Below are 57671 nucleotides of genomic sequence, written 5' to 3'. Positions count from 1 at the left end.
CAGCCCGACAATATTAACCATGACCGATAACGATTACGCTTAATTCTCTCGCTTTTAGATGCTGTGTATAACTGATAGGTAAGATAATCCGAGGCTGTTAAAACGAGTTTTATTACCATGACAAGGCTAATATATTTTGGAGGCGTAAATTAGAATAATTAGTTTAAGACGATAGATCAATTCACCTCTCACATCTCATTCTTCAAAAAAATCAACCCAAACAATCTACCTATACTCCATCAAATAATAATCGCCAAGCACATCACTCCCATTCTCAATAACCTGCCAGCCTTGCCTTTTATAAAAATTGATAGCAAGCTCATTTTTCACCAGGCATTTTAGGGTAAGCGGTTTAGGATACATTGAAATAGCCAAGGCTAACAACGCCTTTCCAATCCCCCCTGCCCGGTACGCCGGTTCAACATATAAATGATGAATAAACGAATCGATAGCCCAAACAGAGATAAAACCGGCTATCACCGCTCCATACATGGCAACGTGGATTTGCTCGCCTATAATATGGGCTTCAAAATCTTCCAATTTAAATTGGGTACTGTCGCACCAGTAAAAAGCCTGGATACGGCAAAGCAAATAAATTTCGCGGAGCCTTTCGCGGTCACTTTCTGCGAAGGGACGGATAGTTATGTTTTTATTCAAGTAGATATATGGTATTTCTTACAAACGCAAAAGAGGCCCGGCTGTTTAGCAACCGGGCCTCTTTCATATTAATTTGATTAATTAGTCGTTGATAGCTTTAACGCCTGGTAGTTCTTTACCTTCCATGTACTCTAATAAAGCGCCGCCACCGGTTGATACGTAGCTTACTTCATCAGTCATGTCGAATTTAGCTACTGCTGCAGCCGAATCGCCACCACCAATCAGTGAAAAAGCGCCATTTTCGGTTGCTTTAGCTACAGCTTGCGCGATAGCTTTAGTACCGCCTAAAAACTTCTCCATTTCAAACACACCCATTGGGCCGTTCCATAAAATAGTTTTTGATTCTTCAACTACTTTGCTGAACAGTGCAACAGTTTCAGGGCCGATATCTAAGCCCATCCAGTCTTCTTTAATCTGGCCGGTTTTAGCAACATCAGTATTAGCTGTTGGCGAAAACGCATCAGCAATGATATTATCTAAAGGCAATAACAGGTTAACACCTTTATCTTTTGCTTTTTGACGTAAGCTAATAGCAAGATCAAGTTTATCCATCTCAACCAATGAAGTACCAATGTTACCGCCATCAGCTTTAGCGAAAGTATAAGCCATACCACCGCCAATGATCAGGTTATCAACTTTATCAAGCAATTTCTCGATCAGTTCAATTTTATCAGATACTTTCGAACCACCCATGATAGCTGTAAACGGCTTAGGGGCATTGTTCAAAATTTTCTCGGCATTGTTCAACTCGGCAGCCATCAGGTAACCGAAAAATTTAGCTTCAGGGAAAAACTGCGCGATGATAGCTGTTGAAGCATGCGCGCGGTGAGCTGTACCGAAGGCGTCGTTCACATAAACATCGCCTAACTTTGAAAGTTTCTCGGCAAAGGCAACATCGCCTTTTTCTTCTTCTTTATAAAAACGTAAGTTCTCTAATAATAAAACCTCGCCGTTGCCCAATGCTTTTGCTTTTTCAACAGCCTGCTCGCCAATGCAATCATCAGCAAACTCAACCTGCTGACCTAACAGATCAGATAAATGAGGTACAATATGTTTTAATGAATATTTTTCGGTCGGACCATCTTTCGGACGGCCCAGGTGCGACATAAGGATAACTTTACCGCCATCTTTTAATATTTTTTTGATGGTTGGCAAAGCAGCCGTCATGCGGTTATCATCAGTTATATTGTAATTTTCATCAAGAGGCACGTTAAAATCAACCCTGATCAGGGCTTTTTTACCGGCAAAACTAATTTGATCTACTGTTTTCATACTATTTAAAGGGTCATTGTAATGAACGGGCGCAAATTCAGCATTTTAATTCTAAATTCTTAAGGAAAAAATAAAAAAGCTACCTAAAACCGTTTAAATTTCATTTTATTTTAACATACATTACATAGTGCGGACCAATGCCCGGCACCTCAAATTCGGGTGAGACGATCTCCAATCCCAGGCCTTCATAAAACTTCACAGCTTTTTTACGGGCGTTACACCATAGGTAATCCGCCTTCAGCCCACTCAAATGATCTAAAGCAAAATTAACAAGCTGATTACCGATGCCTTGTCGCGATATTTTTCTGTTGTAGCCATTCCACGCAGCTGGTATCCCACGCCGATAAGTTCGCCGTATGGCTGCGGATGGAACGAAGCTATGCAAGCCAGCTCCTCATTTATAAAATAGCCCAAATGAAAATTACCGGGTTCGTTATCCGAAGGAAAACGGCATTCATCGAGGGTTAGCCTGCCTTCACGCAGTACTTCGTTCCGAACATGTAATAGTTCTTCAACTTTAATAAACCTGATCATAGGCGCAAAAATGGGAAAAATCCACGATTGGGGAATTTTTATCCCACACAAATAACTGAGCACAAACGCTCAAATTACCATATGTGGTTAAACATCCAATCTCAGGGTTAAATTCCTTTACCTGCTGGTTATCATTACCCCAAAAAGGAGTAGGGCATAGTTGTTGCCTAATAGCTTTCAAAAACCCTGAAATTAATTTGATATGAAAAGATACATTACCTGCTTAATATTAGCCACTACCCTTTTTAGCTGCCGAAAACTTACTAATACTTTACCAACACCATCAAAAGGTAATAATACAACAGAAGATTCAGGAAGCGGTTCATCATCAGCAACTGTAAAACTTGACATTGCTACACAAATAGTAACTACCAAAGTAACCGACGATGTACTTTATTTAAACTATGTTGAAACTGTAAACCTGATCCTTAATCCTGATGAATATCAAAAATCATCAGCAGTGCATTTTAAAGAAGATTTTTCAAAAACCAGCCTGGCCAATTTTAGCTTCACTACTATCAACAAAGAAAACCAGGTAGCTACTAATTATCTTGAAGATAACCTGAACAACGTTGTGATCAAATCGGCCACTACAGTAACTATTGATGGTAAAAAATTCACTAAACTGGTATTGGAACGCGAACTGGTATTTTCAAAAGCTTATAAGCAAGCTGATCTTGCTATTGAAGCGCAAAACGACATTCTGAAGAAAAGCGGCGAAACCATCGGCTTTTCGTCCTACTACTATATTGACGGTAAAAACTCAACTGCAACAACAGCAACCGCCAATATCCTTTACAAGAAATAACTAAAACTGTATAACTGAAAAAGCCCTCTTAGCCAAAAGCAAGAGGGCTTTATTATTTACAATCAATTGATCAAGCCGGTTGTTTTTTAAGTTCAGCTATTTGCATAACCAGATCGGCAAGGCGGCTGCTGTAGCCCATTTCGTTATCATACCAACCAACCACTTTTACCAAGCCGCCAACAATTGAGGTTAGCTGGGCATCAAAAATGCAGCTATGCGGATTATCAAGGATATCTGTCGATACGATCGGATCTTCGGTATATTCCAACACATTTTTCATAGCACCGGCTGCGGCCTGTTTAAAAGCCTCATTAATTTGAACTATGGTAGGCAGCTTTTTGAGGCTGCACGTAAAATCAGTTAATGAGCCATTCAACACCGGTACCCTGATCCCAGCACCACCTAATTTTCCTTCCAAATGCGGAAAAATATTGGTTATGGCTTTGGCAGCACCTGTTGTTGTTGGGATGATAGATGCCGAAGCCGCCCGTGCGCGGCGCAGGTCCTTGTGTGGCGCATCGTGCAGGTTTTGATCGCCTGTCATAGAGTGTACTGTAGTAATGTAACCATCAACAATGCCCCAGTTATCATCAAGTATTTTCACCATGGCGGCCACATTATTGGTTGTACATGAAGCGTTGGATAATATAGGCGATTGCAGGTCTATCTGGCCATCATTAACCCCAAGTACAACAGTGGGTACATCTTTATCAGCCGAAGGCGCTGATATGATCACCTGTTTAGCGCCGGCTTTTAAGTGAGCTTCAGCACCTTGCTTTGAGGTGAATTTACCGGTCGATTCAATTACCAGGTCGATATCAAGTGTAGCCCAGGGTAAGTTAAGCGGATCGCGTTCGGCCAGTACTTTAATCGCGGTGCCGTTTATAATGAGGTTTTGATCATTATGCTCAACCGTACCTTTAAAGCCGCGGTGCACAGAATCATATTTAAATAAATGCGCGAGGGTTTGCGTATCGGTAAGATCATTAATGGCAACTACCCTAATATCGGGTTGTGCTAAAATATTTCTTAAAAAAATACGGCCTATCCGGCCAAATCCATTTATAGCTATATTCATTGTTGTGCTGTGATAGAGTAGCAAAGTTACTTAACCTACAGCTTACCGGAGAGATTTTAATTGAATACTACATAGCGGTTACATACGCCAGCTATTATAAAAGCTTACGCGAAGAGATTACGTAATGACAGGCTTTCACGCTCTTTAGAACGGATAAAAAAGGTGATCATCCAGTTAAAAAACAGCGATAGCAGCAATATCAATACAATAAGCAATGAATTACTCAAACTGGTTAGCAACAACACCATGGCTATTGAAACTATATTCATGCCTGCCAATACCAATGTAGTTTGCAAATGGGTTAAACCCAGCTTAAGGATACGATGATGAATATGGTTACGATCGGCATCAAAAGGCGATCGGCCATCAAGGATGCGTAACGTAAATACCCTTAAAGTATCAAAAACGGGCCCTATCAATATGGCAATGGTTAAAGATGGTGCAGTAAAATCAAAAGGAAGTTTACCACCAGATACCTTGCTTAATTCCATAAACTTTATAGCCATTACCGCCGATATTAAGCCGATAAGCAGCGCGCCGGTATCACCCATAAATATTTTAGCTGGGGTAATATTATACCTTAAAAAACCAGCTATAGCGCCAACCATAGCAAGCGATATTGCCGCCAGTTCGTACTGTTTAAGATAAATAAACAAAGCTGCAAAAGCGCTATTAGCAACAATGCCGGTAGTAGCTGCCAAACCATCAATACCATCTATCAGGTTAAATGAATTAACAATAAGCATAATACCCAATACAGATAATATTACGCTGGGGATATATGGCAAAGTTTCGATACCAAAAATACCATACATGCTGGAGATCCGGATATCGCCGGGAATTACCAGTATAGCGGCTACAATAAATTGGATCAGGAATTTGGTGCTTGAATTTACGCCCGAAAGATCATCTTTTAAACCCATAGCAAACAAAATGATGCAAGCGGTAAGCACGTAACTTATTGGTAATGACTTATCAATAATGCCAAATAAAAGTGCGGTAATGGTAAAACTTACAAAAATAGCTACGCCACCAAGGCGTGGGATACCGTGATCATGCTGCTTACGGAAATGGCCAACATCATCATACAAATGCCTGGCGCGCGCCACATGTAATATGGATGGGATACATAATAATGTTACCAATGCTGATAATACAACAATAAGTACATTATAAATAAAATGATAAGAGCGTAGAAATTCAAGCATATACTATAAAGTATTTTTGTTGACCGGCCTATTCATTCTCACAACCTGTTATACGGGGGACTACAAAAAAGGTTAACCTTTAATTAAATAAATTGAAAAATCTTCCTTAAAGGCTTTAATATAATAGCTAAAACCGGAAACTTTATCCCGTTTTTACGCATAGCATTTAAGTCAAACTTCCAGGCTTTTACGCGATTCGCGAAGCTTTTGTTACTTACGCCGCCAACTCGCATGTTAACCATTACTTTATCTAAATAAAAGCTTTTAACCTTGTACTTATACATAAACCGAACCATCAACTCATAGTCGCCGGCCGAACCATATTCAAGCTGATAAAAACCCAGTTTTTTAAACAAATAACGCTTACAATAAAAAGTGGGGTGCGGGGGCATAAAACCCCAGTTAAAGGATTTTTTTCCACATTGAGTACTACGCCATTTACGGATAATTTTTCCGGAAGGATTTACATAATCCAGATTTCCGTAAACAATCTCTGTATCATTATTTAAAAATGCCTGTGCTACTGATGATAAAACATCTGGTTGGGAAAAAAAATCATCGGCATTGAGTGTGCCCACAATTTCGCCGGTAGCCAGGGATATTCCTTTGCTCATGGCATCATATATGCCTTTATCAGGTTCAGATACCAAAATGTGGATATGGGAGCGGTACTGGTTAATTATCTGTAGTGTACCATCTGTTGACCCACCATCAATGATAATATACTCAATATCGGGATAATTTTGCCCTATCAACGATTCGATACATTTGCTAATGGTATCCTGGGCATTATAAACTATGGTAATGAGAGAGATTTTCAACCTTTCAACTTTAGGCAAAATACAGCGTATTTATAGCCGCAAATTATGTAATTTTGGGTTCGTAGCCTAATTATAATTAAATATTACGAGAACTTTTATAGTTAAATATGCGCAATTATATATCTACCTGCCTGATCATCGGGATCGCTTTAATAGTATCTTCATGTGCCAACAAGCAATACCAATATCTATTTGAACCAAAACAAGCTGTAACAGACACAGTTTCAGCCCAAAAACAAGCCAATATTGCAACCGGCAGCTACCGTATTAAGCCGCAGGATATATTACAAATTAAAAACCTGCAAAATATTAAATATATAGTAGACGAGACGCCGGCCGCTGGTTCAGGCTCAAATAATGGTGGTAGTGCCGGCACGCCAGGCCAAACTTTTCAGGTTGAAGATGATGGCACTGTTGCTTTACCCGCAATTGGCCATATCAAAGTTGCCGGCCTTACCAGGCCTGAGGCTGCAAAACAAATTGAGGATTTATATCGTAAAAGCCTGCTTAAAGACCCTATAATTGAAGTAAAAATAGTTAATCTGAAAATAACACTGCTTGGTGAAGTAAAAGCACAAGGAAATTATACGTTAACCAAAGACAGGACCACACTGGTTGAAATGATAGGCGAAGCAGGCGGCTTAACAGATAAAGCAAACGAAACAAACGTAAAGATAATAAGGGGCGATCAGCTTAATCCGCAGGTTGCCGAAATTAATCTGAGAGATATCCAGTCAATTAATGATCCGCGGGCCATTCTTCAAAATGGTGATGTTATTTATATAGCGCAAAATAAACGTGCTATACGTAATGAGAAGCTACAAAACCTATCGGTTATTACGCAACCTGTGTTACTGTTACTCAACACAGCATTAATTATTTTCACGCTCTCGCATCGGTAAATGGAAGAATTAGAGAAAGTTCAGCGAAAGCTACCCAGCCAGGAAATTGATTATTTTAAGATCGGTAAAATACTGCTGAGCCGCTGGTATTGGATAGCGGCATCGGTAATATTAGCATCGGCCATATCTTATACCTATTTGTGGTATACCCCAAAAATATACGCTACTTCCGGTACGCTTAAAATCGAAGAAAAAAAATCCGAGATCTCTGATCTGATCTCGGTAATGACCGTTCCTGAGCGTGGCCCATCAAAAATACAAAGTATAACATCGGTACTTACCAGCCGCAGCCTGATATTAACTGCCATAAAAGATCTTGATTACCGTACAAGCTTTTACATATCAGGCCGAGTGCGCACCACCGAAAGCTATCCTCAAAAACCACTGGATATTAACCTGATAAAGTTTGACAGCCTGAACTTTTTTCACAGCCTAATGACTTTTAAGCCGGTTAACCAGCAAACTTATAATCTGAGCTATAAGCTTAACGGTAAAGATGTTCAGGCTAATCATAATTACGGAAGTCTGGTAAGTATAGGCAATACCAGCTTCAGGATAAAATATCCCGGTACCGTTCCGTCAAATACCATTTACCAGTTTAAGTTTAACATTCCCGAAGATTTTATAGGCAGGGTACAAGGCGGCTTGTATGCTGGCGAAACGGCAAAAAATTCAAATATCATTGCCATACAGGAAACCGACTCGAACCCACAGTTTGCTGCCGATGTGCTCAACGCCATCATGAACGAGTATGTGATATTTGACAGAAACCAGAAAGCCCAATCGGCCTCGCAGATGATCGATTTTATTGATAGCCAGCTGGCCTACCTTTCTTCTGAAGTTAAGGGCTCCGAAAAATCTATCGAAAGCTATAAGAAAAAATCAAAGATACTGGATGTAACCGCTGCCTCAACAACCTCGGCCACCAAAGCATCCGAACTTGAAACCAATAAATCATTATTAAAGATCCAGCTCATAGCGCTTGATCAGCTGGCCGAACAGATCAATAAGGAAAAAAACAACGTAACGCTTAACTTTAATGTGGGCGGAACAAACCTCCCTTCGCTCGAAGCGCTTGTTACCAGGTTAGATAACCTGATAACCGAACGGGCCAGCCTGCTATCAACCTATAATGCAGATTCGCAGCCTATTCAAAACATCAATCAAAGTATTTTACAAATAAAAAATACAGCCCTTAACAATATCAAACAGATAAGGGTGGGGCTTGAAAAAAACGTACAGTATCTGGATAGCCAGCTTGGGCAGGTTAACACAACCATCGAAGCCCTGCCCGCCGCTCAACGGGATATGGTTAGCCTGCAGCGCGATTTTGAAATTAACGATAAGGTTTATTCTTTTTTATCCGAAAAAAAACTCGAAGCCCAGATTAGCAGAGCAGGCATACTCCCAGGCGCTACTATAATTGAATTAGCGCAGCCGAACTTTAATCCGGTTTCACCTAATGAGCATAACATTCACCGTACCGCTATTATTTTAGGTTTGGCCATAGGCCTTGGCATGATCATATTGATCAGGGTATTAAACCCTTTTATTTATGATAAAGAAACCGTTGAAAGCCTTACCTCTATTCCTATACTTGGGGTTATAAGAAAATTCCCAGACGAGATTGACGAAAATAACAAGCAAGCTCTCGCTGTTGCGAAACCCAAATCCATTTTTGCCGAATCGGTACGATCTGTACGTACCAACCTAAGTTTCCTGGCTTCCGAAAAAACCAATAAGGTGATCTGTATAACATCAGAAGTTGCGGGCGAAGGCAAATCTTTTGTGGCGGTAAACTTATCGAGCACGCTATCGCTTATTGATAAAAAGGTGATTTTGATAGCGGCCGATTTGAGGCGGTCGCGTTTGCACAAAACTTTCCAGGTGCCTAATGATGTTGGCTTAACCAATTACCTGGCACACCAGGCAGAAATCGATGATATCATTCAAACCGTAGATGTACAAACCGGTCTGGATTTTATAGTATCGGGCCCTGTACCTCCTAATCCTTCAGAATTGTTGCACAGCAACCGCATGAAAGCGTTAGTTGAAGAATTAAAAAAACGGTATGACGTGATCATGATAGATACCGCCCCTATCGGCCTGGTATCTGATGCTATCCCGCTTATCCGGATGAGCGATATCAATGTTTTTGTGATCCGGTCGGGCAAATCAAAATTTTACGCGGCAACAGTGCCCCAACGTATAGCACAAGAGTACCAGCTTGATAACACAGTTATAGTTTTAAACGCCTTTGAAGAGGATTTGCTGCACTCGAGATATTATACTACCAAATTTACCGGCGAATATACAGGCTCGCGTTATTACTATTATTCGGATTACAGCGGCTACGAAGGCTCGGGCTATTACCTGGATGATGAGAAGAAAAAGTGGTGGAACCCTAAAAATTGGTTTTAAATTCATTGAGTAGTAAACATTGTTTCTTACAAATTGAGTATGGCGGTAAACAAATGGTACCCGGTTTACACCAACCCAAGGGCCGAAAAAAAAGCATATGAAGCGCTGCTTACAAAAGGGATTGATGTTTATTTACCCCTGCACCGCCAGCTTAAACAATGGAGCGACCGTAAAAAATGGGTTGAAGAGCCTTTTATTAAATCGTACCTGTTTGTAAACATTACTGAGCACGAGCAGGCCGAAGTATTGATGACCAAAGGCATTTCACGATTCCTTTATTTTTCGGGCAAGCCCGCCATAATGCCCGATAGGCAGATCCAGGAACTTAAATTGTTAATGGCAAGCCCTTACGAATTGGAGATAACGGAGGAGGACCTGCAACCGGGCGAAAAGATCATTATAAAGGCAGGTGCGTTGAAAGGGATGACGGGCGAGGTGGTATCGCGCAGATCGCAAAAACAGTTGATCTTACGCCTTGAAAGCATAGGTTATTCCATCATTGTACACGTTGCCACATCGCTTATTGAGCGCTTTTAAAAACAGGAAAATTGTTTTGGTCTGTAGATTATATTTTATTATTTGCGACCATATTAGATAGATACGAACGGTTTGTGACCCCTGAAGCATAAACATTTAATAACTAATAAGTTACAAAATAAAACTGTGACTTACGGGGCGAAGCTATGAAAAACAACCAACCATGTGCCGCGTAGCGGGAATTGTTTCTGGCAACTTGCCGATAGGCGAGATCCGGAATAAAGTAAAGGAGATGTGCGGGGCGCAGCAACACGGCGGGCCGGACGATGAGGGCATATTTTATGATGACCAGGCCGGATTGGTTTTTGGTCACCGGCGTTTATCCATCATTGATCTGAGCCAAAATGGGCACCAGCCCATGGCCGATGCTGATCAAAAAGCCTGGATAACTTTTAATGGCGAGATCTATAATTATCCCGAACTGAAAAAGGAGCTTTCAACATTAGGCGCAAAATTCAAATCAGACTCTGATACCGAGGTTATTTTGCAGGCCTACATCTATTGGGGCACCACAGCTTTTTCAAAATTGAGGGGGATGTTTGCCTTCGCGTTGTATGATATTAAAAAGGCTACAACCTACCTTGTGCGGGATACCGCCGGTATAAAACCTTTATATTATTCTACAGCAAATAAAACGCTCAGTTTCGCATCAGAGGTACGGGCGTTTAAAGCAGCCTGTCTCCATACCGAAAATGATGGCGGATGGCAGATCAGGTTGCTGGCGTTTGGCCATATACCCGAGCCTTATACAACTTTAAAAAATATATTTAGCTTGCCTAAAGGGCATTTTTTAAGCTGGAATAATATCACCGCCCAATACACGCTAAATAGCTACCAAAGCCAAAGCACATCAAATATTATAACGGATATTAATGAGGCGCGGCAATTGATTAGCGAGTCGCTTAACAATAGTGTAAAAAGGCAATTGATAGCCGATGCGCCCATAGGTGTTTTTTTAAGTGGAGGCATTGATTCAAGCCTGATCACTTTGCTGGCAAATCAGTACAAAAAAGAGCAACTTAAAACCATTTCGATATTTTTTGATGAAAAAAGCTACGACGAGCGTGGCTACCAGCAAATCATCACCAATAAAACAAATGGTCAAAACTTTTTACACCTGGTAAAGCAAAATGATTTTGAGGCTTCTTTTCCGCAGATCATGAACGCGATGGATATGCCTACAACCGATGGCATTAACAGCTGGTTTATCAGTAAGTACGCGCACGATGATGGCTTAAAAGCAGTACTATCAGGTATTGGAGCCGACGAATTTTTTGGAGGATACCCTTCATTTAAGCGGATAAAACTCCTTGGCTATCTACGCAAGCTCCCATCAAAGTTACTTAGGGCGTTCAGTTCATTTGCTCCCGACAATTATAAAAGATTGAGCTTTTTAAGTGTTGATAGCCTGGTAGCCGATTATCTTGTATTAAGAGGCTTGTTTTTACCTGCCGATATTGCCGCCATTCTGGATACCGACACTAAACATATCAATGAGGTTTTATTTGCGTCGGCAGATAGTTTGGCGCCACGTAATTATAATGAAGAACATGCATCCTGGCTCGAGACCAATCTGTATATGCAAAACCAGTTGCTTCGCGATACAGATGTAATGAGCATGAACCATGGCCTGGAAGTGCGGGTACCTTTTTTAGATGAGGATTTTACCCAGGCCGCTCAATCCATTATTAACACAATAAGATTTAATACCGAACAACCCAAAAAATTATTGATAGATAGCTTTAGTAACCTGCTCCCAGCCGAAATATGGAACCGGCCAAAAATGGGTTTCACATTTCCATTACAACATTGGATGCAGGGGCACAAACAAATAAGCGACATCAATAACTATAAAGGAAAAAAAGCCCAAACCATTATTCAACAATTTAAAAATAACAACCTGCACTGGTCAAAAGCTTTTGCCCTGTATCAGGTACAAAACAATGCCTAAAAATGTAACTCTATTTACTTTACAAACTTTCAGTACCACGGGCGGCATTCAAAAAATGACCCGCACGCTTGGCCATTCCCTACATCGGGTAGCTTTAAAAAACAAATGGCATTTTGAACTGTGGTCGGCTTATGATAAGCCTAACGATTTGATGCAGCAATATCTGCCGCCCGCTTATTTTAAAGGCTTTGGCGTAAACCGCATAAACTTTGTTTTAAAAACCATTTTTAACCCAATGGTACTTGATGTGGTTGTGCTGAGCCACATTAACCTTTCCATTATAGGCCATGTGTTAAAATTTATAAACCCTCATTGTAAGATATGGCTGGTTGCACATGGTATTGAGGTTTGGCGGCCGCTTTCATTTTTTAAACGGAGGTTACTTAATAACTGCGATAAGGTGATCTGTGTTAGTAATTTCACCAAACAACAAATGATAAGCAGGCATGGCATTAATGAAGATAAATGCTTTGTGCTCAACAACGCCATCGATCCCTTTATACAACTGCCCCATGTGTTTGAAAAGCCCGAAAAGCTTTTAAAACGCTATGGCTTGAAAAATGACGATGTAGTTATTTTTTCATTAACCCGCCTGGCCTGTACCGAACAATACAAGGGGTACGATCAGGTTATCAGAACATTAGGCAGCTTAAAGACTAAATTTCCGCAGATAAAATATGTGCTTTCGGGCAAATATGATGACCAGGAATACAACCGCATCCAAAAACTGATTGCCGAATGCGATGTAAATGACCGGATCATATTAACCGGCTTTGTTGATGAACATGAGCTGGCCGATCATTTTTTATTGGCCGACCTGTTTGTTTTGCCGAGTAAAAAAGAAGGTTTCGGTATTGTGTTTATCGAAGCCATGGCCTGTGGCTTGCCTGTTGTTTGCGGCAATGCCGATGGCAGCATAGATGCCATACGAAACGGCGAACTGGGCGAAGCTATTGATCCTGATAACCTTGAGCAGCTTGATAGGGTTATTTCAAAGCACTTACAAAATCCATTAACCGCCACAAAACGCAAAAATCTGCAGCAGGAATGTGTAACTCATTTTAATGAACACGATTATATGATAAAACTGGAGCAGCTGATCAATGAGTAGCGCGAGCGAAGAAAAATGGGATTTTGAAATAAATGCCAAAAGCAGCCTGCTCGATCTGAAGCTGAAAGAACTGTGGCACTACCGCGATCTGTTATTATTATTAGTACGCCGTGATTTTATTTCGTTTTATAAACAAACCATTTTAGGGCCTATATGGTTTTTTGTGCAGCCCATAGTAACCATTGTGTTTTACACCGTGGTGTTTGGCGGTTTGGCCGGTATCCCGGTTGATGGCTTGCCTAAAGCATTATTTTACCTTGCCGGTACCATCGTTTGGAACTATTTTTCTGATTGTTTGATCAAAACATCAACTGTATTTAAGGATAATGCCGCCATGCTGGGCAAGGTGTACTTCCCGAGGTTAATTATGCCCGTGAGTATCGTATTATCAAACCTGGTGCGTTTCGCCGTGCAACTGGCATTGTTTGTTGTGCTCTATATTGTATTTTTAGCGAAGGGCGAACATATCGCACCTAATTATATCGCATTGCTTTTACCCGTTCTTATCCTGATGATAGCTTCGTTGGGATTAGGATTGGGAATGATCATATCGGCAGTTACTACCAAATACCGCGACATCGCTTTTCTGGTCACTTTCGGTGTGCCACTTTTAATGTATGCTACTACGGTTATCTACCCCTTATCTGTAGTGCAAACCCAGCATGCCAAATATGCCTGGATCATTGAGGCCAATCCTATCACAGCGGTAATTGAAACCTTCAGGTACGGCTTTTTAGGAAAGGGTAGTTTCAGTTGGGAACTTTTAGGTTATAGCGCGTTAACCACAGTTATTATCCTGATAATAGGAACAGTGGTATTTAATAAAGTTGAAAAAGCTTTTGTTGATACAGTATAAATGGGCACGGTAATTAAGGTAGAAAATCTTTCAAAAGCCTATCAACTTGGCGATTTCGGCACAGGTACCATCTCACGCGATCTGGAACGTTTTTGGGCCAGGCTACGGGGCAAAGAAGATCCGTTTTTAAAAATAGGCGAGATCAATGACCGCAGCACCAAAGGCACCAGCGATGTGGTTTGGAGCCTGAGTGATATCAACTTTGAAGTTGAACAAGGTGATGCGGTAGGCATCATAGGCAGGAATGGTGCAGGCAAAAGTACCTTGCTCAAAATATTAAGCCGGGTTACCTCCCCTACTACCGGTTCGGTAAAAATGAAAGGACGTATAGCCAGTTTGCTGGAGGTAGGAACAGGCTTCCATCCCGAATTAACCGGGCGCGAAAATATATACCTCAACGGTGCCATCTTGGGTATGCGCAAAGCCGAGATCAAACGGAAATTTGATGAGATAGTTGATTTTTCGGGCGTTGAACGTTATATCGATACACCGGTAAAACGCTACTCGTCGGGGATGTATGTGCGGTTAGCCTTTGCGGTGGCTGCGCACCTTGAGAGTGAAATTTTAATTATAGATGAGGTATTAGCCGTAGGTGACGCCGAGTTCCAGAAAAAATGCCTTGGCAAAATGGGCGAGGTAAGCAAAGGCGAAGGTCGTACCGTTTTATTTGTGAGCCATAATATGGCCGCGGTGAAAACGCTTTGCAATAAAGGGATTGTACTGGCCAACGGGCAGCTCATTTATCAAAATAAACAGCTGGAAGCAGTTAGCTTCTATCAAACCAATAACAATACAAAATCAAGCTTTGAGCACCGTGGCAATCTGGATTCGGCACCAGGTAATGAAAATATCAGGGTGCTGAAATTTATGATCAGATCGTTGGAGGGCGAAAGTATTTCCATATCAACGGGGCTTAGTTTTGAGATGACGTTTTTTAACAAAAAGGCAGGCATCAACCTCGATGCTACTTTCGAATTAAAGAACAGCGACGAGATCCCCGTGTTTCATAATGGCGTGCTCATCTCAACCAATAATGATTCAAACACCGGTTTATATCATGTTAAATGCGTTATCCCTCCTTACTTATTAAACGCGGGCAATTATTCATTTAAATTGATCTTTGGCGAAAACCAACGTTATCTGCTATTTAGTGCCGATGACTTTATCGGCTTCGAGGTGGAAAACGAGAGTAAGGGCAGCAATAGCGCTTTAGCACCGGGAGTTATCCATCCCAAACTTGATTTTACCGTAAATTACCAGGCATAGTACCTTATGGAAGTTCCACACATTATACAACTGCCTAAATTTTTAGATGACCGGGGGAACCTCTCCTTCATCGAAGAAAACAACCATATCCCGTTCAAAATTGAGCGCACTTACTGGATCTACGACGTACCGGGTGGTGAGCGGCGCGGCGGGCATGCCTACCTCAGTTTGCAGGAATTTATCGTTGCACTAAGCGGCAGCTTTGATGTGGTACTGCACGATGGTGATAAAGAAATGCGGTTCAGCCTGAACCGATCATACTACGGTTTATATGTGCCTAAAATGATGTGGCGGGAGATCGAGAATTTCTCCACCAACTCACTGGCATTGATTTTGGCCGATGGTAAGTACGATGAACAGGACTATATCAGGGATTTTGACCAGTTTGTAAGCAAGGCACATGAGCAGTAAAACAACCACCGTTTTTGATTGCAACATCATCCACCTGCGCCGCATCCATAACCGGGCGGGTAACATTACACCTGTAGAAAACAACATTCACGTACCGTTTGATGTAAAACGGGTTTACTATTTATATGATATTCCCGGCGGCGAATCCCGCGCTGCGCATGGGCACAAACAATTGGAGCAATTTATAGTGGCAGCCAGCGGGAGCTTTGATTTGACTATTGATGATGGCATCAACAAAAAAACAGTACAGCTAAACCGCCCTTACATGGGATTGCATGTAAAACCCGGCATTTGGCGCGATATTTCAAACTTTTCATCAGGGGCTATTTGCCTGGTATTAGCTTCGATGCTTTATACCGAAGAGGATTACCTGCGCGATTACCCGGATTTTAAACAATACAAAAACCTGTGATACAATTACCCGCGCATCAATACGGATTAATTTTCAGGCTGGTTGAGGAGCAGGATGCCGAATTTATTTTGAGCCTCCGTACCGATCCGAGGCTGGCCAAGCATGTATCGCCGGTTAGCAATGAACTTGAAGCGCAACAAGCCTGGATCCGTAAATACAAAGAACGGGAGGCCCGCGGTCTTGAATATTACTTTTTATATACCGATGAGCAAAATGAGCCTTTGGGGGTTTTCAGGCTATATAATATTGAGCACAATACTGTAACTTCGGGTAGCTGGCTGGCCAAAAGCGGGCAGGACGAGTTAAATTCCATCCGGGCTGATCTGTTCCTGACCACCGCGATTTTTGAAGAATTTAAATTTGACCGCTGCGTGATAGATGTACGAAAAGACAATAAAAAGCTGCTCCGCTATCACAAAATGTTTTTCACCGTAACAAGCGAGGATGACCTTAACGTTTACATGTATATGAACGCGGCAGATTATCAGCGTAAAAAAGAATTTTTAACAAGCATTATACAACCATCAATATAACAACAGCATGAACATTGAAACATTTGTACAGGAATTTGCAGAACAATTTGACGAGATCCCTGCAGACCAGTTTGCGGCCGATACCCTGTTTAAAGAAAATGATGAATGGAGTTCAATGACAGCGTTATCAGTAATAGCCATGGTTGATCAAAATTATTCGGTAAGGTTAACCGGTGATGATGTTAGAAAATCATCAACTATTGAAGATATATACAACATAGTAGCTTCAAAACAAAACGCGTAATGGCATTCCTGCATATAAAAAATGTGGCGATTAAAGGGGTAGCCGCCTGTGTACCGCAAACCATTGAAGAGAATACGGCAATAACCAATATTGCCGCGCCCGATGTGGAAAAGCTGATCAAAACCACAGGGGTTGAACGCCGCCGCATTGTAAAAGCAGGCACATGCACATCCGACCTTTGCTTTAAAGCAGCCGAAAAGCTGATAGAGGATCTGGGCTGGGATAAAAAAGATATTGACGGCCTGGTGTTTGTAACCCAAACGCCCGATTATATTTTACCCGCAACATCCTGCATTTTACAAAACCAGTTGGGCCTATCAACAGAGTGTTTTACGCTCGATATTTCGTTAGGCTGTTCGGGCTTTGTTTATGGCTTGAGCACGCTGGGTAGCTATATGCAATCGGGCACCATCAAAAAAGCCTTGTTGCTGGCCGGGGATACATCGTCAATGACATCATCAAAAAACGATAAAAGCACCTACCCGCTTTTCGGCGACGCGGGCACTGCCACCGCACTTGAATTTGTTGAAGGCGAAGAAGGCATTAAGTTTCATTTAGGTACAGATGGCAGCGGTTACCAGGCTATCATCATTAATGATGGCGGATACCGCAACCGTTTTAACGAGGCATCGCTGCAAGAAAACCCGATTAGCGATGGTATAAGTCGCAATAACCTGGAACTTACGCTTGATGGTATGGATGTATTCTCGTTCGGTATTTCAAAAGCGCCGGAAACGGTTAACGCGCTCATCAATAAATTCGGCATTGACAAAGGGCAAGTGAACCACTTTTATTTTCACCAGGCCAACCTGATGATGAACGAACGTATCAGGAAAAAGCTTCAGCTGCCAGAAGATAAAGTACCGCTTTCGTTAAAAAACTTTGGCAACACCAGCAGCGCCACTATTCCCCTAACCATGGTTACCGAAACCGCCGAAAGTTTACGCAATGGCGAAAATGAGATCATCGCCTGTGGCTTTGGTGTAGGCCTATCATGGGCAAGTTTAATTTGCAAAACCAACAGGCTTGTTGTGCCAGACCTGATCACTTATGGATAATCCGTTCTCATTACAAAATAAAAACATCTTAGTTACCGGTGCATCATCCGGTATCGGGCGGCAGGTAGCTATCTCCACCGCCGGGATGGGTGCTACTGTACATATCACCGCACGCGATAACGGCAGGCTGGAGCAAACCCTGCAACAATTAGAACCCGGCAATCACCAAAAACACATTGCCGATTTAACCATAGATGCAGAAACCGACCTACTGGCCGACGCTCTACCCCCTTTAGATGGCCTGGTACTTTCGGCAGGCATTGTTAAAACCCTGCCTTTTAAGTTTGTTAACCACGCCGAGCTGAACAATATTATGCAAACCAATTTTTATGCACCGGTATTGTTGATCAGCAAGCTGCTGAAGAAAAAGAAGCTTAATAAAAAGTGCTCCATCGTATTCATCTCATCCATAGGTGGTAATTTTATTGGGGCTAAGGGCAATTCGATGTATAGCGCATCAAAGGGTGCTATCAACTCCATGCAAAAGGTTATCGCGCTCGAGCTTGCCCCGCAAAAAATAAGAGTGAACAACGTGTCGCCGGGTATGGTGCGTACGGAGATGATCGAGAATACAACCGCATTTTCGGCCGAACAAATGGCCGAGGATGAAAGCAAATATCCATTGGGCTATGGCGAAGTTACGGATGTGGCCAACGCTATCATCTACCTCCTGTCCGACGCCAGCAAGTGGGTAACCGGCATCTCTCTATTATTGGATGGAGGCTTTACAATTCAGTAATGCAGGCTTTTATTAAAGCAATCTCGTATCATTTACCCCAGCAGCAGTTAAGCAATGCCGAGTTATCGGCGTTGTTTCCGGAATGGGGCGTGGAGAAAATAGCCAACAAAATAGGTATTGATACCCGGCATATTGCCGCTATGGATGAGTTTGCATCAGACATGGCCGTTGCTGCCGCTCAAAAACTTTTTACGGAGCATAGCATCAATCCTGCCGAAATTGATTTTATACTCTACTGCACCCAAAGTCCCGATTATTTTTTACCCACTACGGCCTGCATTATCCAGGATAAATTAGGCATCCCGGTAAAAGCAGGAGCGCTCGATTTTAATTTGGGATGTTCGGGCTATATATATGGTTTGGCTTTGGCCAAAGGATTGGTAGCTGCAGGGATAGCCAAAAACATTCTGCTGCTCACTTCCGAAACCTATTCGAAATTTATCCATCCCGGCGATAAAGGCAACCGTACCATTTTTGGCGATGCCGCCGCCGCTACGCTTATTAGTACCGATGGTTTTGCAGCTATCGGCGATTTTGAGTTAGGCACCGATGGTAAAGGAGCAGAAAACCTGATGGTAAAACAAGGAGCCATCCGCTACCCGGATAAAAACGCTGATAGTGTGAAGGATGGTTACGGCAACCAACAATCGCCGGGGCATTTACATATGGACGGGCCGGAAATCTTCGCGTTCACATCACAGGCCGTCCCCGGTCTTATTGCCGATACATTAGTTAAAAACAATTTGGATAAAGCCGAGATCGACCAGTTTATTTTGCACCAGGCTAACCAATATATGCTGGAGCACCTGCGCAAAAAGATGGAGATCCCTGCCGAAAATTTTTATATCTATATGGCCAACGTGGGTAATACGGTATCATCATCGGTACCCATTGCGCTTTATGAAGCCATGGAACAAAAACCAGCCCCAGCGCATGCAAAATGGCTTTTGGCCGGTTTTGGTGTAGGCTACTCCTGGGGGGCAACCGTTATAACCTTTTAAATCCCTGATGAACATTCCTTTTTTGTCGTTTACCGCTCAGAATGATTTAATTGAAGATGAGATCCGCGCGGCTTTTGAGCGTGTGTTTCAAAACAAGTGGTACATACTGGGCAAGGAGGTTACGAGCTTTGAGCAGGCCTATGCCCAATACAACCAGGTACAGCATTGCATAGGCGTAGCCAACGGACTTGATGCCTTGCACATCGCCCTAAAAACATTGGAAGTTGGAGAAGGTGACGAGGTGATCACACCATCAAACACATTCATAGCCACCTGGCTGGCCATATCGCAAACGGGCGCAACGATTGTTCCCGTTGAACCCGATCCGCAAACTTATAACATTGATGTAACCCGGCTTGAGGCGGCCATCACCCCAAAAACTAAAGTGATAATGCCTGTACACCTGTACGGCCAGGCATGCCAGATGGATACCATTATTCAGATTGCAAACAAGTATAATTTGTTTGTAATTGAAGATAATGCTCAGGCACAAGGCTGTACCTATAACGGCAAACTTACCGGCAGCTTTGGCAATATTAACGCAACCAGCTTTTATCCAACAAAAAACCTGGGGGCATATGGTGATGCGGGGGCTTTGACCACCAACGATGCCGCTCTTGCCCAAAAAACAAACCTGATTCGCAATTATGGATCGGAGAAAAAATATTATAACGAGGTTATTGGCGTAAACTCGAGGCTGGATGAATTGCAAGCTGCATTTCTTTCAGTAAAATTAAAATACCTCAACAGCTGGCTTGATGAGCGTAAGCAAATAGCCGACGCATATACCAAAGCACTCGCCGGTATCCCTGATCTAATATTACCGGTTACCGCACCGCGCGCGGACCATGTTTATCATTTATATGTAGTGCGAACAACCAAACGCGACGAGCTTGAAAAGTATTTAAATGATAACAGCATTGGTACAGGCATCCACTATCCTGTTGCACCACACTTGCAAAAAGCATACGAGCATCTGGGCTATAAAAAAGGCGATTTCCCGATAGCCGAAGAAATGGCCGAAACCTGCCTGAGCCTGCCCCTTAACCCGGGCATGACTGATGAGGAGATCGCTTATGTATGCAAAGCTATCCAACAGTTTTATGAATAATATCCTGATCATCAGTAACAGGCTGGGTATTGGTGGTGCAGAGAAGCTACTGATTGAATTGGTAACCTTCGCTCAAAAGAACAATATAAACCCCACGGTGCTTATACTGGATAGTTACGATGAGGAACATTATGATCGCATCTTAAAAACTCAGGGTGTTAAAGTAGTGCGCACACGTATTAATAACATAAAACATTTCAGGGCACCAGCTAAAATGATGCGTTCAGCATGGTGGGCTGTTAAGCTAAAATATTTTGCAGCAAAATATTATAAAAGCATCCACACCATAGGCCTTTATAACGTGGATAAAGTTTTTGACACCGTGTTACACTCCCACCGCTTTTTTTGGAATGTGAACAACGCTGTTCAATTCCCTAAGCGGGAATATGCCTATCAACAAGAGATTTTCGGCAATCCCAATGATACTATCGTCAGCATCAATAAATACCAGGAGACTGAACTTTTCAGCCAGTACGGTAATGCTATAAAAGCCAAAATGGTGCTGGCAAAATTATTTATCAATGATCAGGATTAACCTGGTAGCCCGTGTAGCGGGGGATAAGAACGCCTTCCCCGACCTGGTAAATATGGCCCATCAGCTTAAACAGCAGGGCATGACGGGCTTTGTGCTAACGTTTATTGGTGCTATTGAGGACAACGCTATATATGAAAACACCATCCGGTTGGCTGAGCAATTGGGGGTTACAGAGCATATCGCTTTCACCAAAAGATCAATCCCGATGGCCCAACTGAGTGAAGAGCTTAAAAGCGGTTACTTCTTAAATTTTACCGTTGGCAGTTTTATGGGCTACTCATCTATAGATAGTATTAACCTCGGCTTCAAAACCATTTTTTGCAATTGTGACGAATTCCTTGCGGATGAGAAGTACGATTACATTAACGTTTGCCGCAACCTTAATGAAGTGGTAAAACTGTTTCTATTAATAGATAAAGATGCCGAAACGATTGATAAGCAGATGATGGCTAATAACCAACTCATGAAGCGATCGTTTCTGTTAACAGCCGAAGACGCTTCGCTGTTAAAAAGCCTAATGTTACCGAATGGATAACACTGCGCAGTTGGGCATATCGGTAATCATTTGCACTTATAATGGCGCGCTGCAGTTGCCTCAAACACTCAGCCACCTGGCAGCGCAAGAAGTGCCTGCAGAAATAAATTGGGAGATCATTATTGTAGATAATGCATCAACCGACGCGACAGCCGAAGTCGCCCGTTCTGAATGGCAACAATACGATTTGCCTAACGTGGGCTTTTCTATTTTAACCGAATCACGCCCACGCAAGTATTACGCCCTGGCAACAGGTGTTAATAACGCTAAATACGAATACATCGTTATCTGCGATGATGATAATTGGTTAAATGCGGGGTATATTAACAAGGCCTACCAAACTATCAATACCAAACCATTGGTTGCAGCCGCTGGCGGGCAAGGTATAGCCGTTACGGAAAAGGAAATCCCCTCATGGTTTGCACAATATCAGCAGATATATGCGGTGGGCAAACCGGCAGCAACATCGGGCGATGTATCGACTAAAGGATATTTATGGGGGGCGGGCATGGTATTTCGCAAATCGCTTTACCAAAAGGTTAACCGTGATATTTCATCCCTGTTGCTTGGCCCCGATAAAACAGAAAGTGCCCGCGCCGAAGATGTTGAACTTTGCATGCGGTTTATCTTAGCCGGTTACAGCCTTTATTATGATGAAGAGCTGGTATTTAAGCACCATATTTCATCTGATAGGCTAACTGAAAAATATCGAGATAAACTCCTGAATGTTAATGATCATGAAACCCGGGTGCTCAACCTGTACCGGAAACAGATCGGCATCAACAGCTTATCGGCATTAAAAAAAAACTTATTGCTTGTTGCAAGCTGGTTACGCTACCTGGCCTGCAAAATAATTCCGGGCATTAAAAAGTGGCATTACGCTTATGAGGCCGAGGTAATTTATCTGCTGAATGGCACAAAAATGGCCGGAGTTTCTGACGATGCGATCAGGGTCAGGGAATTAAATCTTAGTTTATCTAAAAAAGCTGTTGCCTAATATCTATAAACATGCTCATTTTTTACCCGATGCCTTTGGGCATGGCGGTAATAAACGCGCCTCGCAGATAGATCATTTGCTATCCGAGGCAAGGATTGAAGCAAAACAGGCTGATCTGAGTAATACCATAGCTACCGGCAGCAAACTCTCTTTTTATTTAAGCGGACTGCAGCAAACCAAAACCCTGCGAGCCGGTAACAAAAACAACTATGCCATTGGCCGCTACAAGGCTATTTTTGAACAGTTTGTTAAACAACATAAACCAGATCTTTTTATCTGGGAATCGACGGTTGAGTATAACCTTTTACTGGCCGAAGTTCTTTACAAGCATCATGTTCCGGTTGTAGCCTTACCGCATAACCTCGAATCGTTAGTGGCAGGTAATAAAAGCGTGTTTTCAAACAAACCGTCGCCGCAATGGCTATTTGAAGAGCTGGATTATCTAAAGCTATGTAAAAAAGTGTTCACCATTTCGCGCGAGGAGCATTGGCTGCTTTCTAACTATGGCATTGATGCAGCGTACCTCCCCTATTACCCGGCCCCGGCTGCCGAAGATTTTCTAAAACAGATTAGGCAAAAACGAGAGCTGGCAAGCAATAAAACTGAGAATACAGAACAAAATATATTGCTGCTCGGAACATTCCACAACCAGCCAACACTTACCGGTTTTAGTGAACTGTTACAGCAAATACAAACTATAAAAGGAATTAATATCCATATCGCGGGCTTTGGCTCGGAAGTGTTAAAAGATAAATTCCCGGCAGAAAATATTAGGGTATGGGGATCTGTCGATAACAATACTTTAGCTCAGTTGATAGCCGATTCGGATTGCGCGGTTATCCATCAGCAACCTTCGGGTGGGGCTTTAACACGCATACCCGAGTTATTGATTGCCGGCTTACCTGTTATTGCAAACACGCACGCAGCCCGGAGCTGCGATCTGGTAACCGGGATAATGGTTTACGATAGTTATGACGAGTTGAAAGCTATCTTATCATCCGGAAACTTTACCCAGCCATCTGTGCTAAAACGCCCGGCTGAAGAGCAAAGGTTTATCAGCTATATGAAAACTTTAACAACAGTTTAAAATTTGAACCTGCCCGATTTGTCATCTTACCAATCAAACTTCATTACCAAAGGAGTTAAATTGCCACTGCCTGTTATTGAACATGCGGAAGATGGCTTATTGAATAGTTTGCCATCTCCGCCTTCCGGTAAAACAGGCTGGCCATGGGACAGGCAAACCGATCCGGCTGTTTACAGTAAAAAAACAAACTGGCCAAAGCTTACCATCGTTACCCCGTCATACAACCAGGCGGGTTTCCTGGAGCAAACCATCCGGGCAGTGCTATTGCAAAACTATCCCAACCTTGAATATATCGTTATGGACGGTGGCAGCAACGATGGCTCACTACAGATCATCGAAAAATATGCCCCCTGGATCAGCTACCATCAGCATGAAAAAGATCGCGGCCAAAGTCACGCTATAAACATGGGCTTTAGCTTGTCATCGGGCGATTATCATGCATGGATCAACAGTGATGATTATTACCTGGAAGGCGTTTTTCAACAGGTAATAACCAGCTTTATAAAAACTAAGGTCGATTTTATTTACGGTTATGGAATTGACCGCAATGTGTTAACCGGCCAGGACAAACTTAACCGTATCCTGCCTTTTATTGACTACTTCATTAAAATCCCAGGTTTGGTACAGCCTTCAACATTCTGGAGTGCAAAAATTCACGAACCAATTTGGGAAGAATTACATTGCGCCTTGGATTATGAACTTTGGCTGAGGCTGGTGAAAGGCCACCGCAGGCTGTTCATCAAACAACCTTTATCGGTAGCGCATATCCATGACGAGGCCAAAACCCATTCTCCCAAAATGAAGGAACAGTGGGAGGCCGACCATCAAATGATCTGGAGCGAAAGTGCGCATGGCGCTGTACATGAGTGGAAAAGGATCACGTTTTTAAACCGGATCAGGATAAAGCTTTATTCACTATTTCAACGTTTTACTCCCATCAAAACGAAATGAAAAACTGGATAAGGCGTAGATCTTTTCGTCTGTTGGGTTATTTCATCCCCGAAATACACGAACTCAAATGGCTTAGGGCTATTAAAGGCTCAAGCATAGTACCAAGCAAACTAACAGAATCTGAAGCCGGTAACGCCAATATTTTCGCGCCATATACTATTGTTAAAAGCAAAATTGGTAAGGGAACTTATATCGCCCGCAACTCATTTATCAGTTTTTGCGAAATAGGGAAATTTTGTTCTATAGGGCCTAATGTAATTTGCGGCTGGGGTATCCATCCAACTAATGGCTTATCAACATCGCCGGTATTTTATTCAACGCAAAACCAGGCTGGGTTTCATTATGCCAAAGAAGATAAAATTACCGAAAGGGCACCCATTACCATAGGCAACGATGTTTTTATAGGCATGAATGTTACCATTTTAGATGGCATTACCATAGGTAACGGCGCTATTATTGGTGCAGGCGCGGTTGTATCTAAAAATATCCCTCCTTATGCGGTAGCCTATGGCTCACCTATCCAAATTGTGCGGTTCAGGTTTAGCGACGAGCAAATAACAGCCCTTGAAAAAATTAAGTGGTGGGATTTTGATGATGAAAAGATCCTTGAGGTAGAGAAACACTTTTTTGATATCGATGGGTTTATCAACAAATACAAACAGGAAAATTAAGCTTCAATAAATGCTGTCATTCTCCGATCTGAAAAAAAATTTAAAAAAAGATATTACCAGCTTAACACCCGTTAAAGTAGCATTGCTGGCCGATAGCGCATCGCAGTTTATAAATACCGCAATAAGAGGCTATGGCGTAGAACTGGGTTTAAAGCTGGAATTATACGAGGCCGATTATAACCAGATTGAACAACAGGTTTACGATCCAACATCTGAGTTATATGCCTTCGCCCCCTCCTACATCGTTATCATCCAATCAACCGAGCATTTACTGCATAGCTTTTATAAGGAGGATAACCGCGCGGGGTTTGCTAATGAGGTGATCGCCAAAACAGCCGATCTTTATACCACGCTATCCCAACGCTTAAAAACCCAGGTTATCATCAATACTTATGTTGAGATAAATGATCAGGTTTTTGGCAGTTACGCGGCTAAAACAAAAACCTCGTTTCTATATCAGTTGCGAAAATTAAACTTAGGTTTAATGGACCTTGCTGTAGAAAATACAGGTCTGCATATTACAGATCTCGCTTCCCTATCTTCGTTTAAGGGATACCAAAACACCTTCGATACCAAAATGTATATTAATGCCGATATGGTATTCGGGATTGATTTTTTACCGGCCATTGGTCAAAGCATCAGCCAAATCATCGCGTCGACACTCGGCAAATCAAAAAAATGCCTTGTGCTTGATCTGGATAACACCCTTTGGGGCGGCGTTATTGGCGATGATGGTATGGAGAATATTATGATAGGTAGCCTGGGTATGGGTAAAGCTTTTACCCAGTTGCAGCTTTGGTGCCGCGAGTTAAAAAATCGGGGCATTATATTGGCGGTATGCAGCAAAAATACACTTGAAATTGCGCAAGAACCATTCATCTCTCACCCGGATATGGTACTAAAACTGGATGATATTAGCCTGTTTGTAGCCAACTGGGAAAACAAAGTTGATAACATCCGTTACATACAACAGGTACTGAACATTGGGATGGACAGCATGGTATTTTTGGATGATAACCCCTTTGAACGCGAAATGGTCAAATCGGCCATTCCCGAACTAACGGTGCCTTCCCTACCCGATGACCCTGCCGATTATATGCTATTTTTGCGGGAACTAAATTTGTTTGATACCGCGTCTTTCACCGAAGATGATAAAGATCGCACCGAGCAATACCGCCAACAGGCACAGCGTACCAGTCTGCAAAACAACTTTGCCAACGAGGCTGATTATTTGGCCAGTTTGGATATGCACTCACGAGTGAACGCTGTTGATAAATTCACTTTGCCGCGGGTTGCGCAATTAACTTTGCGCTCAAACCAGTTTAACCTGCGTACCATCCGCTATAACGATGCGGATATCACAGAGATCAGCAATTCGAAAGATCATTTTACGCTAACTTTTAACCTCGAAGATAAATTTGGCGATAATGGATTGATAGCCGTGATCATCCTCAAAAAAACAACTGAAGACAACCTTTTTATCGATACCTGGATCATGAGTTGCCGGGTATTAAAACGCGGAATGGAAAACTTCACGCTTAACAATATCGTACAAGTTGCCCGGGATAATGGGTTCGGCAAAATTGTGGGCGAATACCTGCCTACTAAAAAGAACGGCATCGTAAAAGATCATTATCAAAACCTGGGCTTCACCCAAAACGGTGATGTTTGGGAACTTAATACAGACAATTACATCAATAAACAAACATTTATAACCGGCAAACAATAATGGCTACCGAACAAATAATTACACAGGTTAACGATATTTTTAAAGATGTATTAGAAAACGACGACATCGTGCTTACACCCGCTACCACCGCCGCCGATGTAGAAGAATGGGATTCGTTAAACCACATCCAGCTGATTGTAGCTATCGAAAAAAAATTCAGCATCCGCTTCACCACTGCCGAGATCTATACCTGGAAAAACATTGGCGATATGTGCGCCATGATAGCACAAAAAACGCAGAAATAATCCTTCGCCCGGCCAATGCTTTTTAACTCGCTCCTGTTCCTGCTTTTTTTCCTGATAGTAACGCCTGTTTACTACCTGCTGCCCCACAAAGCCCGCTGGGGCTGGCTGCTGGCTGCAAGCTGTTACTTTTACATGTACTTTAAGCCGGTATATATCCTCATCATCTTTTTCACCATTATTGTTGATTATATAGCCGGTATAGTGATCGAGAAATCGGAGGGGCAAAAGCGGAAGCTTTTTCTTATCCTAAGTCTGGCGGCTAACATCGGTGTACTGGCTTTTTATAAGTATTTCAACTTTTTGGCCGAAAATATCAACTTTATCGGCTCCTCGTTCCACGCGCCCGAGATCCCTTTGCTTAATTTTATTTTGCCCATCGGGTTATCGTTCCATACATTTCAGGCTATGAGTTATACCATCGAGGTGTACCGCGGCAATCAAAAGGCCGAGCGGCATTTGGGCATTTACTCCCTGTATGTAATGTTTTACCCGCAAATGGTAGCAGGGCCAATTGAGCGGCCGCAGCATATTTTGCCACAGCTACATAGGGTTAATAACTACAATACTAAAAACCTGGTCACCGGTATTTTCCTGATGCTGGTAGGTTTGTTTAAAAAAGTAGTGATAGCCGATAGGCTGGGTTTATACGTGGATCCGCTCTTTGCCAACCTACATGCCCATTCGGCTTTGGATATGATGGTGGGCATTTTCTTTTTCGCCTTCCAAATCTATTGCGATTTTAGCGGTTACTCGGATATTGCCGTGGGTGCGGGGCTTACCCTCGGCATCGAACTGATGCGGAATTTTAACTACCCGTTCACCAGCGCCTCTATCACCGAGTACTGGCGACGCTGGCATATCTCGCTTTCCACCTGGCTTAGCGATTATGTATTTACACCCATCCTAATCAACAAACGCGATTGGGGCAAGGGAGCGGTATATTTCGGTTTAACGGTTACCTTTTTCATCAGCGGTTTATGGCATGGTGCCGGCTGGCCTTTTATTATCTGGGGCTTATTGCATGCTGTAGCTATGTGTTACGAGGTTTATACCAAAAAGCGTAGGGCCAAATTGGCGAAGAAGATTCCTGCCCCACTTTACCAAAGCTTGAGCGTAGTTTTCACCTTTTTATACTTGCTTTTTGCCTGGATCTTTTTCAGGGCGCATACCATTCAAGACGCGTTTTTTATGCTCGGCCGTATCGTAACGTTCCATAACATGAGCTATACAGCAGCCGGGCTGATGAATGTAAAAGAGATCTTCTATTGCCTGCTCATTATCGTTTTATTGGTGGCCGGCGAAAAAAAACTATATAAGATCGCGGACCTTAGCATCACTAAAAAAATACTGGCCTCGGTTGCGTTCTTGATATTGTGTTACTTTCTGGGTGTTTTTAACGAGGCCCAGTTTATTTATTTCCAGTTTTAATGCGTAAGATAACCGGCATATTGATCACCATTGCAAGCCTGGCCGTATTACTAACAGCCATGAACCAGGGTTTTATAAACCGGGTTAAGCAGGACAGATATTTCGACCATCTTACGCCAGACAGCGCGAAACCAAAATCACTTTACCGCAAAGTTTTTATGCGCAGCGACCGATGGGATTATGGCGACTTGTACGGTATCAGTTTCATCCCCGAATACAGGATAAAACTAATCCCGTTTAAAACTTACGATAACCGGGCTGATAAAGCTCCTACCAATAAAGTACTCTACATTATCGGTGATAGTTTTACAGCAGACAAAAATTTCAATAACGCCTTTGATGGTTTTGACCAGGTAGTTTTCCTGGACAGGCGGTTTCCATTCGGCCCGATCAAACCTGATACCACCAAACAAAACTACCTCATCATGGAGTTTTCGGAGTTGAATATTGCCAACTACCGTTCAAAAAAATCGTTCGAAATCTTAAACGATGCCGATGTGCCTCCGGCCTTCAAACCGGTTTCATTGCCTGAACGCCTGGGCAATATCATCTTTAATAAAGACCTCAATAAAAACATCGAGCTGTTACTTTTTGATGATAAGTTATTCACGCCTTTTAAAGAAATTAAAGCAGCATTCAACTATCATATTTTAGGACGTTTACCTAAAGAGGTGGCCGTGAGTACCGATAAAAAACGATTGTTGTTAAACAGCACTGTGGATACTACTTCTAATCAATCTGTATTCAGGTCGTTATCAGATACCGAAGTCGATTCTGTAAACATAAGCCTCAAAGCCGATGAAAAGCATTACCTATCGCTGGGCTTTAAAAAAGTGTACCTGTCGCTTATACCTAACGCCGCATCAATTTATGATGAGCATCGGTTAAACTATAATCATTTAGGCCCGAGGATTGAAAATAAAACAAGCGTTCCTCTCATTTCTGTCTATAACATTTTCAAACAAGATAAAAGAAACCTATACTCCCGTAGCGATGCACATTGGAACGATGTAGGTTTCGGCATTTGGGTAACACAGGTTAATACTGTTTTAAAAGCAGGTAGCAATTGACGCCTTTTTTCTCCATCATTATGCCCCTGTTTAACAGCGGCAAAACACTGCAGCAAACTTTGGATAGTATCAGCAATCAGAGTTTTAACGATATTGAACTGGTGTTTGTAGATGGAGGCTCGGCCGATGATACCCAGCTTATTGTTAGCAACTTCAGAAAATCGGGGCAGGCGGCAGTCCAATTCATATCCGAACCCGATAAAGGGATTTACGATGCCATGAACAAAGGCATCGATATGGCAAAGGGCGAATGGCTTTATTTTATTGGGGGGGATGATTCCCTTGCCGACAACGGGGTGTTGCAAAAGGTTTACGATGCCATAGGCGATCAAAATATTGATCTGGTTTACGGCAATGTAACCGGCATAGCATCCGGCACAAAATATGCCGATGATACTGTAACCAAAGTATTATCGCGCGGCATCCATCACCAGGGTGTATTTTACCGGCGCGAGGTGTTTAATTACACCGGTAAATATCAGCTTAGCTTTAAAGTTGCTGCCGATTACCATTTAACGCTGAAGGTATTCTGCAATCCTATTTTCACAACACAATATATCGATACCAACATCGCTTACTTTGGTGAAGCTGGCTTGAGTTCAACCATGTACGATTATCGTTTCTTTAGTTATCACTACCGGTTTTTAGCTCAACATAAAGCTACGGATAACTTGGCAGATGAATTGGCCTGCCTTAACCAGTCGGTTTATTGCTGCCTTTATCTCGCTAAACAAAAACAGAGCATGAGTTTTGCCTGGAGCAATCTATTATATTATATAACCCGCTCAAATCCGCTAACCATCGTACAACGCTTTAAAACGTTCTTCAATATGCTAAGCTGGACCATTAAGCCCTCAAAATAATTGGCCGGACCGATCAAAACCATAGCCGCCACACTGGGCAAAATTTTAAAACACGGCCTGCCATCTCACATTATAGCATTCGGCGAATCGTTGGGTGATAACCTGCTACTCACTGTACTAACAGCCAACCTTAATGAACGTGGCTTTAAAAACGTTTGGATCAAAAGTGATAGGGTGCAATTGTTTGAACATAATCCTCATATTAAACTGGTACTCCCCTTCAACACTTTGCTATCAGGCACATTATTGAAATTGTTCGGTACAAAAATGGTGTATCCCAAATACACTGTCTACAATAAAGAAACTGATAGCGACCAGATACCGGAAAAGCATATCATTTTAAAAATGGCCGATGACCTGCAACTGCAAGGTGATATCAAAGCCAGTCCGGTGTTAAATCTCACTCCGGCGGAGCGCAGTACCGGCGAATGGGCGAAAAATGCTATCGTTATAACCACCTCGGCAACAGCGGCCCTTTTTCCCATGCGTAATAAAGAGTGGATAGTTGAAAGGTACCAGCAAATAGTTGATCGTTTTAAGGATGATTATCAGTTTATACAGTTAGGCTCATCAACCGATGCCCCCTTGACTAATGTTACCGATATGCGCGGCAAAACCGATGTACGCCAAAGCGCTGCCATACTAAGTAATGCAGCTTTACTATTGTCGCACGTGGGTTTTATGATGCACCTTGCACGGGCCGTTGATTGCCGGTCGGTAATTATTTACGGTGGCAGGGAGAAGCCCGAACAATCTGGCTATGCCTGTTTTGAAAATATTTATTCGGCCGTTGAGTGTTCACCATGCTGGTTGCATAATACCTGCCATTACGATAAAAAGTGCATGGATCTAATATCGGCTGATATGGCTGCTGATGCGATTACAAAACAACTCAGTTTAAAAAACGAACCGCTAACCACAGATATATTGGTTAATTAATGAGGCTTTCGGTAATTATCCCCACATACAATCCTGATAAAAAACGGCTGGAGCAAACGCTGAATAGCCTGAAAAGCCAATCATCAGGAATGCATGAGTGGGAACTGATCATCATCGACAACAACTCATCAAACAATTTTCAAAACCAGGTTGATTTGAGCTGGCATCCCGCCGCCAAAATTATAACGGAAACCAAACAGGGTTTAACTTATGCTCGTCTTAAGGGTTTCAATGAATCGGCAGGCGAAATCATTGTGATGGTTGATGATGATAATATTCTCAACAGCGATTACCTGGAGCAGGTTATTTCCATATTTGATCAAAACTCACAATTAGCGGCCCTCGGCGGTAAATCCTTGCCTTTATTTGAAGCGGCACCTCCGGTTTGGCTTCATGAATTTTACGGCAATTTGGCCCTTCGCGATTTAGGCAACGATATCATCATTTCCGGCTGGGTTAACCAATACCCACATGCTGCACCAATTGGAGCAGGTATGGCAATGAGGCGCGAAGCGTTAGATACCTATATCGTCAAAATAACAACCAGCAAAAGCACTATCAGTGACCGCAGTGGAACTTCCTTAAGTTCGGGAGGCGATAATGATCTGGTACTTGAGATCCTGAAAGCAGGCTGGCAGGTTGCTTATTTTCCTCAACTAACGCTACAGCATATTATTCCAGCCCAACGGATGGAGGTTGCTTATCTTGCCCGTTTAGTTCACGATACCAATAAATCGTGGGTGCAGCTATTGGAAAGCCACGGTATTAATCCCTGGAAACGCATCTCAACTTCCGGCGTACTGCCCCGAAAAATAAAAGCCTGGTTTACTTATAAAGCATGGAAAAGCAAACCCGATCACATCAAATGGCAGGGGGCCTGCGGCTTATTTGAGGGTTTGGCCAGCCTTCCCCAAAACTAAATGATGCAGGCGCTGATCAACTTTCTATACCGTAATCCCAAAGCAAAGCTTAAACATTTCGCGAGGTTTGGCGGATATTTCAATTACCGCAAAATGATGGCAGCGCGCCGGCAGATGGAAAAGGCATCGCTTAACCTGCCGCCCATTGCATCAACAAATGATGGTTTGCCTGTTTATTTCTTAACCGGCAAAAATTATCTCTATCAAACGCTTTTCTGCATCCGCTCGTTGGTTTTGGTTACTAAAACAAATTTCAGGTTTGTTTTGGTTGATGATGGCAGTTTTGATGAGGAGCTTATCAGCAGGATAAAAAAACAATTACCGGGGGCTGATATCGTTACTAAAGATATCATAGCACGAAACCTTCAACGTGTAATTCCGGAAGCACAATTCCCTTATCTGCATCAAAAAAAGGCTGTTTATGCACACATCAAAAAACTGACAGATATCCATACAATCCCCGGTGAAGATTGGAAGCTGGTGCTTGACTCAGATATGCTTTTCTGGCATGAGCCTTTCGAAATGTTGGAATGGCTGCGATCGCCCAATCGCCCCTTACATATGATCGATTGTGGCGAAGCTTATGGATACTCAAAAAAACTAATGGAAGAGCTGGCCGGTACAACTATTAAACCATTAATAAATGTTGGTGCCATCGGCTTAAACAGCAATAATATAAATTGGCATGATCTGGAACGCTGGGCCGAAACCCTGGAACAGCGGGAAGGCACATCCTACTATTTAGAGCAAGCTTTATCGGCCATGCTCATCGGCGATGAACACGCCGCCGTACTACCGCCGGGCAAATACATTGTTAACCCCGGCAAAACAACTATAGCCGCGCAAAACGGGTTGTTACACCATTACGTCGACCTATCTAAAGAGGGCTATTATAAACTGGCATGGAAAAAACTGGTTTAAAAACTATGCCCCTTGTTTCGGTTTGTATCCCGGCTTATAACTGCGAAAAATATGTTGGCGAAGCTATCCAATCTGTATTAGCGCAAAGTTATCCAAATATTGAGATAGTTGTTGTTGATGATGGTTCGACAGACGGCACATTAAACGCTATCGAGGCAATAGATGATAAACGGATCAAATCCATAAGTTCAACAAACCGGGGAGCGGCAGCGGCCAGGAACCTCGCTTATCAAAACTCAACCGGCGAGTTCATCATTTTTTTTGATGCCGATGACCTGCTATCTATTGATTTTATCGCGCAGCAGATGAGCAGAATGGATGGCAGGAAAGATGCTATCGTACTATCAGGATGGGGCCGCTTTTATAACGATGATCTAAACACCTTCAAAAAAGAAGAGATCCCCTACCGTGAGATGGGACTTGCCCAATGGATCAATACCTACTGGTACCAGGGCAACCCCATGACAGCGCCGGGCAGATCGCTTATCCCCCGGTCGCTGCTTAACGAGGTCGGCACATGGAACGAGGAGTTAAGCCTTAACGATGATATGGAATTTTATACGCGGTTGTTCGTCAAAGCTTCGGGCATATTAATCTGTGATGAGGCCTTGTTATACTATCGTTCGGGCGTAGGTGGCTTATCGGGCTACAAAGGTGATAAAGCTTACCGATCGCTGCTACGATCCATCGGTCTGTCTATCAACCATATTTTACAGGCAGTGGATAATGATGATCAAATAAAACGAAGCTGCGCCAATATGTTGCAGGGCTTTATTTATGAGCTTTATCCCCGTCATACCGCACTCATGAGCGAAGCCCAAAAACAAATCGATGAACTGGTTAAACCCGATCTGAAATTTATGGCGGGCGGCATCACCAGTTATATGCTACCGGTTTTTGGATGGAAGCTAACCAAGCGCATCAAGTTATTATTAAAAGGAGATCGTAATTAGATCAATAAAAAAGCGTTGAAAACAAAGCCGGCGAAGATCAGTATAGTAAGTCAATCGCACCTTTGCCGAAACCCGCGGGTTTTGAAAGAGGCCTTGGCATTGGCCGATGCGGGTTATACTATAACCATTTTCACTGCCATTTACAGCGACGATCTGTACCAACAAGATCTTTCCTTAATTGCAGGTACCGGCATCAGATATGAAATTTATAGCGATCTGCGCAATCAAAACTTCGCAGCTTTTAAAGCGAGGATGAACCGAAAATTTTGGCTTTTCGCACAAACACTCGGTATCGAAAGCAAGTATAGCCTCGGTTACGACGCCTCCCGATTAAAAAAACAAATACTTGCACAACCTGCCGATTTGTACATTATGCACCAGGAACTGGCAACCGTAACCGGTAGCCAGATGGTTAATAAATACAAGGTAGCTTTTGATATTGAGGACTGGTATTCGGAAGATCTTTTACCCGAAGCCCGTAAACACAGACCCATCAAACTATTAAAACGCGCCGAAAAAACAGCCATTGAAAAAAGCGCTGCCTGTTATACCACATCGCATGCTATGGCGCAAGGGCTTCAGGCTTTTTATAAAACAGCGAACAGGCCTACGGTTATATATAATTCCTTTAATGCCGCCCCAAGTGTTTCTACACCTGAACAGCACGATTTTTTACACTTATACTGGCTGTCGCAAACCATAGGTGAAGGTCGTGGATTGGAGTTTTTTATTGGCTGCATGGCTCAAAGCATCAGCAAATGCAAATTGAGTTTAAGGGGCAATGTTTCCGAGACTTATAAAGACAGCCTGCTTGAATTATTATCGCCAAAAGACAGTATTGATTTTTTGCCAATGCTGAAAAACGACGAGATCCAGACTGACATGGGCAGGTATGATATTGGCCTGGCTCTTGAGCCGGATAACCCGCCTAATAAAAACCTCACCATATCAAACAAGCTTTTTCATTACATGGCGGCGGGCCTACCGGTTATTGCCTCCTATACCAGAGGTCAGGCCGAAATAGCGAAGCAATGCCCGGATCTGGTTTTTCTGTACAACCAAAACCAGGCAGACGACTTAACGGGGATCTTAAACAAGCTTGGTTCACAATTACAAACCGGGCAATTGAACGATTTGAAAACGCAGGTACTTGATTTTTACAAAGCAAATTTTTCATGGCCTATGGAGGCTAATAAATTAGTCGCGCTTATCAATTCTATTTTTGAAACAGAAAGTTAGTCTACAGATCAATCTCGCCCCCGGCGATTACCCTCATGTTCAATACCTGCTTCCGCACCAGTTGAAACAGCTGCAGGCGCAAGTTGATGAGATTATTTTAACAGTAGATACGCGACCCGGCAAAGGCCGCTTTGCCGAAGGCTGGTTTAAATACAAAGATTCGCTTGATCAATTTTTAAAAATAGTTATCGAACCGCAGTACCCGGTAAAAATTATCACTGTTGATTATACGCCCGCAATTAAGCAACAAGTAGCACAATACTTTTTTGGCAAGGATAACATGCCTGTTAAAGATTTTAGAGGTGGGCCATTTTATGCCTACTTTTTTGGCCTGTACTCGGCTGTGAATAACTTTGTATTTCATTTAGATTCGGATATGTTTTTGGGTGGGGGTAGCCAGCATTGGATTGCGGAAGCTGCACAGCATTTCAACTCCGATCCGGCCTGCTTTGTGATGGCACCTTTACCGGGACCACCCCGAGCCGACGATACTTTGCTTGATCAGCAGATTATTGATAAGCCGGCACCTTTTACATGGCAACTTGGAGGCATGAGCACCAGGATCTTTTTGATGGATAAATCACGGTTTAATACAGATAAGCTTGAGTTAGGGAAACCATCGCTACGCAACCAATTAAAAGCAATTATTGAAAAGCATAATGTTGCCGATCTGCCCGAGCATTTAATTACCTCCTTTATCAAAAAACACAATTTAAAGCGTATTGATTTTTTAGGATCGGGCAAAGGTTTGTGGTCATTACATCCCCCCTACCGTACCGCGGCCTTTTATGAGCAACTGCCCGAAATCATTAAGCGGGTTGAAGCCAACGATCTCCCGGAAAAACAGCAGGGCTTTTATGATTTGATTGATGAGGTTTGCGACTGGACGAAAGCCCGCGAGAAACTAAAAAACAACCGCTGGTGGAAACGCTAAAAAAACTACTCATCATCTCTCCATACTTTCCGCCGGTAAACGCCGCCGATATGCAAAGGGTACGCATGAGCCTACCCTATTTTGCCGAACAGGGCTGGCATGCCGAAGTAGTGACCATAGCGCCTGAGTATTCAGATCTGGCACAGGATGAATTGCTACTGCAAAGCGTTCCTTCTACCATAAAAACACACTACGTTAAAGCTTTTAGTAAAAGCCTTACATCAAAGGTAGGCTTGGGTAGTATCGCGTTGCGCTCGCTTTCGTATTATCAGCAAAAAGTAAATAGCATTTTAAAGCGGGAAAAATTCGATCTTATCTATTTTTCAACTACCCAGTTCCCCGTTTGTATTTTGGGTGCCTACTGGAAAAAGCGTTTCGGCGTTCCTTATGTTATAGATATGCAAGATCCCTGGCATTCCGATTATTATATCAATAAACCCAAAAGCCAGCGTCCCCCCAAATATTGGTTCGCCTACCGCTTAAATAAATACCTGGAGCCTATCGCCATAAAAAATGTGGATGGGCTGATCAGCGTATCGGCAGGTTATATCGATCAGCTTAAATCCCGTTACCCGATAATTAAAAATATCCCGGCCTCGGTTATCACTTTCGGCGCTTTTGCTCCCGACCTCAAAATAGCGCAGGATAACAGACAGCAATTTGTTCCGCTTTTAAATGATGAGTATATCAACATTGTGTATGTTGGTCGTGGGGGGAAGGATATGCACCGGGCTATCAGCCCGGTTTTTGAAGCATTCAAAAGCGCGTTAAAAACCAATCCGGAAAAATTCTCAAAAATAAGGTTTCGCTTTATAGGTACCAGCTATGCCCCGAGTGGGCAAGGCGTGGCTACCGTTTTACCTTTGGCGCAACAATTTGGTATTGAAAACTATGTTATTGAACATACCGATCGTATCAGCTATTATTGTACCCTGCTTACCTTGCAACAAGCCAACGCGTTGTTCATCCCCGGCTCGGACGATCCGCAATACACAGCGTCGAAAATATTCCCCTACCTGCTTACCAGGAAACCCGTACTCGCTGTTTTTAATAAGAAAAGTTCGGCAATACCCATTATGCAGGATTATGGCGTACAACATATTTACAATTATGATGATGTAAGCCAGGAACAACTTTCAGTATTTTTTGATCAACTGGTGAATCATACTCTCGACGCCGTTGACTATAATGCCGATGCCGTTAAAAGACATTCGGCCGCCGAAATGACACAGGCGCAATGCCATTTATTTGATCAAATACTTAATGCGGGCCATTAAACGCACCATCGGTTTTATACTAAACCATCCGTTAGGAAAAAAGCACCCGGTAAAGGCCCTGCTTAGATTTGCCTATTGGCAACTGCAATCAAGGCTATCAAAATCGAGGTTTATTATAAAACCATTTATTGGCGATGTTAAATTTTACGCTGCTAAAGGCTTAACCGGCATCACCGGCAATATTTATACAGGCCTGCACGAGTTTACAGATATGGCTTTCCTGCTGCACTTTTTGCGACCGGAGGACCTGTTTTTCGATATCGGGGCCAATGTAGGTTCATATACCTTGTTAGCTTCAGGACACGTCGGCTCAATAAGCATTACGCTCGAGCCTGTTAAATCAACCTTCGAGATCCTCAGCAAAAATATCCAACTGAATAATTTACAAGGTCAAGTTCAATTGATCAATGCCGGCGCGGGGTCACAAACAGGCGAGATCAAATTTTCGGCCGATGAAGACACGGGAAACCACGTATTAGCCGAAAATGAAACTGGCAAAACCAATACCGTTACTGTACCTGTAATTACTGTCGATTCATTATCGGCAACTGCTCCGGCTTTAGTTAAAATAGATGTGGAAGGATTTGAAACAGAAGTACTGAAAGGGATGACCAATACGCTTAATTCATCAACTCTTAAGGCTATTATTATTGAGTTGAACGGATGCGGAGAGCGGTATGGTTTTAATGAAAAGGATATTCACAACTTACTGCTAAGCCATAATTTTAAACCTTTCAATTACGATCCTTTTAACCGGACACTAACCGAATTAAATACATTCGGAAATTACAATACTATTTACTGCCGCGATATCGATTTTATCAATAACCGCCTGCAACAGGCAACTCCCATTAAAATAATGGGCGAAACTATCTGATGCAAAAGTTAGCCATTATCACAACCCACCCTATCCAGTACTATGCCCCGGTGTTTAAACTGTTAAACCAAAGGCAAAACATAGGCATTAAGGTGTTTTATACCTGGGGCGAGGCCGCGCAACAAAAGTTTGATCCGGGTTTTGGAAAATCCATCAGCTGGGATATTCCCTTATTGGAGGGCTATCCTTATGAGTGGGTAAAAAATGTAGCTCCGGATCCCGGTTCGCATCATGCCAAAGGAATTGATAATCCGGGGCTGATTGAACAGGTAAACGCATGGCAACCGGATGCCGTATTGGTTTATGGCTGGTTTTATAAAAGTCACCTCAAAGCCCTGCGCAACTTTAAAAGCAAGATTCCGGTTATTTTCCGCGGAGATTCAACGTTGCTTGATAATACCGGAGACATTAAGGCGATATTAAGGGCGATTTATTTAAGTTGGATTTACCGTAACGTTGATCATGCTTTATATACAGGCACCAACAATAAAGCCTACTTCAAAAAATTCGGGCTGAAAGAAGCCCAGCTTACCTTTGCCCCGCATGCTGTGGATAACGACAGGTTCGCGGTAACAAGACTTGAGGAAGCAGAGGTATTAAGGAAACAATTAGGCATAGGCCCGGATGAAAAACTGGTACTATTTGCAGGCAAACTTGAAAACAAAAAAGCACCAGCTTTATTGTTGCAGGCTTTTACCGAACTCAATATCCCCGGTACGCACCTGCTTTTTACAGGCAGTGGCATTTTAGAGATCGAACTAAAAAACCAGGCCTCGCTGTATAAAAACATCCATTTTATGGAGTTTCAAAATCAGCAATATATGCCGGTAATTTACCAAGCTTGCGATTTGTACTGCCTCCCCTCAAAAGGCCCGGGCGAAACCTGGGGGCTTGCCATAAACGAGGCCATGGCCTGCGGCAAAGCCATCCTGATATCGGATAAAGTTGGTGCCGGTACCGACCTTGTTAAAGAAGGCGAAAACGGCTCAATATTTAAAGCAGGCGACCTCACCGCTTTAAAAAGCGAATTAAAAACATTGCTCCAAACCGAAAAAAGCACGTTATTTACCATGGGGCAACGCTCTAAAGCAATTATTGCCGACTGGAGTTTTACACAACAGGTACAGGCCATTGAACAATTAACCAATAAATGCAGGAAAACAGCAAAGCGATAGAGCGCTATATTGTATTATTTGTACCCTGGCTACTGGCACTTGCCTGTAAAGGCGATAGTGTTCTTTCTTACTTTATTGCATGGCTTGGCTCCTTCTTTATTTTTCTGATCAGCCTTACGGGCTGGGTGCGCCCTATACCTAAAGACCGCTCAATGGCCGAGCAACTTATGCGGCCAATATTCATTATCCAGATCATATTTGCCGGGTACATGTGCTGTACCTCGATATTTTACTTTTTGAACAGCCTTGGTTATGAAAACTTTAAGCAGGTTAGTTTTCATACCCTGCATGATAAGGATACACTTGGTTTGATAGCGCAATGCCAGCGTTATTATTGCCTGGGGCATGCCTCGTTTGTTGCTGGTGTGCTGATATTTATGAACCACCCGGTCAAAAAAAAGTATCATATCGAAAACCAGAAGCTGGCCAATTTGCTGTTATTTGCCGCGGTGATCAGTTTTCCGGTATCGATCATGTTTTTGAAAATACCGGGCCTTTCGCAGTTTTATTATCAATTCAGCTCCTTAAGTTTTATAGCGGGCACGCTTGCTCTTGCTTTCGCCATACCCTTAAAAAAAATAGGGAACACACTTATCTGCCTGGCATTATACTCTTTCAACTTTTACCAGGCCCTAACATCGGGCTTTAAAGAACCTATCATTATCAGCGTGTTGGTATTGGGGATTTTTCTTTATCCAACTTATAAAAAATTAATAGCAATAACCTTTGTACCTCTTATGCTGTTGCTGTTTATGGTTTTGCCCACCTATAACCATATTTTCAGATCGAACGCATGGGGCGGCGATGCCAACAGCGATGAAGCATCGCAAGTGGCCCTGAGCGCAGCACTTAACAGCGACGATGATGAACTGGAAGATACCAACTGGGATTTTTTGGTGTACCGCCTCAGCGAGATAGATATGTTTACCAAGTTTGTACAATCAACCCCCAAAACGGTTGATTATTACGGCTTCGATCTCATTAAACAATCACTCATTGCACTGGTACCGCGGGTATTCTGGCCTTCCAAACCTATTACCGAAGATCTGATCATGCAGCGTGTTTATGATGCCGGGGTAATTAACCGTAACTCAGTAGTTTCGGCAAAGCCGGCTTATATTGTTGATGCATACCTATCCGCAGGCGATTTCGGGATCTTCTTTTATCTCTTCGCCTACGGGGCCATAGCACAACTCATCTGCCTCAAAGCCGAAAAACTTTTCGGCGGATATATTTTAGGTACAGCGTTGATATTTTCCGGCCTGTTCCAGATCATGTGGCGCGGTATCAGTTTCGAATTTATGTTTAACACGGTATTCTGGAGCTATATCAGCATGCTGGCCATCCATAAAATATTGTTAAGCACCCATACTTTAAAAGAGGTTTGAAAATTCTGCATGTTGTTGCTTCGTATAAACCGGCCTATGTTTACGGCGGGCCCATCATGTCGGCAGCTATGCTTTGCGAGCAGCTGGTTAAAACCGGGCAGCAGGTACAGGTTTACACTACTACAGCCAATGGCGCTACAGAACTTGATGTAGCAACAGGAAAACCAATTGATGTTGATGGCGTACCGGTAACTTATTTCCCCCGCAAAACAAAAGATCATAGCCACCTTTCGCCCGGTTTGCTTAAAGCTGTATATCGTGATGCCAAAAAGTTTGATGTAGTGCATGTGCACGCCTGGTGGAACCTTGCCGTAGTTTTAGCTTGCTTTGCAGCTTTAAAGCGCGGGGTGCCCGTTGTGATTTCGCCACGGGGTACTTTAAGCCCGTATTCGTTTCAAAATAAAAACACCGCCGTTAAATCGCTGATGCACCGTATCAGCATGCCTTTTTTAAAAAAGAGCCACTTCCATGTAACCTCAGTTCATGAGCAGGAGGCTGTTAAAGCCGTAGTTACCGGGAAAAGCATTACCAATATACCCAACTTTGTTAAGTTGCCGCCGTTAAAACAAAACAGCGATGAAAGCCACCGCTCGGATGTTTTTAAACTATTGTTTTTTTCAAGGATCGAGGAAAAAAAAGGCCTGGATATCCTGATCCGTTCATTAAAATTGATCAAATTCCCGTTTCAGCTTACCGTTGCAGGCAGTGGTACAGAAGATTACGTTAATGAATTGAAAGCCCTCGCTATTGAAAATGGCGTTGATGATAAAATAACCTGGACAGGTTTTGTTAATGAAGAAAAGTTCAACTTACTCAATAACAACGACTTGTTCGTACTGCCATCGTACGATGAAAACTTTGGCAATGCCGTAATTGAAAGTTTGAGCGTAGGCACCGCGGTTTTAATCAGCAATGGTGTTGGCTTAGCCGGTTATGTTTCCATTAATGAACTTGGCTGGGTTTGCGAAAATAATGAAGCCACAATTGCCACGCATATCAATAATATCATCGGCACACAAACCACCGAACTTGACCGTATAAGGCAAAGCGCGCCATCAATAATTTATCGTCATTTTGAAGGCAGCGCCTTAGTTAAAAAATATATCAATATGTACCAACAGATCATTACCTCATGAGTAATTACCAGGATTACGGCTACCCTAACGACAGTCCCTGCCACATGGTTCAATACCTTGAGCAGCCACTCATGTCGCTTTTGGATAAAAACACTAACCGCAGCATCCTTGATCTTGGTTGTGGGAATGGCTTTTGGGTAAACTATCTGATCAAGCATGGATATAATGCTTATGGCATCGATGCCTCAGAACAAGGTATCGCGATAGCTGATAAAATAAATCCAGGCAGGTTTTTTCTGCACGATCTTTCGGTACCCGGCTTGCCTAAACAACTGCATGGGATGCAATTCGATACTGTTATATCTACCGAAGTGATCGAGCACTTGTATGATCCTTATGCTTTTGTGGCCCTCTGTCGCGATGTATTAAGTGAAACCAAAGGCGAACTCATTATCTCCACCCCATATCATGGCTATTTGAAAAACCTGTTTTTGAGTATTTTTAACAAGTGGGATAGCCATATCAGTCCGCTGTGGCAGGGTGGGCACATAAAATTCTGGTCGGTTAAAACGCTTACCCAAATTTTAAACGAGCATGGCTTTGAAGTAACCGAATTTAGGGGTTGCGGCAGGGTTCCGTATCTTTGGATGACCATGATAATCAAAGCCAGACTGAAGTGAGCGAAAGCCTCGACATTATTATTTTAACCTTTAACGAGGAGCGGAACATTGAGGCCTGCCTGCAAAGCGCGGCACAATTAAAGGCCAATATTTTTGTTGTGGATTCGGGTTCGACGGATCAAACTATTGCCATCTGCCAAAAATATACGCCGAACATTTTTGAGCATCCTTTCGAAAATTATTCAGTTCAGCGTAATTGGGCACTTAATAACTTACCGCTAACCGGCAACTGGATCTTGAACCTTGATGCCGACCATCGGGTAACGCCCGAACTGGCCGCGCAGCTTAACGATATTTTCGGTAAACAGGTTAACGAAGAGATCAATGGCTTTTTAATTAGCCGTCGTACCATGTTCATGAATAAGTGGATAAAACATGGTGGCCATTACCCAACATACCATGCCAACCTGTTTAGGCGGGGCTTTGGTATGTGCGAGGAGAAACTGTACGATCAGCATTTTAAAGTTACCGGTAAAACGCAGGTGCTTAAAAATGATATTGTTGATGTAATTACCGATTCGCTTACCAGTTTCATCAACAGGCATAACCACTGGGCTACGCTTGAGGCACAGTATCAAATGGAGCAGCAACACGCCCCCGCCCTTGACGATAACGGACAATTGGTACACCCGCGCCTGTTTGGCAACCCGATGGAGCGCCGCCGATATCTGAAAAAACGCTACGAAGCCTTTCCATTATTTGTACGGCCTGCAATTTACTTTACCATCAGGTACTTTTTTAAGTTGGGCTTTCTGGATGGCACAACCGGCCTGATATTCCACTTTTTACAAGGCTTTTGGTTCAGGTTTTTGATAGATGCCAAAATTTACGAATTACGGAAGGAGGCTAAAAAGCGATGAAGCAGTTTTTAAATAACCCTGTTATCCGTTTTGTTGTCCTCTTCGTGTTACTGTTCACTTTATTTTATTGCTTTAACTTAGCTTTCTTCGGCATAACCAGTCCGGGTAATAATTACAGCGAGTTTTTAGCTAAGCATTTAAATTATATAGCAGCACTGCGCCAGCTTTTATTGGATTGCAGCGGACAGATCCTGAACTGGTTGGGATACACAGCCATTGATAATAATTACGAGTTGCTGGTTGCCGGTCGCGGTAAATTGGTAGTTGTGTACAGTTGTTTGGGGTTAGGTTTGATCAGTTTCTTTTCGGCATTTGTGCTGGCTTATCCAGTCAGGATCAAATCAAAAATTATTTTCCTGGTATCGGGCGTGTTAACTATTGAAATTTTAAATGTTACACGCTTTGTGTTGCTGGCCGTATTTTGGTCAAAAAAAACAGGCCAGATAGTTGATCACCATACCATTTTTAATATCATTCTTTATATCCTGATAGCGCTTAGCCTTTATATTTGGGTGAAACGCACCGATAAGCAGAACGCCGCCAATGTCAAAAACTGATCTGTCAACCTATAATAACTATCCTTACCATCCGGGAGGCAGCGCGGCAAAGCGGATAGTGTGGTATTACGTTAACGCGTTTTTTCTAAAAACAAGCCTGATCCCCTCAAGCAAATTTAAGGTTACGTTGTTAAGGTTATTCGGCGCCCGCATTGGCAAAAAAGTTACCATTAAGCCTTGCATAAACGTAAAATATCCATGGAATTTAAGCATAGGCGATGCAAGCTGGGTTGGGGAAAATGTTTGGATAGATAGCCTGGTGCAAATTACCATTGGTGCAAATGTATGCCTCTCGCAAGGGGCAGTCTTGTTAACCGGAAGCCACGATTATAAAAGATCATCTTTTGATTTGATAACCAAAGGTATAATTTTGGAAGATGGAGTTTGGATAGGTGCCGGTGCCATGGTTAACCTTGGTATTACTGCGGCATCGCACGCCGTGCTAACCAGTGGTTCCATCGCTACCAAAAACCTTGAGGCCTATAGCGTTTATCAGGGTAACCCTGCGGTAAAGATACGCGAACGTAAAATTGAAACAACTTAAACTACATCTGCTTAAAAACATAATATGCTGAAACAAAAGCTGCAAACCCATCAAATAATTTTACTGGTTATAAGTGGTATAGTTTTGATAATGGGTATCATGCTGTTCATAGCCCCGGCAGCCCTCTATCCCGATCCCAGCTACGGCTTCCAGGTAATGCGTTCGATGGAGTTGGGCCATGGCTTTAACATTAACTTTAAACCGGATCAGGGAGATATCAACAAAAATATTTCTGATTTTTTGGCGTGGTGGTCGCCGGGGCAATACCTGGTGCCTTACTTTTTTAAATCTGTATTAGGCATCAATACCGGGCAAGCCGCGGCAATTGTTACTACACTTTTTTCTCTTTCGGGGATAGCGGGCTTTTTCTTTTTCTTCAAAAAAGCGGGATTTACACCAATTATATCAGCGCTGAGTGTGCTTTTCATTGTAATTCAGCAAGGGTTCTTCACGCCTTATATATTTTATAACGGCGGTGAGTTACTGCTGTTCGGCTACATGGGCTGGTTCCTGTACGGCTGCCTTACGTTTAAACAACCCGATTGGAAGCTGGTGCTTTTTCTATTTGTAGCAGGTATTTTAGGTTTTATCTGCAAATCATCATTTTTATGGATGTTTGTAGCTGCCTGCACACTTATCTGGATCAGGCTTTCGTACGGTACAGCTGGAATCATCAACTGGATAAAAAACGCGATCTGGATAGGTATTCCATCAATCCTGTCGCTGTTTGTGATCTTTCATTTTTATCTTTCTAAAGGGGGCAACCCTTCATCGGCTGGCGAGGGGATTAAATTGCTTTGGGAAACTTTTGCTTTCCCATTGGCATCGCCCATCCTTACGGCATTCTCAATAGATGACCTATCAAGCGGATTGTTGTTTCATGATGATGCGCCTATGTTCAATTACTTTTGGTCGGTTATTATTGTGGTGGCCTGCGCGGTGCTCAGCATTTTATTGGTGCGCCTTATTATAAAGCGGGTTCCCAACAAAAGCTATGTGCTTTTGCTGGTGATATTTTACGCGGTAGCGGTGCTGTTTTTTGGGCAGTCGTTTTTAAGGCAGGTGAGCATCTCGTACGAGGCGCGGCATTTCAGGATGATAGGCCTGATCATAGCTCCGGGTATCATTTACCTGGTGAGTAGTTTAAAAGCGGGTTTTAGGTATCCGTTTTACTTTGTTTGTTTTGTGATAGCTTACTCCAGCTATAAATTTTTTGTGCCGAGTTATTTTCAAAACAAAAATGTTAGCGCGCATGGGTATTCGGGTTTAGCGCAGCTGTTTATCGATCAGCCATCGTTAAATTACATCCGCAACCTCGACAGGCAAAATAACAATGCTACTTTCGTGTTTACCAGCCCAGATCTTTGTTTGGAGATTGAGCATAACAGAACCATTACCGTTGATGCCATAAGCGACGAAGTATCTATTAATTATGATGATTACGTTTATAAAGGTCATGCCGGGCCATTATACATCGTTTTACCATCTAATTATATCGGCCCCAAATCAACCATTATGCGGAAGTGCTTTCCGGGTTATAAGGGTTTTAAGATGACGATGCTGAGCAATGATTATATTTTGTGGGAGGCGAAGTAAGGAAAGGATATCCTGATATTATTGTCGTATAGCCATTGTTGGTGTTGTCACCAACAATGTTTAGGACCTCAATGTCTAAACCATCGAAAGCCCCCGTTAGTATGGCGTAAAGTTGTTGGTGACAACACCAACAACGGCGAGAGTAGGGGGGAGTAATAGACAGAGATAATTAACCTAAAACGTCATTGCGAGGCACGAAGCAATCCCCTATTTGCAGGTCCGCCCTGTATAGTTTGGGATTGCTTCGTGCCTCGCAATGACGTTTCTTTTTATGCTATTCGTTGCTTTTTAAACTCGTTGCTTTTTAAGCGAATCTTAAATCACACTCGCGTTGATCTCTTTCCAAAGCAGATCTTTTAGCTGATCGATATTTTTCTGGGCTACTGATGATATAAATACAGAAGGGATTCCCTCAGGGAGTTCCTTTTTCATTTCAGCCTGTAGCTCTTCATCCAGCATATCGGTTTTGGTAACAGCCAGTACACGGGGTTTGTGCATTAGTTCCGGGTTATATTCTTCCAGCTCGTTGAGCAGGATGCTGTATTCTTCTTTAATACTGCGTGAAGTATCGGCAGGTACCATAAACAACAATACCGAGTTACGCTCGATATGCCTTAAAAAGCGCAAACCTAAACCTTTACCTTGCGATGCTCCTTCAATAATCCCCGGAATATCGGCCATTACAAATGAGCGGCCACCGCGGTATGATACAATGCCCAGGTTAGGCACCAACGTGGTAAAAGCATAATCCGCAATTTCCGGCTTAGCGGCAGATACTACTGAAAGCAGGGTTGATTTGCCAGCGTTAGGGAAACCTACCAAACCAACATCGGCCAGTACTTTTAGTTCGAGGATATTCCAGTCTTCACGACCATCTTCGCCGGGTTGGGCAAAGCGAGGGGTTTGCAGGGTTGAGGTTTTAAAGTGCCAGTTGCCTAAACCACCGCGGCCGCCGGGTGTAAGTATCTTGGTTTCGCCGTCCTGGGTGATCTCAAAAAGTACTTCGCCGGTTTCGGCATTTTTTACTGTTGTACCAAGTGGCACTTCCAAAATCTCGTCGCGGCCAGTTTTGCCAGAACGTAATGAGCTACCGCCCGAATCGCCGTCGCCGGCAATAACGTGTTTGCGGTATTTAAGGTGGAGCATGGTCCAGAGTTGGGCGTTACCTTTTACAATAACATGACCTCCCCTGCCGCCGTCGCCACCATCGGGACCTCCTTTAGATGTTAATATATCACGATGTAAATGGGCAGAACCCGCACCTCCGTGGCCCGAGCGGCAACAGATTTTCACATAATCAACAAAATTGGAACCCTGCGACATAATATTATTGTACTAAAACTAAAAATCAGTAAAGTCCGCAAAATTAAGAATTTTAACGCTCTTAACTTGCGGACTTTACTGACTCTCGGTTGTGATTAACTTCGAATTATTTTTTGTAAGATTCGATCACTTCAACAATGGCGGCAAAGATCTCATCAACCGAGCCTACACCATTAATGCTTGTGAACTTATCCTGATTTTTATAAAAACCTGCTACCGGGGCAGTTTTATCATTATATTCCTGAATGCGTTTGCGGATCACCTCGGGGTTGGCATCATCTGGCCTGCCAGATTCTTTACCACGCTCCAATAAACGGCGCTCCAATTCATCATCACCAACTTCAAGGGCTATCATGCCCGAAATTGCCGATTGTTTTGATACTAACAACTGATCTAAAGCTTCGGCCTGCGCAACTGTACGCGGGAAACCATCAAAAATGAAGCCTTTGGCTTCTTTGTTAGCATCAAGCTTATTGCTGATCATACCAATTACAACGGCATCCGGAACAAGTTTTCCATCGTCCATTAGTTTTTTGGCTTCCAAACCCAATTCTGTACCCTGTGCAATTTCGCCGCGAAGTAAATCCCCGGTTGAAAGGTGGATTAAATCGTATTTTTCAATAAGTTTTTTAGACTGAGTACCTTTCCCGGCTCCGGGAGGACCAAACAAAACCAGATTTAGCATGCTTTTTACAAATTAAAAGCCTTTCGGTAATACAACAGAAAGGCTTATACAGTTAGTTTTGTGCACCCTGGGTAGATAAGTCCCGGTAAATGTAGTGCATTTGTGCACTCGAAGGGAGTCGAACCCCTAACCTTCTGATCCGTAGTCAGACGCTCTATCCAATTGAGCTACGAGTGCCTATTCCGAAATGGAATGCAAAGATAGGATTTAAATAAAAGGTTGCAAATTTTTATTCAAATTATTTTACAATTTCTGCAATGGCTCCGAAGTTTGGCAACTGCCCGGCATCCTCAAGTACCTCAGCATAAATTACTTGTTGCTCTTCATCAATAACAAATGCGGCACGCTTAGCAACACCTTTTAAGCCCATTACAAACTGCTCATAGATGGCACCGTAGGCTGTTGACACCTCTTTGTTGAAATCAGACAGTAGATCGAACTGGTAATTATTCTCGGCTTTGAACTTAGCTAGGGTAAAAGGTGAATCGACAGAAATACCCAAAATAGTCGCGTTTAAACCATCGTAGTAGCCAAAGCTATCGCGCATGGTGCAAAGTTGCGTAGTACAAACACCGGTAAAAGCTAAAGGGAAAAAGTGGATCACCACTTTGCGGCCTTTAAAATCGGCTAATGAAACGCTTTTTAAATCGGACGAGATCAGGATAAATTGAGGGGCCGGCTGGCCAACTTGTAATGACATATGTTATGCTGTTTTATAAGCAAATGAATAAAAATAATTTGGTTAAAGCTAAAAATCTGTTTAAAAACGGCAGAATAAAACCGTTATCTCCAGCACGTCATTGCTAGGAACGAAGCAATCCCCGATATGCAGAAAGGCTATGCAAGTTGGCCCTGTAGAATTGGGGATTGCTTCGTTCCTCGCAATGACGGCTTCGATATGTTTAAATAGCTTCTAACATCCCGATACCATAACTAAATAATTAGTTAACATTCTTTAATAACTAATTATTTAGTTATAACTTTATAGCATAAACTTTTGATGCTATGATCAGGAACTATTTTAAAACCGCTTTGCACAGCCTGCTTAAAAATAAAGGCTTCACCTTCATCAACATATTGGGACTTGCCCTTGGATTAGCCATCTGCTTGCTCATCACTTTTTACGTGGTTGATGAGTTAAGTTACGACAGGTATAATATCAAACACGACGGAATTTACCGGGTAAATACCGACCTGAAATTTAGCGGCACGCTCAGCCAATATGCTATTACAGCCCTACCCGTGGCACACGTATTAAAAACCGAATGCCCGGAGGCTGAAACCGCGGTACGAATAACCCCTGCCTTGAACATCCGGTTTAAAAAGGGTGATGAAATTGTACGCGAAGATGGTGCTACCTTTTATTGCGAGCCTACTATTTTTAATGTGTTTACCCTCCCTATGCTTGCAGGTGATCCTAAAACGGCGCTGAAAGAGCCGAACTCGGTTGTGATCAGCCAATCGATGGCGCAAAAATATTTTAACCGCACCAATGTAGTTGGCGAAACACTGTTTTTAGTAACCGACAGCACATCGCACAAAATAACCGGGGTAATGGAGGATATGCCTGCTCAATCGCATTTTAGGGCAAACTTTTTACTGGCAACCGGCCACCCCATTGATGATAGCGCCCCCTGGAATAGATTAACGGCCTTTGCAACCTACGTGTTGGTTAAGCCAAACACCAACATCGGCAGGCTTGAAGCAAAGCTGAACGCAGCAATGCAAAAAGGCCTGCAAGGTTCAAGCACCATGAACTACGGTAAATTTACAGCCGGTGGTAATTATTTTAAACTCGGCCTGATGCCGATGACTGAGATCCACCTCAAATCGAACCGGGTGATGGAATTGGGCACCAATGGAAATGGGCAGTACGTTTACATTTTTTCGGCAGTGGCGGTATTCATTTTGCTGCTGGCTTGCATTAATTTTATGAACCTATCTACTGCCCGCTCAGCTAATCGGGCGCGTGAAGTTGGGGTACGCAAAGTATTAGGTTCATCGCGCAAACACCTCATTTTCCAGTTCCTGGCCGAATCATTGATCGTAACGTTTGTGGCCGCCATTATCGCGATGCTGCTTGCCTGGAGTTTATTGCCGGCGTTCAATCACCTATCCAACAAGGAACTGATCATCAACATGCAAACTGCAAGCTGGCTGCTGCCAACTTTGCTAACCATTGTTGTGGTTGTGGGGATACTGGCTGGCTCCTACCCAGCCTTCTTCCTTTCCGCTTTTCAGCCCATTAATGTTTTGAAAGGAAAGATCGCTACTGGTTTTAAAGGAGGAGTGTTCAGGAGTACGCTGGTGGTGTTTCAATTTGCCATCTCCATATTTTTAGTGATAGGTACTTTAGTTATCTACAACCAACTCAACTATATCCAAAATAAAGACCTCGGCTTTAACCGTAACCAAGTACTCATCCTCAATAACGTAAACACACTCGAACATCCTGAAATACTAAAGCAGGAAATAAAACGGTTACCTGGCGTTATGAACGCCACACTTACCAGCTTTCTGCCTACTGCCAATAATAAAGTACTGAACTATGTATCGCCCGGCGAAAACAAAGCGGGCCAATCAACCCAATTCTGGAGAGTTGACAATGACTATATCAGCACAATGGGCATGCAAATGAAGGCCGGTCGCGGGTTTTCGGAGGAGTTTAAAACGGATTCGTTGGCTATGGCGATCAACGAGACTGCGGGTAAAACATTTGGCTATGGTGATAATGCTATCGGCAAAACCATAACTACCGGAATGGGAAAAGATATTAAAAAGTACCATGTGATTGGCGTAGTGAAAGATTTTAATTTCAGTTCGCTGCGGGATAATGTAACCCCGCTGGTGATGGCTTTAGATAATGATTGGCTGGCACGGTTAAGCATCCGTGTAAATACCCGTAACCTCCCCGCTCTGATGGCTCAAATAGAGAAAACATGGAAAACGATTGCCCTTAACGAGCATTTTGAATATTCGTTTATGGATGCCGACTTTGATGCCCTGTACCGTACCGAGCAGCGCATGGGCCAGCTGTTTATTTTATTTACCGGATTGGCTATCGCCATTGCCTGCCTTGGCCTGTTTGGTCTTGCTGCTTATGCCGCTGAACAGCGGACACGGGAGATCGGCATTAGGAAAGTGCTTGGGGCAAGTGTAGCTGCTATTGTGGGGATGCTTTCTAAAGATTTTATCAGGCTGGTAGGCATCTCATTTTTAGTAGCCGCACCGTTGGCCTGGCTGGTGATGAGCAAATGGCTGCAGGGTTTTGCCTATCGGGATAACATACAATGGTGGGTTGTAATTTTGGCGGGTGCGGGCGCATTGTTTATCGCGTTTGCTACCATTGGCCTGCAATCGTTTAAAGCGGCGGGGGCTAATCCGGTGGAAAGTTTGAGGAGTGGGGATTAGACTGCGGCACAACGCTATTATAACCTAACGTTAGTTAAATACCTTCAAAAAATATATTTCAGAATATATTTTTTGAAGGTATTTTGTTTATTCCTTGATTTAAATAAATAAAATTTGATATTGAAAAACTATTAACTAAATATGTAATGCATATTGCTTACTATCTGTCTAAATCCTTATTATTAAATTCATTTGAGCATGACCCTATGCCTACCCTCTACCATCCGAAAAACCCTACTGCTTATCACGCTAATTTTTACGCTTTTTAAAAGCTATGGCCAAAACATCGTTATTAAATATGATATAACAAGAGATTCATCATTTCATGGAAAAAACAACCGCCTTAGTCGTATATTTTTCAATATCCGAAAAAATAAATGGGATGGATTTGATCCTGCCAGCATACAAAACACAGTTGTTTCCCGAACGTCTTATTTAAAAGCCCCCACCCTGGAAACTGATATTATTACTTACAATATCAAAGATCGTGGAGTTTATTTTATAGACGATATATCTGGACACCAGATTTTATTAGATCCGTCGCTGATCAAAGACACCATCAGATTACAGGCAAGCCAAATCCATTTTTATAAAACAGACCCAACCGGCGATAGAGGCACATATCTCAATGATTCTATTACAGCACAGGGGCTATTCAATATTACCTATCCCCCTAAATATAAATACATTGGTTTTTTTGATAGCTTAGCTTATTTGCATGAAGAACTCCATGGCATGCAGTTCGGCTACAGTTTTAAAGAGTTAAAACATGATCTTGATACCTATTTAAAAGGCATTGCAAAAATCTACAAGGATAGGGTAAACTTCTTAAAAACCTTTACAGCCCAATACGGCATACCTCAATCACTAAAACTATACGCACAAAAAGAAATTCAATACAGCTATTACAATAATTTGCTTGAGCCTCTTGTCCAGTGGGATACTGAACTATTTCAACGATACCCCCCTAATCTTCAGGATACAATCAACAACTTTGCAAAAGACATTAATAATACTGACCTGTTTAAAAATACATCCTTTCACCGATCAGTACTTACACAATATACCGCACTGATAAACAGCAAACAAAATAAAGGGCCTGTAAATTTTGACAAAGTTTTTTTAGACAATGTTCTGTATTATTTAAAAAAGCTACCTAATAACGAACCTAAAGCCTATGTAATATCATGGCTGATGCAGGTTTACAGTGGCAAAGCTGATGAATCAGCAGTAGAAACACTTTATGAGCAATACACACCAGACCATTCACGCCAAGCCACTAATAGCTTGATAGATTCGGTTTACCAGGCAGTGAAACATCCGGGCTTTCCGCCGCAGCAAATGCTGAACCTCAGTTTTGAAAATACCTCGCACGTAAATAAAACTTTTAAAGAACTGGCCTCAAAAAAAATCATCGTAGTTGATTGCTGGGCTACCTGGTGTATCCCATGCCTTAATCAGCTACCTTTTTTAGATCTGGTTATCAAAAAATATAGTGACAGGGTTCAATTCATCTCACTTTCTGCCGATCAGAACTTAAATAAATGGGATAGTTGGATAGCTAAAAACAGCGGCAACAGGAAGGATATATTGCAAATACATGCCCCTGGTGGTTTCCAAAACATCTTCTTTAAAAAGTTACGGATCAACAGTATCCCGCGGTACTTGCTCATATCAAGTACGGGCGAGATGTTAAACGCGGCAATGCCACTTCCAAGTGACACGCAAGAGTTTGAAAGGGAGTTGGATAAATATCTGAAGTAATCAGTAAGTTTAATTCGACGGTATCCAAAACAAAAACACTCTCGCATTGGCACGTAATCATTTTTAAAACACGAGGCACCTATGGAGCCAAATACTTTATCCATTCTTAGCTATAAACACGATACTCCTACGGAGTTGATTATACGCCAGTAAAACTCCGTAGGAGTATCGTGTCTATAGAAAACGCAACAAGGATTTTTAAGGCTCCGTTAGGTGCCTCGTATGTGCTATATTTCCAAAATCAAGTTTATACTCCAGTTATCTTGTACCAATAAAAAACATTTTCACCTTAATTTAGCTTTCAACAAACATCCATGAAAGCAATAGTAATAACCCAACCCGGCGGCCCGGAAGTTTTGCAATTGGCAGAACGGCCTACCCCGCAATGCCAACCCAACGAAGTGCTGATAAAAGTATTTGCAGCAGGCATTAACCGCCCGGATGTTTTTCAACGCAAGGGAAATTACCCTCCGCCTCCGGGCGCTCCTGCCGATATTCCGGGTTTGGAGGTAGCCGGCGTTATCACAGAAGTTGGCGAAATCGTTACCCGCTGGAAAATTGGCGACAAAGTTTGCGCCTTAGTTATCGGCGGCGGTTATGCCGAGTACTGCCCGGCGCCCGAAGGTCAATGTCTGCCCATCCCCGAAAATCTGAGTTATGTTGAAGCCGCTTCCCTCCCTGAAACTTTCTTTACCGTATGGAGTAATGTGTTTGATCGAGGCAAACTGCAGCCTGGCGAATCATTATTGGTTCACGGTGGTTCGAGCGGGATAGGCGTTACGGCCATTCAAATGGCCAAAGCCTTGGGTAGCAAAGTTTACATAACTGCAGGGAGCGACACGAAGTGCTCCTTTTGCGAGCAGCTTGGAGCAGATAAAGCTATCAACTATAAAACTGCCGATTTTGAAGAGGAAATCAAAAAGCTCACTAATGGCAAAGGCGTTAACGTAATATTAGATATGATAGGCGGCGATTACATGCCGGGCAATATTGATTCCTTAGCTGTAGAGGGTCGGTTAATAATGATCAATGCCATGAAGGGCCGCGAGGTTCAGCTTGATTTAGGTAAAGTAATGGCAAAACGGCTCATCATTACAGGATCTATGCTCAGGAGCAGGGAGATCGAGTTTAAAGCAACCATCGCTCAAAACCTCGAACAAAAGATCTGGCCTTTATTATCCAACGGAAAAATAAAACCCATCATCTATAAAACCTTCGATGCCAAAGATGCCGCAGCTACGCATCAACTCATGGAAAGCAGCGAACATACAGGTAAAATTGTGCTCACTTTTGCGCATTAAAAGCAAGTAATTAACAATGTTGAAATTATCCTTTAAAAAACTCAAAGCACTATTTAAATAATTGGATATAAATAGTAACTTTGCGCCTCTGAAATAGCATCTTATACATTCCTGTTACAATTGATGTATGTTGCTGTTCAGTAAAAGCATTTTTTAAAAAACACCAGGTTATATATGCCAAACATTGGAAAAATTTCACGGATCATTGGTCCGGTAGTTGACGTAAGTTTCGCTGATGACGCTCATCTTCCAAAAATTTATGACGCGTTAGAGATCACGAAAGACAATGGCCAAAAAGTTATTTTAGAGGTTCAGCAGCACTTAGGCGAAGACCGCGTTCGTGCCATCGCGATGGACTCGACCGACGGCTTGTTACGCGGCATGAAGGTTTTAGATACCGAAGCTGCTATCAAAATGCCAGTAGGCGATAACATTAAAGGTCGCGTATTTAACGTGGTAGGTGATGCTATCGACGGTATCCCTGATCTTGACAAAACAAACGGTCGTCCTATCCACGCTACCCCTCCAAGGTTTGAAGACCTATCTACCGAAACTGAGGTACTTTTTACAGGTATCAAAGTTATCGACCTTTTAGAGCCTTATGCTAAAGGTGGTAAAATTGGTTTGTTTGGTGGTGCCGGTGTAGGTAAAACAGTATTGATCCAGGAACTGATCAACAACATCGCGAAAGCTTATGCAGGTTTATCTGTATTTGCAGGTGTTGGCGAGCGTACACGTGAAGGTAATGACCTTTTGCGCGAGATGCTTGAATCAGGCATTATAAAATATGGCGACGCTTTCATGCACTCGATGGAAGAAGGTGGCTGGGATCTATCTAAAGTAGATACCGAAGTTATGAAAGATTCGAAAGCGACATTCGTTTTCGGTCAGATGAACGAGCCGCCGGGTGCACGTGCACGTGTGGCTCTTTCAGGTTTAACAATTGCTGAGTATTTCCGTGATGGTGATGAAGATGGTAAAGGCCGTGATATCCTTTTCTTTATCGATAACATCTTCCGCTTTACCCAGGCAGGTTCAGAAGTATCGGCGCTATTAGGTCGTATGCCATCAGCGGTAGGTTACCAGCCAACGCTTGCTACCGAGATGGGTACCATGCAAGAGCGTATCACTTCAACCAAACGCGGTTCGATCACTTCAGTACAGGCCGTTTACGTACCTGCGGATGACTTGACCGACCCTGCGCCGGCTACAACCTTCGCCCACTTAGATGCTACTACCGTACTTTCACGTAAAATTGCCGAGCTTGGTATTTACCCTGCGGTGGATCCATTGGATTCAACCTCACGTATCCTTAGCCCAGCTGTTTTAGGTGATGAGCACTACAATACCGCTCAACGCGTTAAAGAAACTTTACAACGTTACAAAGAGCTTCAGGATATCATCGCCATCTTAGGTATGGATGAGCTTTCTGAAGAGGATAAATTAGTTGTATCACGCGCCCGTCGTGTTCAGCGTTTCCTTTCTCAGCCCTTCCACGTTGCCGAGCAGTTCACCGGCTTAAAAGGTGTATTGGTTGACATTAAAGACACCATCAAAGGTTTCAACATGATCATGGATGGTGAAGTTGACGAATACCCAGAAGCAGCTTTCAACTTAGTTGGCAGCATTGAAGATGCTATTGAAAAAGGCAAAAAATTATTAGCTGAAGCTAATAATTAATAAGAAGCAAGAAAATAAGAGTCAAGAATCAAGAAAGGAAGTCTCCTGCATCTTGGTTCCTGATTCTTGAATCTAAAAAAGATGACATTAGAAATTCTTACTCCCGATAAAAAAGTTTACGAAGGCGAGGCTACCTCGGTAACAGTGCCGGGTGCTTTAGGATTATTTGAAATACTGAACAACCACGCTCCTATTATTTCAACCCTTCAGGATGGCAAACTTACCGTACGCGGTGGCGCAGCCAAAGAAGAAGTGTTTTTTATAAAAGGTGGTGTTGTTGAAGCTTTAAACAATAAAGTAACTGTTTTAGCCGAAGGTATTTTGACTAAATAAGCTTTGCTTTATTGAATGTATTGGAGCGCCCGGGTTTTTATCCGGGCGCTCTTTTTTGTGGGATAATTCTGCCGCCGTCATTGCTGTAAAGGTTAGATAATTCGGTAACAGAATTAGGGATTATTTTTGTTGTTTAGGGTAGCCATATCAATGGGCTTTTTACCATTAATCCCCTGATGTGGCCTTTCCCAGTTAT

59 protein-coding genes and 1 tRNA gene (1 of these 60 running past the window's edge) are annotated in these 57671 nt (G+C 42.7%); 48 read left to right on the top strand and 12 right to left on the bottom strand.

Annotated elements, in window-relative coordinates:
• The 5 genes from AAFN85_RS10575 to AAFN85_RS10555 form a co-directional block, all read right to left on the bottom strand.
• A protein-coding gene (locus tag AAFN85_RS10575; RefSeq protein ID WP_347527191.1) for a hypothetical protein crosses the window boundary here: on the bottom strand, positions 1 to 119 show its 5' end (the start). 421 nt of this gene lie to the left of the window's left edge; the window shows 119 of its 540 coding nt (coding positions 1-119); it begins with the start codon at positions 117 to 119; its stop codon lies beyond the left edge, outside the window.
• 106 nt (positions 120 to 225) lie between these two features.
• Positions 226 to 657, bottom strand: coding sequence for a GNAT family N-acetyltransferase (locus AAFN85_RS10570; protein ID WP_347527190.1), 432 nt, complete (start codon positions 655 to 657; stop codon positions 226 to 228).
• Between the two features lie 81 nt (positions 658 to 738).
• A complete protein-coding gene (locus AAFN85_RS10565; protein ID WP_347527189.1) occupies positions 739 to 1929 on the bottom strand; it encodes a phosphoglycerate kinase in 1191 nt (396 codons plus the stop codon).
• A 100-nt stretch (positions 1930 to 2029) separates the two neighbouring features.
• Positions 2030 to 2179, bottom strand: coding sequence for a hypothetical protein (locus tag AAFN85_RS10560; RefSeq protein ID WP_347527187.1), 150 nt, complete (start codon positions 2177 to 2179; stop codon positions 2030 to 2032).
• Between the two features lie 5 nt (positions 2180 to 2184).
• Complete coding sequence (locus AAFN85_RS10555; RefSeq protein WP_347527186.1) at positions 2185 to 2463, bottom strand: hypothetical protein; 279 nt, start codon at positions 2461 to 2463, stop codon at positions 2185 to 2187.
• A 202-nt stretch (positions 2464 to 2665) separates the two neighbouring features.
• Between AAFN85_RS10555 and AAFN85_RS10550 the strand changes: the two genes are divergently transcribed.
• The gene (locus tag AAFN85_RS10550) at positions 2666 to 3271 is read left to right on the top strand and encodes a hypothetical protein (RefSeq protein WP_347527185.1); all 606 of its coding nucleotides are present in this window, start codon (positions 2666 to 2668) and stop codon (positions 3269 to 3271) included.
• A gap of 70 nt (positions 3272 to 3341) precedes the next feature.
• On the opposite strand, the gene gap is transcribed toward AAFN85_RS10550, so the two are convergent.
• The 3 genes from gap to AAFN85_RS10535 form a co-directional block, all read right to left on the bottom strand.
• Positions 3342 to 4349: a type I glyceraldehyde-3-phosphate dehydrogenase gene (gene gap, locus AAFN85_RS10545; protein WP_347527184.1), complete on the bottom strand. Its 1008-nt coding sequence runs from the start codon at positions 4347 to 4349 to the stop codon at positions 3342 to 3344.
• 104 nt (positions 4350 to 4453) lie between these two features.
• Complete coding sequence (locus tag AAFN85_RS10540; protein ID WP_347527183.1) at positions 4454 to 5557, bottom strand: MraY family glycosyltransferase; 1104 nt, start codon at positions 5555 to 5557, stop codon at positions 4454 to 4456.
• A gap of 83 nt (positions 5558 to 5640) precedes the next feature.
• Positions 5641 to 6378 carry a glycosyltransferase family 2 protein gene (locus AAFN85_RS10535; RefSeq protein ID WP_347527182.1) on the bottom strand — a complete coding sequence of 246 codons (738 nt, stop codon included), beginning with the start codon at positions 6376 to 6378 and terminating at the stop codon, positions 5641 to 5643.
• Between the two features lie 107 nt (positions 6379 to 6485).
• Here AAFN85_RS10535 and AAFN85_RS10530 point away from each other — a divergent pair, with 107 nt between their 5' ends.
• The 42 genes from AAFN85_RS10530 (at position 6486) to AAFN85_RS10325 (ending at position 46978) form a co-directional block, all read left to right on the top strand.
• Positions 6486 to 7280: a polysaccharide biosynthesis/export family protein gene (locus AAFN85_RS10530; RefSeq protein ID WP_347527181.1), complete on the top strand. Its 795-nt coding sequence runs from the start codon at positions 6486 to 6488 to the stop codon at positions 7278 to 7280.
• On the top strand, positions 7281 to 9701 hold the full coding sequence (locus AAFN85_RS10525; RefSeq protein WP_347527179.1) for a polysaccharide biosynthesis tyrosine autokinase: 2421 nt from the start codon (positions 7281 to 7283) through the stop codon (positions 9699 to 9701).
• 39 nt (positions 9702 to 9740) lie between these two features.
• Positions 9741 to 10238 (top strand): UpxY family transcription antiterminator, encoded by a 498-nt coding sequence (locus AAFN85_RS10520; RefSeq protein WP_347527178.1) that lies wholly within the window; start codon positions 9741 to 9743, stop codon positions 10236 to 10238.
• Positions 10239 to 10401: 163 nt separating this feature from the next.
• Complete coding sequence (gene asnB / locus AAFN85_RS10515; protein WP_347527177.1) at positions 10402 to 12189, top strand: asparagine synthase (glutamine-hydrolyzing); 1788 nt, start codon at positions 10402 to 10404, stop codon at positions 12187 to 12189.
• Positions 12182 to 13300: a glycosyltransferase family 4 protein gene (locus AAFN85_RS10510; RefSeq protein ID WP_347527176.1), complete on the top strand. Its 1119-nt coding sequence runs from the start codon at positions 12182 to 12184 to the stop codon at positions 13298 to 13300. Before asnB ends, AAFN85_RS10510 begins: the two co-directional genes overlap by 8 nt.
• Positions 13293 to 14156 carry an ABC transporter permease gene (locus tag AAFN85_RS10505; RefSeq protein WP_347527175.1) on the top strand — a complete coding sequence of 288 codons (864 nt, stop codon included), beginning with the start codon at positions 13293 to 13295 and terminating at the stop codon, positions 14154 to 14156. Before AAFN85_RS10510 ends, AAFN85_RS10505 begins: the two co-directional genes overlap by 8 nt.
• On the top strand, positions 14157 to 15422 hold the full coding sequence (locus AAFN85_RS10500) for an ABC transporter ATP-binding protein (RefSeq protein ID WP_347527174.1): 1266 nt from the start codon (positions 14157 to 14159) through the stop codon (positions 15420 to 15422).
• Between the two features lie 6 nt (positions 15423 to 15428).
• Complete coding sequence (locus tag AAFN85_RS10495; protein WP_347527173.1) at positions 15429 to 15833, top strand: FdtA/QdtA family cupin domain-containing protein; 405 nt, start codon at positions 15429 to 15431, stop codon at positions 15831 to 15833.
• Positions 15823 to 16245: an FdtA/QdtA family cupin domain-containing protein gene (locus tag AAFN85_RS10490; protein WP_347527172.1), complete on the top strand. Its 423-nt coding sequence runs from the start codon at positions 15823 to 15825 to the stop codon at positions 16243 to 16245. The genes AAFN85_RS10495 and AAFN85_RS10490 overlap by 11 nt, the downstream gene beginning before the upstream one ends.
• Complete coding sequence (locus AAFN85_RS10485) at positions 16242 to 16778, top strand: GNAT family N-acetyltransferase (RefSeq protein ID WP_347527171.1); 537 nt, start codon at positions 16242 to 16244, stop codon at positions 16776 to 16778. Before AAFN85_RS10490 ends, AAFN85_RS10485 begins: the two co-directional genes overlap by 4 nt.
• 7 nt (positions 16779 to 16785) lie before the next feature.
• Positions 16786 to 17022, top strand: a complete 237-nt coding sequence (locus tag AAFN85_RS10480) for a hypothetical protein (RefSeq protein ID WP_347527170.1) — start codon at positions 16786 to 16788, stop codon at positions 17020 to 17022.
• On the top strand, positions 17022 to 18080 hold the full coding sequence (locus AAFN85_RS10475) for a ketoacyl-ACP synthase III (RefSeq protein ID WP_347527169.1): 1059 nt from the start codon (positions 17022 to 17024) through the stop codon (positions 18078 to 18080). The genes AAFN85_RS10480 and AAFN85_RS10475 overlap by 1 nt, the downstream gene beginning before the upstream one ends.
• The gene (locus tag AAFN85_RS10470; RefSeq protein ID WP_347527168.1) at positions 18073 to 18819 is read left to right on the top strand and encodes an SDR family oxidoreductase; all 747 of its coding nucleotides are present in this window, start codon (positions 18073 to 18075) and stop codon (positions 18817 to 18819) included. Before AAFN85_RS10475 ends, AAFN85_RS10470 begins: the two co-directional genes overlap by 8 nt.
• Entirely contained in the window at positions 18819 to 19820 is a 1002-nt protein-coding gene (locus AAFN85_RS10465) for a ketoacyl-ACP synthase III (protein WP_347527167.1), read from the top strand. The genes AAFN85_RS10470 and AAFN85_RS10465 overlap by 1 nt, the downstream gene beginning before the upstream one ends.
• 7 nt (positions 19821 to 19827) lie before the next feature.
• On the top strand, positions 19828 to 20931 hold the full coding sequence (locus tag AAFN85_RS10460) for a DegT/DnrJ/EryC1/StrS family aminotransferase (protein ID WP_347527165.1): 1104 nt from the start codon (positions 19828 to 19830) through the stop codon (positions 20929 to 20931).
• Complete coding sequence (locus tag AAFN85_RS10455) at positions 20924 to 21466, top strand: hypothetical protein (RefSeq protein ID WP_347527164.1); 543 nt, start codon at positions 20924 to 20926, stop codon at positions 21464 to 21466. The genes AAFN85_RS10460 and AAFN85_RS10455 overlap by 8 nt, the downstream gene beginning before the upstream one ends.
• Positions 21453 to 22001 (top strand): hypothetical protein, encoded by a 549-nt coding sequence (locus tag AAFN85_RS10450; RefSeq protein ID WP_347527163.1) that lies wholly within the window; start codon positions 21453 to 21455, stop codon positions 21999 to 22001. The genes AAFN85_RS10455 and AAFN85_RS10450 overlap by 14 nt, the downstream gene beginning before the upstream one ends.
• Positions 21994 to 22998, top strand: coding sequence for a glycosyltransferase (locus AAFN85_RS10445; protein ID WP_347527162.1), 1005 nt, complete (start codon positions 21994 to 21996; stop codon positions 22996 to 22998). Before AAFN85_RS10450 ends, AAFN85_RS10445 begins: the two co-directional genes overlap by 8 nt.
• Positions 22991 to 24085 carry a glycosyltransferase gene (locus tag AAFN85_RS10440; protein ID WP_347527161.1) on the top strand — a complete coding sequence of 365 codons (1095 nt, stop codon included), beginning with the start codon at positions 22991 to 22993 and terminating at the stop codon, positions 24083 to 24085. The genes AAFN85_RS10445 and AAFN85_RS10440 overlap by 8 nt, the downstream gene beginning before the upstream one ends.
• Positions 24086 to 24088: 3 nt before the next feature.
• Entirely contained in the window at positions 24089 to 25036 is a 948-nt protein-coding gene (locus tag AAFN85_RS10435) for a glycosyltransferase family 2 protein (protein ID WP_347527160.1), read from the top strand.
• Positions 25033 to 25707, top strand: a complete 675-nt coding sequence (locus AAFN85_RS10430; RefSeq protein ID WP_347527159.1) for a CatB-related O-acetyltransferase — start codon at positions 25033 to 25035, stop codon at positions 25705 to 25707. Before AAFN85_RS10435 ends, AAFN85_RS10430 begins: the two co-directional genes overlap by 4 nt.
• Positions 25708 to 25717: 10 nt before the next feature.
• On the top strand, positions 25718 to 27436 hold the full coding sequence (locus AAFN85_RS10425) for an HAD-IIIC family phosphatase (protein WP_347527158.1): 1719 nt from the start codon (positions 25718 to 25720) through the stop codon (positions 27434 to 27436).
• A complete protein-coding gene (locus AAFN85_RS10420; protein ID WP_347527156.1) occupies positions 27436 to 27681 on the top strand; it encodes an acyl carrier protein in 246 nt (81 codons plus the stop codon). The genes AAFN85_RS10425 and AAFN85_RS10420 overlap by 1 nt, the downstream gene beginning before the upstream one ends.
• A 15-nt stretch (positions 27682 to 27696) precedes the next feature.
• Complete coding sequence (locus AAFN85_RS10415) at positions 27697 to 29109, top strand: MBOAT family O-acyltransferase (protein ID WP_347527154.1); 1413 nt, start codon at positions 27697 to 27699, stop codon at positions 29107 to 29109.
• A complete protein-coding gene (locus tag AAFN85_RS10410; RefSeq protein ID WP_347527153.1) occupies positions 29109 to 30179 on the top strand; it encodes a hypothetical protein in 1071 nt (356 codons plus the stop codon). Before AAFN85_RS10415 ends, AAFN85_RS10410 begins: the two co-directional genes overlap by 1 nt.
• A 20-nt stretch (positions 30180 to 30199) precedes the next feature.
• On the top strand, positions 30200 to 31042 hold the full coding sequence (locus AAFN85_RS10405; RefSeq protein WP_347527152.1) for a glycosyltransferase family 2 protein: 843 nt from the start codon (positions 30200 to 30202) through the stop codon (positions 31040 to 31042).
• Positions 31043 to 31981, top strand: a complete 939-nt coding sequence (locus AAFN85_RS10400) for a glycosyltransferase family 9 protein (protein WP_347527151.1) — start codon at positions 31043 to 31045, stop codon at positions 31979 to 31981. It abuts the gene before it with no gap.
• The gene (locus AAFN85_RS10395; RefSeq protein WP_347527150.1) at positions 31981 to 32901 is read left to right on the top strand and encodes a glycosyltransferase; all 921 of its coding nucleotides are present in this window, start codon (positions 31981 to 31983) and stop codon (positions 32899 to 32901) included. The genes AAFN85_RS10400 and AAFN85_RS10395 overlap by 1 nt, the downstream gene beginning before the upstream one ends.
• Positions 32902 to 33822 carry a glycosyltransferase family A protein gene (locus tag AAFN85_RS10390; protein WP_347527149.1) on the top strand — a complete coding sequence of 307 codons (921 nt, stop codon included), beginning with the start codon at positions 32902 to 32904 and terminating at the stop codon, positions 33820 to 33822. It begins immediately after the preceding gene.
• Entirely contained in the window at positions 33804 to 34775 is a 972-nt protein-coding gene (locus AAFN85_RS10385; RefSeq protein WP_347527148.1) for a glycosyltransferase family 2 protein, read from the top strand. Before AAFN85_RS10390 ends, AAFN85_RS10385 begins: the two co-directional genes overlap by 19 nt.
• A 15-nt stretch (positions 34776 to 34790) precedes the next feature.
• Positions 34791 to 36014 (top strand): hypothetical protein, encoded by a 1224-nt coding sequence (locus AAFN85_RS10380; RefSeq protein ID WP_347527147.1) that lies wholly within the window; start codon positions 34791 to 34793, stop codon positions 36012 to 36014.
• Positions 35998 to 36948 carry a hypothetical protein gene (locus tag AAFN85_RS10375; RefSeq protein WP_347527146.1) on the top strand — a complete coding sequence of 317 codons (951 nt, stop codon included), beginning with the start codon at positions 35998 to 36000 and terminating at the stop codon, positions 36946 to 36948. The genes AAFN85_RS10380 and AAFN85_RS10375 overlap by 17 nt, the downstream gene beginning before the upstream one ends.
• A complete protein-coding gene (locus tag AAFN85_RS10370) occupies positions 36936 to 38225 on the top strand; it encodes a glycosyltransferase (RefSeq protein WP_347527145.1) in 1290 nt (429 codons plus the stop codon). Before AAFN85_RS10375 ends, AAFN85_RS10370 begins: the two co-directional genes overlap by 13 nt.
• The gene (locus tag AAFN85_RS10365) at positions 38212 to 39102 is read left to right on the top strand and encodes an FkbM family methyltransferase (RefSeq protein ID WP_347527144.1); all 891 of its coding nucleotides are present in this window, start codon (positions 38212 to 38214) and stop codon (positions 39100 to 39102) included. Before AAFN85_RS10370 ends, AAFN85_RS10365 begins: the two co-directional genes overlap by 14 nt.
• A complete protein-coding gene (locus AAFN85_RS10360) occupies positions 39102 to 40277 on the top strand; it encodes a glycosyltransferase family 4 protein (RefSeq protein ID WP_347527143.1) in 1176 nt (391 codons plus the stop codon). Before AAFN85_RS10365 ends, AAFN85_RS10360 begins: the two co-directional genes overlap by 1 nt.
• Entirely contained in the window at positions 40253 to 41665 is a 1413-nt protein-coding gene (locus AAFN85_RS10355; RefSeq protein ID WP_347527142.1) for a hypothetical protein, read from the top strand. The genes AAFN85_RS10360 and AAFN85_RS10355 overlap by 25 nt, the downstream gene beginning before the upstream one ends.
• Positions 41662 to 42801, top strand: a complete 1140-nt coding sequence (locus tag AAFN85_RS10350) for a glycosyltransferase (RefSeq protein WP_347527140.1) — start codon at positions 41662 to 41664, stop codon at positions 42799 to 42801. Before AAFN85_RS10355 ends, AAFN85_RS10350 begins: the two co-directional genes overlap by 4 nt.
• Entirely contained in the window at positions 42798 to 43421 is a 624-nt protein-coding gene (locus AAFN85_RS10345; RefSeq protein ID WP_347527139.1) for a class I SAM-dependent methyltransferase, read from the top strand. The genes AAFN85_RS10350 and AAFN85_RS10345 overlap by 4 nt, the downstream gene beginning before the upstream one ends.
• The gene (locus AAFN85_RS10340) at positions 43418 to 44281 is read left to right on the top strand and encodes a glycosyltransferase family 2 protein (RefSeq protein WP_347527138.1); all 864 of its coding nucleotides are present in this window, start codon (positions 43418 to 43420) and stop codon (positions 44279 to 44281) included. The genes AAFN85_RS10345 and AAFN85_RS10340 overlap by 4 nt, the downstream gene beginning before the upstream one ends.
• On the top strand, positions 44278 to 44838 hold the full coding sequence (locus tag AAFN85_RS10335; RefSeq protein ID WP_347527137.1) for an archaeosortase/exosortase family protein: 561 nt from the start codon (positions 44278 to 44280) through the stop codon (positions 44836 to 44838). Before AAFN85_RS10340 ends, AAFN85_RS10335 begins: the two co-directional genes overlap by 4 nt.
• Positions 44825 to 45382 carry a WcaF family extracellular polysaccharide biosynthesis acetyltransferase gene (locus tag AAFN85_RS10330; protein WP_347527136.1) on the top strand — a complete coding sequence of 186 codons (558 nt, stop codon included), beginning with the start codon at positions 44825 to 44827 and terminating at the stop codon, positions 45380 to 45382. Before AAFN85_RS10335 ends, AAFN85_RS10330 begins: the two co-directional genes overlap by 14 nt.
• A 24-nt stretch (positions 45383 to 45406) precedes the next feature.
• Entirely contained in the window at positions 45407 to 46978 is a 1572-nt protein-coding gene (locus AAFN85_RS10325; RefSeq protein ID WP_347527135.1) for a hypothetical protein, read from the top strand.
• Between the two features lie 315 nt (positions 46979 to 47293).
• Here AAFN85_RS10325 and obgE read toward each other — a convergent pair whose 3' ends face one another.
• From obgE to AAFN85_RS10305, 4 genes are all read right to left on the bottom strand, one after another.
• The gene (obgE, locus tag AAFN85_RS10320; protein ID WP_347527134.1) at positions 47294 to 48301 is read right to left on the bottom strand and encodes a GTPase ObgE; all 1008 of its coding nucleotides are present in this window, start codon (positions 48299 to 48301) and stop codon (positions 47294 to 47296) included.
• Positions 48302 to 48407: 106 nt separating this feature from the next.
• The gene (locus AAFN85_RS10315; RefSeq protein ID WP_347527132.1) at positions 48408 to 48986 is read right to left on the bottom strand and encodes an adenylate kinase; all 579 of its coding nucleotides are present in this window, start codon (positions 48984 to 48986) and stop codon (positions 48408 to 48410) included.
• A 103-nt stretch (positions 48987 to 49089) separates the two neighbouring features.
• Positions 49090 to 49163, bottom strand: a tRNA-Arg gene (locus AAFN85_RS10310).
• Positions 49164 to 49224: 61 nt separating this feature from the next.
• A complete protein-coding gene (locus AAFN85_RS10305) occupies positions 49225 to 49686 on the bottom strand; it encodes a peroxiredoxin (RefSeq protein WP_347527130.1) in 462 nt (153 codons plus the stop codon).
• A 305-nt stretch (positions 49687 to 49991) separates the two neighbouring features.
• Between AAFN85_RS10305 and AAFN85_RS10300 the strand changes: the two genes are divergently transcribed.
• From AAFN85_RS10300 to atpC, 5 genes are all read left to right on the top strand, one after another.
• A complete protein-coding gene (locus AAFN85_RS10300; RefSeq protein WP_347527129.1) occupies positions 49992 to 52397 on the top strand; it encodes an ABC transporter permease in 2406 nt (801 codons plus the stop codon).
• A 198-nt stretch (positions 52398 to 52595) separates the two neighbouring features.
• Complete coding sequence (locus AAFN85_RS10295) at positions 52596 to 54161, top strand: TlpA disulfide reductase family protein (protein ID WP_347527128.1); 1566 nt, start codon at positions 52596 to 52598, stop codon at positions 54159 to 54161.
• A gap of 314 nt (positions 54162 to 54475) precedes the next feature.
• Complete coding sequence (locus AAFN85_RS10290) at positions 54476 to 55462, top strand: NAD(P)H-quinone oxidoreductase (protein WP_347527127.1); 987 nt, start codon at positions 54476 to 54478, stop codon at positions 55460 to 55462.
• Positions 55463 to 55636: 174 nt separating this feature from the next.
• Positions 55637 to 57142, top strand: coding sequence for a F0F1 ATP synthase subunit beta (gene atpD, locus AAFN85_RS10285; protein ID WP_347527126.1), 1506 nt, complete (start codon positions 55637 to 55639; stop codon positions 57140 to 57142).
• 81 nt (positions 57143 to 57223) lie between these two features.
• Positions 57224 to 57475 (top strand): ATP synthase F1 subunit epsilon, encoded by a 252-nt coding sequence (atpC, locus tag AAFN85_RS10280; protein ID WP_119410847.1) that lies wholly within the window; start codon positions 57224 to 57226, stop codon positions 57473 to 57475.
• Positions 57476 to 57671: the final 196 nt, after the last annotated feature.

This window comes from Mucilaginibacter sp. CAU 1740 (genome assembly GCF_039839285.1).
Taxonomy (GTDB): domain Bacteria; phylum Bacteroidota; class Bacteroidia; order Sphingobacteriales; family Sphingobacteriaceae; genus Mucilaginibacter.
This window is presented reverse-complemented; position numbering and strand designations above follow the sequence as displayed.

Coding starts and splice junctions, on each gene's coding strand:
- AAFN85_RS10565 (WP_347527189.1), bottom strand. CDS start 1,929: ATGAAAACAGTAGATCAAATTAGTTTTGCCGGTAAAAAAGCCCTGATC.
- AAFN85_RS10555 (WP_347527186.1), bottom strand. CDS start 2,463: ATGATCAGGTTTATTAAAGTTGAAGAACTATTACATGTTCGGAACGAA.
- AAFN85_RS10550 (WP_347527185.1), top strand. CDS start 2,666: ATGAAAAGATACATTACCTGCTTAATATTAGCCACTACCCTTTTTAGC.
- gap (WP_347527184.1), bottom strand. CDS start 4,349: ATGAATATAGCTATAAATGGATTTGGCCGGATAGGCCGTATTTTTTTA.
- AAFN85_RS10540 (WP_347527183.1), bottom strand. CDS start 5,557: ATGCTTGAATTTCTACGCTCTTATCATTTTATTTATAATGTACTTATT.
- AAFN85_RS10530 (WP_347527181.1), top strand. CDS start 6,486: ATGCGCAATTATATATCTACCTGCCTGATCATCGGGATCGCTTTAATA.
- AAFN85_RS10525 (WP_347527179.1), top strand. CDS start 7,281: ATGGAAGAATTAGAGAAAGTTCAGCGAAAGCTACCCAGCCAGGAAATT.
- AAFN85_RS10520 (WP_347527178.1), top strand. CDS start 9,741: ATGGCGGTAAACAAATGGTACCCGGTTTACACCAACCCAAGGGCCGAA.
- asnB (WP_347527177.1), top strand. CDS start 10,402: ATGTGCCGCGTAGCGGGAATTGTTTCTGGCAACTTGCCGATAGGCGAG.
- AAFN85_RS10510 (WP_347527176.1), top strand. CDS start 12,182: ATGCCTAAAAATGTAACTCTATTTACTTTACAAACTTTCAGTACCACG.
- AAFN85_RS10505 (WP_347527175.1), top strand. CDS start 13,293: ATGAGTAGCGCGAGCGAAGAAAAATGGGATTTTGAAATAAATGCCAAA.
- AAFN85_RS10500 (WP_347527174.1), top strand. CDS start 14,157: ATGGGCACGGTAATTAAGGTAGAAAATCTTTCAAAAGCCTATCAACTT.
- AAFN85_RS10495 (WP_347527173.1), top strand. CDS start 15,429: ATGGAAGTTCCACACATTATACAACTGCCTAAATTTTTAGATGACCGG.
- AAFN85_RS10490 (WP_347527172.1), top strand. CDS start 15,823: ATGAGCAGTAAAACAACCACCGTTTTTGATTGCAACATCATCCACCTG.
- AAFN85_RS10480 (WP_347527170.1), top strand. CDS start 16,786: ATGAACATTGAAACATTTGTACAGGAATTTGCAGAACAATTTGACGAG.
- AAFN85_RS10475 (WP_347527169.1), top strand. CDS start 17,022: ATGGCATTCCTGCATATAAAAAATGTGGCGATTAAAGGGGTAGCCGCC.
- AAFN85_RS10470 (WP_347527168.1), top strand. CDS start 18,073: ATGGATAATCCGTTCTCATTACAAAATAAAAACATCTTAGTTACCGGT.
- AAFN85_RS10465 (WP_347527167.1), top strand. CDS start 18,819: ATGCAGGCTTTTATTAAAGCAATCTCGTATCATTTACCCCAGCAGCAG.
- AAFN85_RS10460 (WP_347527165.1), top strand. CDS start 19,828: ATGAACATTCCTTTTTTGTCGTTTACCGCTCAGAATGATTTAATTGAA.
- AAFN85_RS10455 (WP_347527164.1), top strand. CDS start 20,924: ATGAATAATATCCTGATCATCAGTAACAGGCTGGGTATTGGTGGTGCA.
- AAFN85_RS10450 (WP_347527163.1), top strand. CDS start 21,453: ATGATCAGGATTAACCTGGTAGCCCGTGTAGCGGGGGATAAGAACGCC.
- AAFN85_RS10445 (WP_347527162.1), top strand. CDS start 21,994: ATGGATAACACTGCGCAGTTGGGCATATCGGTAATCATTTGCACTTAT.
- AAFN85_RS10430 (WP_347527159.1), top strand. CDS start 25,033: ATGAAAAACTGGATAAGGCGTAGATCTTTTCGTCTGTTGGGTTATTTC.
- AAFN85_RS10425 (WP_347527158.1), top strand. CDS start 25,718: ATGCTGTCATTCTCCGATCTGAAAAAAAATTTAAAAAAAGATATTACC.
- AAFN85_RS10420 (WP_347527156.1), top strand. CDS start 27,436: ATGGCTACCGAACAAATAATTACACAGGTTAACGATATTTTTAAAGAT.
- AAFN85_RS10415 (WP_347527154.1), top strand. CDS start 27,697: ATGCTTTTTAACTCGCTCCTGTTCCTGCTTTTTTTCCTGATAGTAACG.
- AAFN85_RS10410 (WP_347527153.1), top strand. CDS start 29,109: ATGCGTAAGATAACCGGCATATTGATCACCATTGCAAGCCTGGCCGTA.
- AAFN85_RS10405 (WP_347527152.1), top strand. CDS start 30,200: ATGCCCCTGTTTAACAGCGGCAAAACACTGCAGCAAACTTTGGATAGT.
- AAFN85_RS10395 (WP_347527150.1), top strand. CDS start 31,981: ATGAGGCTTTCGGTAATTATCCCCACATACAATCCTGATAAAAAACGG.
- AAFN85_RS10390 (WP_347527149.1), top strand. CDS start 32,902: ATGATGCAGGCGCTGATCAACTTTCTATACCGTAATCCCAAAGCAAAG.
- AAFN85_RS10385 (WP_347527148.1), top strand. CDS start 33,804: ATGGAAAAAACTGGTTTAAAAACTATGCCCCTTGTTTCGGTTTGTATC.
- AAFN85_RS10365 (WP_347527144.1), top strand. CDS start 38,212: ATGCGGGCCATTAAACGCACCATCGGTTTTATACTAAACCATCCGTTA.
- AAFN85_RS10360 (WP_347527143.1), top strand. CDS start 39,102: ATGCAAAAGTTAGCCATTATCACAACCCACCCTATCCAGTACTATGCC.
- AAFN85_RS10355 (WP_347527142.1), top strand. CDS start 40,253: ATGCAGGAAAACAGCAAAGCGATAGAGCGCTATATTGTATTATTTGTA.
- AAFN85_RS10345 (WP_347527139.1), top strand. CDS start 42,798: ATGAGTAATTACCAGGATTACGGCTACCCTAACGACAGTCCCTGCCAC.
- AAFN85_RS10335 (WP_347527137.1), top strand. CDS start 44,278: ATGAAGCAGTTTTTAAATAACCCTGTTATCCGTTTTGTTGTCCTCTTC.
- AAFN85_RS10330 (WP_347527136.1), top strand. CDS start 44,825: ATGTCAAAAACTGATCTGTCAACCTATAATAACTATCCTTACCATCCG.
- AAFN85_RS10325 (WP_347527135.1), top strand. CDS start 45,407: ATGCTGAAACAAAAGCTGCAAACCCATCAAATAATTTTACTGGTTATA.
- obgE (WP_347527134.1), bottom strand. CDS start 48,301: ATGTCGCAGGGTTCCAATTTTGTTGATTATGTGAAAATCTGTTGCCGC.
- AAFN85_RS10315 (WP_347527132.1), bottom strand. CDS start 48,986: ATGCTAAATCTGGTTTTGTTTGGTCCTCCCGGAGCCGGGAAAGGTACT.
- AAFN85_RS10305 (WP_347527130.1), bottom strand. CDS start 49,686: ATGTCATTACAAGTTGGCCAGCCGGCCCCTCAATTTATCCTGATCTCG.
- AAFN85_RS10300 (WP_347527129.1), top strand. CDS start 49,992: ATGATCAGGAACTATTTTAAAACCGCTTTGCACAGCCTGCTTAAAAAT.
- AAFN85_RS10295 (WP_347527128.1), top strand. CDS start 52,596: ATGACCCTATGCCTACCCTCTACCATCCGAAAAACCCTACTGCTTATC.
- AAFN85_RS10290 (WP_347527127.1), top strand. CDS start 54,476: ATGAAAGCAATAGTAATAACCCAACCCGGCGGCCCGGAAGTTTTGCAA.
- atpD (WP_347527126.1), top strand. CDS start 55,637: ATGCCAAACATTGGAAAAATTTCACGGATCATTGGTCCGGTAGTTGAC.
- atpC (WP_119410847.1), top strand. CDS start 57,224: ATGACATTAGAAATTCTTACTCCCGATAAAAAAGTTTACGAAGGCGAG.